Consider the following 54,901-nt stretch of genomic DNA (forward strand, 5'->3'; position numbering starts at 1 on the left):
GACCGTGACGATCGGGGCCGGGTACTTCCTGCCCGCCGGGGCCCCGGCGTGGTTCTTCGTGCTCGCCGCCGGGATCGGGCTCGTCCTCGGCGGCACGCAGGCGCTCTCGCGCTCGCTGTTCTCGCATCTGGTGCCGCCGGGCAAGGAGGCGGAGTACTTCTCGGCGTACGAGATCAGCGACCGGGGCATGGCGTGGGTGGGGCCGCTGGTCTTCGGGCTCACGTACCAGCTGACCGGCAGCTATCGGGACGCGATCATCTCGCTCGTGGTCTTCTTCGTGCTCGGTTTCGGGCTGCTCGCGCGGGTGCCCGTGCGACGCGCGGTGAGCGACGCGGGCAATCCCGTACCCGCCAGGATTTAGCAACTGAAGGCAAAGGCCGGTAGTGTACGCCTTTGGCCTGCCAGGCGTACCGTTACTGCGCGCTGGACATTCAGAAACGCTGGGTGACATCTCCTGTCAGATGTGACAAAGCGGGCGCTGGTGGGTACAACAAGGGGCGGCATACGACGGCGACGCATGACCCTGAACGGGAATCTTTACCGCCGACCGGACGTTGACCGGATGACGACGACAGCGACACCTGTCCTGTGGGCGACAAGCCCGGGAGGCACGATTCATGAGTGAGCGAGCTCTTCGCGGCACGCGCCTCGTGGTGACAAGCTACGAGACCGACCGCGGCATCGACCTGGCCCCTCGCCAGGCCGTGGAGTACGCATGCCAGAACGGACATCGTTTCGAGATGCCGTTCTCGGTCGAGGCGGAGATCCCGCCGGAGTGGGAGTGCAAGGTCTGCGGGGCCCAGGCACTCCTGGTGGACGGCGACGGACCTGAGGAGAAGAAGGGCAAGCCGGCGCGTACGCACTGGGACATGCTCATGGAGCGCCGTACTCGAGAAGAGCTCGAGGAGGTCCTCGAGGAGCGTCTCGCGGTCCTGCGGTCCGGCGCCATGAACATCGCGGTGCACCCGCGCGACAGCCGCAAGTCCGCCTGACGGCGGGCTTGAAGCGACAGCATCACAAGAAGAGGCCCGGTCCACTGCTCAGCAGTGGACCGGGCCTCTTCGTCGTCTCTGCGCGCCTCTCGCCCGCCCTCTAGCGCGGCAGCTGCGGGCCGTCCGGGCGGGGCATCGGCGGCTCCTCGTCCCGGATGACCTCGCCCTGGACCACCTTGCCGTCCGGGCGGTGCATGCGGGCCTGCTGGAAGGCGTCCCCCAGGCCGCCCGGGGTGGCCTCGCGGACCTTGCGCTCGAAGGTGCGCTCGGCATAGCGGCCGAGGGCCTTCTGGAGCGGCGGGAGCAGCAGGAGGAGCCCCAGGGCGTCGGAGACCAGCCCCGGGAGGATGAGCAGCAGCCCGCCCAGCATCGTGAGCGCGCCGCCGCCCTTGTCGCTCTCGGCGCTCGGCGTGACACCGCTCTGCTGCTGTTGCACCGCCTCGCTGAGCTTGCGGAAGGCACGGCGCCCGGCACGCTTGATGACGGCCGAGCCGAGCACCAGCCCGGCCACGAGCAGCAGGAAGACCGTGAACCCGCTCGTGGCGCTCGCCACGACCGTGAGCAGCCAGATCTCGAGGACCAGCCACGCGGCGATGCCGAGCGGGAGGTACCTCAGCGGCCCCGAGCGCCGGGGTCGTGCGGTGCGGAGGGGAGGCGGTGCGCCAGTCGTCATGCTCCCAGTGTGCCTGGGCCCGCCTCAGACCGGGATAAGGAGATGATCAAGAAGGGCTGTGAACCGGGCCGTCCCGGCGTCAGGAGGAGGGCTTGCGGCCGAGGGCCTTGCCGACCTTGCCGACGCGCTCCCCCACGCCCCACGCCGTGACCCGCCACAGGGCCTCGACGACGATGTTCTGGCTCATCTTGCTGTCGCCGAGCTCGCGCTCCACGAACGTGATGGGCACCTCGACGACGTGGTAGCCGGCCTTCACCGCGCGACGGGCGAGGTCGACCTGGAAGCAGTAGCCCTGGGACGCGACCTCGTCCAGGCCGAGCCCCTCGAGGGTCTCGCGGCGGAAGGCGCGGAAGCCGCCGGTGACGTCACGGATCGGCACGTCGAGCAGGAGGCGCGAGTACGTGCTGCCGCCGCGGGAGATGAACTCGCGGTGCTTGGGCCAGTTGACGACCCGTCCGCCCGGCACCCAGCGCGAGCCGAGCACGAGGTCGGCGCCCTTCAGGGCGGTGAGCAGCCGGGGCAGCTCCTCGGGCTGGTGCGAGCCGTCGGCGTCCATCTCGACGAGGACCCCGTAGCCCTTCTCCAGGCCCCAGCGGAAGCCCGCCAGGTAGGCGGCGCCGAGCCCTTCCTTGCCCTTGCGGTGCAGTACGTGGATCTGGTCGTCCTCGACGGCCAGTTCGTCGGCGATCTTGCCGGTGCCGTCCGGGCTGTTGTCGTCGGCGACGAGGACGTACGCCTCGGGCACGGCGGCGCGCACGCGGCCGACAATGGACTGGATGTTCTCCGCCTCGTTGTAGGTCGGAATGATCACCAAGACCTTGCCGAGGGAGTCGAACTGTCTCCCTTGGTCCCCTGTTTCCAAGAGCCCGCCGCCGTCGTTCACTACTGCCCCTTCGTTCGTACGCAGGGGACCACCATAGTGGCCGCTTCCTGCACGGCTGCGGCGGCACGGGGGTTGGGGGTGTCCGACTGTGCTGCGGGTTGGGCCCGGCGCCCTTCGGGCCGACCTGGGACCCGCTGGCTGCGGATCGACCTAGTGCCGTTGTCTACTGAGCGTCCGGGCCCCACCCGGGTCCCACCTTCCCCCGAGCTCCCGAGGAGCAGGGGGGACTCCGATCCCGCTGATACGTTCCCTCGCCTCCGCGGCGCGGGCGCTGGACCTGGCTCCCAGTGGCGGTGTGCCGGTGCGGCACTCCGCCCATGGCCCAGTTGCGTTCGACGTCTGCGTGGAGGTTCACCGGTCGGACGTCCTGTGGTGGACCCGGCCGAACCTACCCGCCGACGGCGGCGGTCTGTCAATAGCCGTTTGACCTGGGCGGTTCTGACGGACCGCCAGGTCAGCGCGGAGGATACGCAGGTCGAGTGCCGCGGCGGCGGGCCCCGATCGGTGCCGCGCCGCCCCGGTACATCACTCGTCCGGCCCCACGAAGACCGTCCGGCCGGCGACCACGGTGCGCAGACAGACGGGCAGTTCGGCGCCGGGCGTCAGGTCGGGCAGTCCGGGGGTGCCGGAGCGCGGGTCGGTGGACCAGCGGGCCACGCGGTCGTCGGGTGCCTGGACCACCAGGTCGGAGGTGCGCCACACGGCGTAGTCGGCGGGTGCGCCGGGCACCAGGGCGCCCGCGTCGTCCCGGCCGACGGCCCGCCAGCCGCCCCGGGTGTGGGCGGTGAAGGCGGCGCGCACCGAGACCCGGTGCTCGGGCGTCCGGTGGAAGGCGGCCGCGCGGACGGTGCCCCAGGGGTCGAGCGGGGTGACCGGGCTGTCGGAGCCGAAGGCCAGCGGGACGCCGGTGCGCAGCAGGGCCGCGTACGGGTTGAGGGTGCGGGCGCGCTTGACGCCGAGGCGGTCGGCGTACATGCCCTCCTCGCCGCCCCACAGCGCGTCGAAGGCGGGCTGGACGGAGGCGGTGAGGCCGAGTTCGGCGAAGGCGGCGACCGTCTCGGGGGAGAGCATCTCGGCGTGCTCGACGCGGTGCCTGGCGGCGCGGACCCTGGCCAGGCCGACCCGCTCCGCGGCGGCGCGTACGCCCTCCACGACGGCGCTCACGGCCGCGTCCCCGATGGCGTGGAAACCCGCCTGGAAGCCCGCCTCCGTGCAGGCGGCGACGTGGGCGGCGACGGCCGCCGCGTCCAGGTAGGCGAGGCCGGTGTGGGCCGCGTCGGCGTACGGCTCGTGCAGGCATGCCGTGTGCGAGCCGAGGGCGCCGTCCACGAAGAGGTCGCCGGCGGCGCCGTGCGCGCCCAGCGCACGGATCTTCTCGGCACCCTTTGCGTCCGCGATCTGCTCCGCCCAGTAGCCGACGACGCGCGGGCCGGGTTCGGCGGCGGCGAGGGCGAGCAGGCCGGTGAAGTCGTCCTCGGAGGAGATCTCCGGGCCCGCGCACTCGTGCACCGAGCCGATGCCGAGCGAGGCGGCGTGGCGCAGGGCGACGCGCTGCGCCTCGGTGCGCTGCCGGGGCGTGACGGCCGCGTGCGCGGCGGCGCGCACCGCGTGGTGGGCGTCGGCGGTCAGCGGGGCGTCGGTGTGGAAGCCGGTGCGCTCGGTGACGCCGGGCACCAGGTCGAGCAGGGCCGTGGTGACGACGGCCGAGTGGACGTCGATGCGGGTGAGGTAGAGCGGGCGCCCGCCGGTGGCCTCGTCGAGCTCCGCGCGCGTGGGCGGGCGGCCGCCGGGCCAGCGGGCGGCGTCCCAGCCGTGCCCGAGCAGGACCCGGTCGTCCGGCCGGGCGGCCGCGAACTCCCGTACGCGCGCGAGCGCTTCGTCGAGGGAGCGGACCGGGGAGAGGTCGAGGCCGGTGAGGGCGAGACCCGTGGCCGTGGTGTGCACATGTGCGTCCGTGAACGCCGGGGTGACGAGGGCGCCTTCGAGGTCGACGATCTCGTCGGCACCGGCGGCGAAGGCGTCGGCCGCGCCCTCGGAGCCGACCCAGGCGACATGGCCGCGTTCGACGACCATCGCCGTGGCGAAGGGGTCGGCGGGGCTGTGGATGTCGCCGCCGCGCAGCAGCACGGTGCGGTGGTCTTGCCGGTCGTCCGGGGAGGCGGTGGTCTCGCTCATGGGGACCAGTCTCGCCCCTCGGGACGGCGCCCCCGCGCGCGGGGCACCCCGCGGAGCGGGCGGGGCGTCAGATCTGCGGCGGGCGGGCCTCGTACGGCGTGGAGAGGACGACCGTCGTGCGGGTGGAGACGCCGGCGAGGGCACGCAGCCGGCTGAGCAGGTGCTCCAGCTCCAGGGGCGTGGCGACGCGCACCTTGAGGATGTAGTTCTCGTCGCCCGCGACGCTGTGGCACGCCTCGATCTCGGGGACCCCGGAGAGGCGCTCGGCGATGTCGTCGGGGGCGCTGGGGTCGAACGGCTTCACCGAGATGAAGGCCGTGAGCGGCAGCCCGACCGCCTCGGGGTCGACGACGGCCGCGTAGCCGCGGATCACTCCGCGCTGCTCCAGCCGGCGCACCCGCTGGTGCACGGCCGACGTGGACAGGCCCGTGGCCTTGCCCAGGTCGGTGTAGCTCATCCGCCCGTCCTTGACGAGCAGCTGCACGATCTGTCGGTCCAGCTCCTCCATGTGGCGAAACCTACAGGGCCCTTGATCCCCGGGGATACCGGAGTGCCCATCCCGGGCGACCGGATGCGGCCGGATACGGCCGGATGCGGGCGAACGTCCCGCGCGCGGGGTGCGTCGGTCCCGGCCGGTGGTGACCTCCGACGGCGGTGCGGGGCGGCGCGCGGGCGGAGCATGAAGGGCGGTGCGGTCCGCCATGGGGGCGGGCGCGCGGATGGGAAGTGTCGGTTCATGAGTCGCCTGGTGACGGTCGCCATCGGATCCCTGTTCGTGGGGTGCGTGGGGTTCATCGCGTTCTGCGCGGAGCAGTACGCGGTGACCATGGGGGGTCTGTGACGCGGACGGGGCCCGAGGGGCCGGAGCGGCGGCCCGGTCCGCGGCCGTCTGTACAGGCACCTTCGCTTGGCATGTGACGAACGCCACACGCATCAGGCCGTGTCCGCGGGGAAGCCGCGATTACCCCCACGACGGGACGGGAAGTGCTTGCTGTGGTCGAGGCCGCAGCGCCTTGTCGGCCCACCCGAGGGGGAGAATCCCATGCAGAACTTGAAGCGCCCCGGTCGGTCTGCCCGCACCAAGCAGCAGTCGCCCGAGACACCCGCACCCGCATCGGAGGGCGTCGATACGGCCCTCGCCGAGCCGGACGCCGACGACACCTTCGAGATGTACCGGGTCATCTGCCCGGACTGCGCCCAGCCCATCGCGCTCCTCGCCGACGAGGACGTCCTGCCGGAGCACGCCCTGTGCCCGACTCCGTGGAACCCGTTCGGACTCACGGTCTGCACGGGCACCGGCCGCGCGGCCGCCGACGCGAGCCCCGCGGACGACACCCTGGACGCCCAGGAGCAGGACGCCGCCCTCCTGTTGACGCTCCCTCAGGGGCTCGACTGGCGGACCCAGCCGTTCTCGCACGTCGGCGGCCCCGGCTCGGTCCCGATCCGGGTGCCCCGGCAGTCCCGCCGCGCCGCCGCCTGAGCGACACGGCGGGCCCCCGCGGGCGAACTCACCAGTAGCTGCCCTGCACCATCGCCTCGAGGCTGGCGTGGTGCAGGATCAGCGTGTCCGGGTCCTCGGGCACCGCGGCCTCGCCGAAGTGCACCTGCCGGTAGGCGACCCGCAGCATCACGACGCCGTGCCGCAGCGCCGCGTACAGCGTGTAGAAGTCCATGTCCTGCGGCGTGTGCCCGGTGAGGGACGCATAGCGGCCCTCGATGCGGTCGCGGCGCAGGAAGCCGGGCAGCCCCGGCTGGCCGAAGCTCACGGTCAAGTCCTGGAAGAAGCGGTGCAGATACACGGTCCAGCCGAGGTCCACCTCGCGCGGGGCCAGGGCCGCCATCTCCCAGTCGAGCACGGCGGCGGGGTCGAAGCCGTCGTAGATGACGTTGCCGATGCGGGCGTCGCCCCAGTTGAGCACCGCCGCACCCTCGTCCTTCGGCCACAGCTCCTCGAGGCGGGCGAAGGCGCGCTCGATGAGGGGTGAGCGGGGCAGCTTGTCCACCACCCAGGCGTAGTAGGCGCGTTGGGCCTCGACGTGGCGGCGCAGCGGGCTGCCGTCGCCCTCGAGGGACAGGAACTCCGCTTCGGCGGGCGGCACTTGGTCGTGCAGGTGCGCGATCAGGCGGACCGAGGCCGTTTCGAGGTGCTCTCGCTCGGCGTCACTCGCCTCGTACAGCCAATTCCCCTCGTACGTATAGGGCATGACGTCCGGCGGCACGCGGCCCTCGACCCGCTCCATGACGAAGAAGGGCGCCCCGAGCGGCCCGGGGTCCTCCTCCAGCCACAGCACCCTGGGAACCGGCAGGTCGGTGCGGTCGGCGACGAGGCGCATCGTGCGGTACTGCCGCGGCAGGTCGTAGACCGGGAAGATCGTGTACGCGGCCGGGTCGGCGGCGAGCCGCAACGCGCAGGCCCGCACGGGTGGTTCGGGATGTTCGATGTCGAAGAGCAGCGTCTCGCTGGACATGCCGTTGGACTCGGGCACGGAGACGTTCACCGCCTTCGCGCCCGGCAGGCGGGCGGCGAGCCAGGCGGTCAGGTGCCGGGCCAGCTCCTCGGGGTCGCGGGTGGTGGTGCGGGGGCGGGGTGCTGTGGCCATCGGTGGGCTCCTTCCGTACGAACGTCGGGCGAGCGTCGGGCGAACGTCAGGGCGCGACCGAGTCGAAGCCGGTGAAGCCGCTGGGGTCGTGGCGGCCGAAGCTGCCGTGCTCGAAGATCCCGTATCCCGTCTGCCCGTTGAGGGTGAAGCGGGAGGCGTGGTCGATGACCCCGTACGCGGCCAGCGGGTGCGCGGAGGGGTCCGAGAGGTCGTAGGTGCGGCGGTCGGTCCAGTCGCGGCCGCGCCAGGTGCCGTGCTGCCAGTCGTCGGCGGGCGGGTATCCGGCGCCCACGGCGAGCGGCAGGGAGGCGAGGACCTCGACGCCGAGCTCCAGGGGCTTGCGGTCCTCGGGGTCGGTGAGGTGGATGACGGCGCGCTCGGGGTGGCGGGTGCCGGAGCGGTAGCCGATGTCGGCCTGGGGCCAGCCGAGTTGGCGGTCGGGGTGGCCGGGGCGCACCAGGGTGGCGTCGTTGAGGGTGCGGTAGCCGTCGGCGTCCTCCTGGGCGATGACCATGAGGAACCGGTCCTCGAAGCGGACCGGGCACCAGATCCAGTGGAAGCCCTCGGTCGCGAACTCCTCCTCCAGGCGCCCGCGTTCCTCGCCCGGGATGGGCCGCACGCCCCAGCTCCGGTCGCGGGTGCCGGTCCACTCCCCCGCCCGCACCGGTATCTCCTCGCCCCCGGCGCGGATCACCCCGGCACAGCCGCCCGCCTGGACGAAGCGGCGCCCTTCGAGGCTGAGCCGGTCGCCGCGGCGCTGGATGTGGTGGGGCTCCCAGAGGGCCGGGAAGTCGGCGGTCCACGTGACGTCGTACGAGAAGGAGTCCGCGTCCTCGGGGTCGGCGGCGCAGGTGAGCCGGATGCGGCGCAGGGGCTCCTCGACGGCGATGGCCAGGGGGCCCACGGAGAGGTTCATGCGGTCGTCGCCGAGGGCGTCGGAGGCCCGTACGGCGTGGAGCGTGTCGCCGATGCGGAGGGTGGCGTAGGCGTCGATCACCCCGGCGTTGGGGTAGACGCCGAGGCCGAGGATGAGCAGGGCCCGGCCCTCGTGGTCGAAGAGGTGGAAGATGCACCGGTCGTAGGCGTTGCGGTCGCCGGTCGCGACGTGCTTCATGGAGAGCGGTACTTGGTGCACGGGGTACTCGTCGAGCGGGACGGGGCGGTCCTGGGCCACGGCAAACCTCCCTGGAAGCAAGGCAGTTGGGGAGCGGCGCGGTGGGCCGCCCCAGCGAGAAGTTGACGGTACGTCAGCCCTCGGCAGGGGGCCATACACGTGTCACGCCGCATTGGCCGGGCCGCGCCCCGGGGTGGCGTCGGCCTCGGACGGGCATGCCGTGAACTGACGCCCGAATCCGGTCGGCGGTGACTCGGGCGCCGGGCCGCGCGTTGGCCCGGCATGACCCAGACGCATATCCCCACCGGCCGCCGGCGCCGCGCCCTCCTCACGACGACGTCGGTGGCTCCGGGCTCCGCAGAATCGGTTCCGCAGCCGCCTCCCGCCGCGCACTCCCGCACCTATCCGCAGGACCGCACGCACCCGCAGGACCGCGCCCACCCGCAGGACCCACCGATCTACCGCGCCCTGCTCCGCCACTGGGCCGACCGCGGCCGGACCCTGCCCGGGCGCCACGACCCGGAGTGGGTCCGGCTCGCGGCGCCGACGGTCAGGGTCGGGCAGTTCAGCGCGATTCCGGACCGGCGAGGTGACGGGCGATGACCATGCGCTGGATCTGATTGGTGCCCTCGACGATCTGGAGCACCTTGGCCTCGCGCATGTACCGCTCGACGGGGAAGTCGACGGTGTAGCCGTAGCCGCCGAGCACCTGTACGGCGTCCGTGGTGACCTTCATGGCGAGGTCCGTGCAGAACAGCTTGGCCATGGCCGCCTGCCGGGAGAAGGGGCGGCCGTTGTCGCGCAGCCGGGCGGCGGCCAGGTAGAGCGCGCGGCCCGCCTCGATCTGGGTCGCCATGTCGGCGAGCATGAAGCGCAGCCCCTGGAAGTCGGCGATCGGGCGCCCGAACTGCTCGCGCCCGGTGGCGTAGGCGAGCGCCTCGTCGAGCGCCGCCTGGGCGACGCCGATGGCGCAGGCCGCGATGCCGAGCCGGCCCGAGTCGAGCGCGGACAGGGCGATGGCGAAGCCCTGGCCTTCGTCGCCGATGCGGCGGGCGTCGGGGACGCGGACGCCGTCGAAGTGGAGCTGGGCGGTGGGCGAGCCCTTCATGCCCATCTTCTTCTCGGGCGCCGCCGGGGTCAGGCCCGCCGCGTCGCCGGGCACGAGGAACGCGGTGACGCCGCGGGCGCCCTCGCCACCGGTGCGGGCGAGGACGGTGTAAAAGTCGGCGACACCGCCGTGGGTGATCCACGCCTTCGTCCCCGTGATGACCCAACAGTCGCCGTCGCGCACGGCCTTGGTGCGCAGCGAGGCGGCGTCGGAGCCGGCGGCGGGTTCGGAGAGGCAGTAGGCGCCGAGGAGTCCGCCGCCGAGCATGGCGGGGAGGTGTTCGGCCCGCTGCTCCTTGGTGCCGTAGTTGGCGAGCGCGTGGCAGGCGAGGGAGTGGACGCTGACGCCGAGGCCGACGGTCAGCCGCGCCGCGGCGAGCTCCTCCAGGACCTGGAGGTAGACCTCGTACGGCTGGTCGCCGCCGCCGAACGCGGAGTCGTAGGGCAGGCCGAGCAGCCCGGTCTCGGAGAGCATGGCGAAGACCTCGCGCGGGAAGCGGCCTTCGTACTCCTCGTCGGACGCCCGGGGAGCGATCTCCCGCTGGACGAGTTCACGGACGAGCGCGAACAGGTCCCGGGCCTCGTCCGTGGGCAGATGACGGTCCACTGGGGTGCGCTCGCTCATCTCGGCGCTCTCCTCCCTGTCAGGCTCTGCGGTCGCGCTCGGGGTGGGGCGCCGCCGCCGGGTCTCACTGCTCAGCCGATGCTGCCCTCCCGGGTCGCGGAAGCGGCTGACCAGCGGCTGTGGCGCGTTGAGTATCCCCGATCCGGAGCCTCGCGTCACTAGTTAACGACCGCTTACTCAAACATTCCCGTACACCTGTTTCCCGGCCGGGATCCCGGCCGGGGATTCGGCCCGGGAATTGGTACGAACCATTGACGCACTGGTCTAGTCCTCCTACAGTCCAGCGCAGCGCCTTTTCGCGTTCATGCCAAGGCGTGCTCCAGGTCAACAGCAGCACTTCCCCCCTCGCTCGCCTCCCCCCCCACGAGGAGACACGATGCTCAGACCGCACCTCCCCCGCTCCCGGGCGCTTGTGGCCACCGCCTGTTGCGCCGTACTCGGCGCGGGACTGCTCGCCGGGGCGGGCACCGCGTCCGCCGGACAGAGCTCCGCCCAGGGCAAGGACGCCGAGGCCGCCGCCGGTTCGAAGGTGGTCGGCTACTTCACCGAATGGGGCGTCTACGACCGGAACTACCACGTCAAGAACGTCGAGACGTCCGGCTCCGCCGACAAGCTCACGCACATCAACTACGCCTTCGGCAACGTCCAGGGCGGCAAGTGCACGATGGGCGACTCCTACGCGGCGACCGACAAGGCGTACACGGCGGACCAGTCCGTGGACGGCGTCGCCGACACCTGGGACCAGGAGCTGCGCGGCAACTTCAACCAGCTGCGCAAGCTGAAGAAGAAGCACCCGAACCTCAAGGTGCTCTGGTCGTTCGGCGGCTGGACCTGGTCCGGCGGCTTCACCGAGGCCGCGAAGAACCCGGCGGCCTTCGCGCAGTCCTGCTACGACCTGGTCGAGAACTCCAAGTGGGCCGATGTCTTCGACGGCATCGACATCGACTGGGAGTACCCCAACGCCTGCGGCCTGTCCTGCGACACGAGCGGGCGCGAGGCGTACAAGGACCTGATGGGCGCGGTGCGTTCGAAGTTCGGCTCCGACGCGCTCGTCACCTCGGCGATCCCCGCCGACGCGGAGGACGGCGGCAAGATCGACGCCGCCGACTACGCGGGGGCCGCGCAGTACGTCGACTGGTACAACCCCATGACGTACGACTACTTCGGCGCCTGGGACGCGCAGGGCCCGACCGCCCCGCACTCGCCGCTGACCTCGTACGACGGCATCCCGAAGGCGTCGTGGAACTCCGAGTCCACCATCAAGAAGCTCCAGGGGCTCGGTGTCCCCTCGGAGAAGCTGCTGCTCGGCATCGGCTTCTACGGGCGCGGCTGGACCGGCGTCACACAGAAGGAGCCGGGCGGCACCGCCACCGGGCCCGCGGCCGGCAAGTACGAGCAGGGCATCGACGACTACAAGGAACTGAAGACCAAGTGCCCCGCCAACGGCACGGTCGGCGGGACCGCGTACGCGTTCTGCGGGAACAACTGGTGGAGCTACGACACCCCGGAGACCATCGCCGGAAAGATGAGCTACAAGAACCAGGCGGGCCTCGGCGGCACCTTCTTCTGGGAGCTCAGCGGAGACACCTCGGACGGTGAGCTGATCAAGGCCATCAACTGATCAACCAGCGGACGCCGTACGGGACTTCACCCGACCGAGCGGATGCCCGTACGGAAGAGGGAGGGGCGGGAACCGGAGGTCCGGTTCCCGCCCCTCCCGGCTGTCGTCAGACGTCGTCGCGCGGCGGCGACGGGTAGTCCGGCTCGAATTCCTCGATGACGTTCAGGGTGTCGCGCAGGGTGCGGACCAGGAGGTCGCGGACCGTTTCGCGGGTCAGGGCGGGGGTCTCGACCCAGTCGAGGGTGACGCCCTCGACGCTGCACAGCCAGCCGAGCAGGGCGGTGCGGGCGAGCGGGGGGATCTCCGTGCGGCCGTACGCGCCTTCGGCGATCGCGCCGATCAGGGCCTCGCGCACGCCGTCCCGTATGGCGTGCACCTCGGTGTCGAAGCCGACGCCGCCGGTGACGATGGCGCGGTAGGCCGCCTGGTTGTGCTCGGCGTAGCGCAGATAGCCGTCGATGGTGCGGTGCACCCGCTCGGTGCGCGGGAGTTCGGTGTCGCTGCTCGCGCGCGAGATGAGTTCGCTGACGGACTCCTCGATGATCGCCAGGTAGTAGCCCCGCTTGGACTTGAAGTAGTAGTAGATCAACCCCTTGGCGACGCGCGCCTGTTTGGCGATGTCGTCCATCGACAGGGCGTCGTAGGACGTGTCGGCGAACAACTTCCGGCCAATGGTGATGAGTTCGGCCCGGCGCGCGACCGATCGGTCGGTGCCGCGGGCTTGATGGCGGCGCTTCGGATCCGCGTCGCGCTGTTGACTATTATTCAATATCGGCCCTAGTCTCCAACTGCCTCGGGATGCCCGCAGTATGGCAGACGTCACGGCCCCGGCAGGGCGCTCCCGCAGGCGCTGACGCACTCCCCTTACGCACGTGGACGACGTACGGGAGGAAGACCGTGAGCGCAGACCGGAAGCCCCTTCGCGAGGGCAGAACCAACTGGAAGAAGACGGCCGTCGTCATGCTGCCCGCCGTGCTCGCGGTGGGCGCGATGGCGTCGGTGATGGCCGAGGGCGCGCTCGCCGCGTCCTTCGCCGTCTCGGGCACCAGTTTCCAGGTGTCCTCCGGGAAGTTGACGAGCCAGGGCCTCGCCTCGTACGTGCAGACGGACCGGTCCGTCGACGGCAAGGGCCACCCCGTGGCGCTGCTCGGCATCGGGGACGCCAAGCTCAGCGACATCTGCCAGGCCGCCGAGGTCAAGACCCCGGTGGGCACCGTGGTGTTCAAGCTGACGGCGGGCGGCGACGCGGGCGACGTGACCGCGAGCAACCTCATCATCGACGGCGAGGACCTGGTGGGCGACGCCCGCTTCGGCACCGCGCAGATCGGCCGGGACGCCTCCACCCTCGACGAGGTGGACGGAGTCAAGGGCGAGCGCGGCAAGTTCGGGCTGCAGGCCGGGGACATCGAGGTGGCCAAGGTCCGCTCGCACGCCTGGTCGGCGACGGGCGGGAACTTCCGCCTCAAGGGCATGAAGCTCGACGTCAGCATCGGCGGCAAGAAGTGCTTCTGAGCGGGCCCGGCGCACCCCGCGCGGGCTGGCTCGACGAGCGCCTCCCGCTGCGGGACCTGCGCCGGGTGGTGCGCAGATGGCGGCGCACCCGGCCCTTCTGGGGCGGGCTGCTGCTGATCCTCGGCGGCGTCGAGCTGCTCGCCGTGCCGCTGTCCCCGGTGACCGTCCTGGTGAGCCTCGGGCTCGGCGGGATCGCGGCGATCGGCATCGGGCTCGCCCTGATCGCGGCCGGGGGCTTTCTGTGGCTGCTTCCGCACACCCGCCACTACGTGAGCATCAACGCGCTGATCCTGTCGGTGCTCTCGTTCGCCGCGACCAATCTCGGCGGCTTCCTGGTGGGCATGCTGCTCGGCATCGCGGGCAGCGCCATGGGGTTCGGCTGGACCCCGGTGCCGGAGGAGTCCGAGGAGGAGGCGCGGCGGCCCAAGGTGCGCGACGGGCAGGGCACCCGGACCCTCGGGGTGCTGCTTCCGGTGGTGCTCGCCGGGGCGGTGCTGTGGGGAGCGGCCCCGGCGAAGGCGGCGCCCACGGCCGCGGCGGGCGAGATCGTCGCGCCGCGGGTGCCGCCGACCGTGACCACGACGCTGTTCTCACCGAAGGGCTTCCTGCTCGCGGGGGTGCGCGACATCCCCACCGCCGACGGCCCGTTGAAGGTGATGGTGCTGCGCATGGACGCCGCGTCCCTCACCGACTACCGGCTGAGGACCCGGGACGGCTCGCGCGAACTCTCCCTGGGCGCCGACACGTTGGACCTCAGCGGCAAGGTGACGCTCTACCTCACGAAGTTCAAGGGCTGCCTGGAGGGCGTGCTCTGTCTGACGTTCACGCCGGACAAGCTGCCGGTGCCGCCGGTGGTGCCGCCGTTCGTCTTCATGACCGACGTCAGCGCCGAACAGGCCCTGGTCACCTCGGACTTGATCGTCGCGGGCGGGCTCACGCTGGGGGCGCACCCATGACCGGCTCACGGGAGGCACGGTGATCGAGATCCAGGCCGCCCTCTTCTGGGCTTACGGGGCCGGGGCGACCTTCGCGGTCGCGGCGGGGCGCCAGCTCCAGGTGTGGGAGCGGATCAACGCCGGGGAGGGGCCGCGCACCCGCAGCCGCGCGGCCAACCCGTATCTGGCGCTCACCGTGCTCTTCGCGGCCGTCCTGATGGTGCCCACGGGGCTCTTCCTGCTGTGGCAGAACCCGTCGTGGGCGACCATGCACGTCGCCGCGGACCACCAGGGCGTCTGGGCGGGGTTCGTGCTGTTCTACGCGGGCGGGATCCCGGTCGCGGCGATCCTCGGGTTCCTGGCGGCGCAGACCCTGGTCCTGGTGGGGGCCGGGTACTGGGCGTACCTGCAGTGCGTGGGCGGGTACTTCCTGCTGTTCGGGACGTTGATCCACGGCTGGGACGGCAGCGGTTACGAGCGGTTCCTGTCGCCGGGTGCGGGCGACTTCGCGCACTGGAAGCAGGACAGCGTGGTCAACCACGTCCTGGACTTCCTGACGTCCGGGACGTTCCTGGCGCTGCTGCTGTTCGGCGCCGCCGTGATCGGCACGATGCTGATGACCGAGATCGGCTGGCTCATGGAGGGCTGGTCGCTGCCGGGCGCCGACGAGGACCGGAAGGTGCCGAGGTTCATCGGGATCGCCATCGCGGCGGCGGGGGTGTACGGCCTGCCGTTCCTGGGGGCACTGGTGGCGAGCGTCCTGGTGCGCCTTGTCGGCGGCTGGATCGGGCTGCCGCTGTTCGCGGTCCTGGCCGGGGTGACGCTGCTGCACCGCCGCTCGCCGGTGCGCTGGCTGTACGGGCTGGTGGGGATCCCCGACCGGCACTGGCGGGCGGGGCTCGACGCCGGGGACGGGGACGGGGACGGCGGCGGAGACGGCGGCTATGAGAGCCAGGTCACAGCAGACCGGTCTGCGTGACGAACATCGCGATGACGACGACCAGGGTCCAGCCCAGCAGGTGCTCGAGCAGGCGCGGGCCGGTGTCCTTGGGGCCGCCGGTGCGGGTGCGGGCCCGGGGGACGGCGGTGGCGGACGGCGCGGGGGCAGGGGTCGCGGTCATGGCTTCTCGCTGACGTTCGTAAGGCTTCGCGCGGTGGCGCTGCGGTGCGCACGGCGCTGGACTCTCCCCCGCCGCTCCCCCGCGGCCCCTCCACCTTGCCACCCGAACCGGCCGTCGCGGGAGAGACCTTGGTCACCCACAACTCGGACGGACGGCTGTGCGTCTAACTACGACGAACGTCCGCGCAGCATCCGTACCGAAAGGTTCCCGATGAGCACGTACGGCATATCCCGCCGCAGAACACGGCTCGCCCTCGCGGCGGCGATCACCGTGGCGGCGGCCCTCACCGGACCGGTCTCGCACGCAGCACCGTCCGGCCCCACCACCGAGGACGGCGGGAAGCCCACACCCGGCGCCCCCGGCCTCGGCGACCCGATGTTCCCGCTCGACGGGAACGGCGGCTACAAGGTGGACCGCTACACCCTGGACTTCGACTGGCAGGCGCCGAAGACGCCCTTCGAGGCGACCACCACGATCCGGGCGACCGCCACCCAGTCCCTGTCCCGCTTCAACCTCGACTTCGCGGGCAACACCCTGCATCAGGTGTCCGTGAACGGCGCGACGGCCGCCACCGAGCGCGCCGGTGACGAGCTGACCGTCACCCCCAAGTCGCCGCTGTCCAAGGGCAGTTCCTTCACGGTCAAGGTCATCTACACCGCCGACCCGACCCAGACCCGGCACCGCGACGACGCCATCGAGGACTACGGCTGGATACCCACGCCCGACGGCACGGTGGTCTATCCGCAGCCCAACGGCGCCAAGTTGATCTTCCCGGCCAATGACCACCCGAGCCAGCGCGCCCCGATCACCTTCCGCATCACCACCCCCAAGGGCCTCACCGCCGTCGCCAACGGCCGTCTGACCGACCGCTCCGACCGCCCCGGCGACCGGGTCCGCTGGACCTACGACTCCGAACAGCCGCTCTCCACCCAGCTGGTCCAGCTCGCGGTCGGCAAGTTCCAGTTCGTCGACGGCAAGGGCCCCGGCGGGCTGCCGCTGCGCGACGTCGTCCCGGACAACCTGGTCGAGCCCACGGCCGCGTACCGCAAGCTCACCCCCGACCACCTGTCCTGGCTGGAACAGCGGCTCGGGCCCTACCCGTTCAACCGGTACGGCCTGCTGGTCGGCGACACCGACCTCGGCGTGGCCCTGGAGACCCAGACGCTCTCGCTCATCCCGAAGGCCGACCTGCTCGGCACCCAGGTCGACGCCGAACGGAACATGGTGCACGAGCTGACCCACCAGTGGTTCGGCGACAGCGTCGCCCTGAAGTCGTGGTCGGACCTGTGGCTGAGCGAGGGCCACGCGCGCTTCTACGAGCGGCTCTACTCGGAGGCGCACGGCGGCGACAGCTTCGAGGCCGCCATGAAGACCGCGTACAAGAACCACGACATCTGGCGCCGCGACTACGGCGCCCCCGCCGAGCCCACCGAGCCGAACCTCTTCAAGCGGATGCGGTACGACGGCTCGGCCCTGGTTCTGTACGCGCTGCGCGAGCAGGTCGGCGACGCCACGTTCCAGAAGATCGAGCGGGCGTGGGTGACCGGCCTCAAGGGCAGGTCGGCGAGCACGCAGCAGTACATCGACCTGGCGTCGAAGGTCGCGGGCGAGGACCTCGAAGGGTTCCTGCGCCCCTGGCTGTACGGCGCGAAGACGCCGCCGATGCCGGGCCACCCCGACTGGGTGGTGGACCCGGTACCGGCGGGCTGAACAGAGGTGGGGCCGGGGGTCAGGCGGGGGCTCGCTCGTAGACCACGCCGAAGTCCTCCGCCCAGCTGACGCCGTCCTTGGACAGCTCCCAGGCTCCGCTCAGCGTGTCGCCGCTCGCGTCGAAGCGGGCGGCGAACCGCTGGTGGAAGCCGGAGGCGGCGCACCAGATCCGCAACTGCCCCTCGGTGAAGCTGAGTCCGTAGACCCGGGAGACGCCGCCCGGCACCGCGTACATGTGCCACCGTCCCACCAGGGGGTCGAGTCCGCGCAGGGCGGGGTGGTTCGTCGGCCGCGGCACGGTGTGCCTCCCCTCTCGCTACTCAGCGCACCCCCACCGCCGCGAGCGCCTTGCGCTGACGCTCCGAGGGGCGTGCCGGGAAGTACAGATAGCAGACGCCGCCCGTGCCGGACACCACCTTGCCCTGGGCGTTCTTGCGCTTGGTCCGCAGCCAGATGTTCTCCCACTCGCGCCTCTTGTAGACGCGCCGCACGGCCGGGTCGCTGGGCGACGCGGGGTCGTTGGCGATCACGTCGCCAGCCGCCGTGAAGCCGATGACCGTCATGAGGTGGCCCGCCGTGCCGTAGCCCGCGCCCGTGAGCTCCTCCTTCAGGAACGACTGTGACGTTATGGCCGGGATGCCCGCGGCGATCAGCGACTCCAGCTCGGTGAGGGAGGCGAGGCGGGTGACGACGCCCTGGAGGTCCTTGTAGGTGGCGGCGTAGGCGGCGTTGAAGGGCCAGTTGCCGCAGCCGTTGTACTGGTAGTCGAAGGTGAAGCGGGCCGCGTGGCAGACCTGCGGGTCCGCGTAGGAGGGGTCGACCCAGGCGAGGTCCTCGGGGGTGGGCTTCCGCCCCCAGTACTCGATGATCATCTGCGAGGAGGTGGGGCTGCACCACGCCTCGCCGCCGTTGTCGTACTCCGGGTACTGGCCCGCGTGGATCTCCTGGGAGTAGCGCGGGACCTTCAGCTCCTTGGCGAGGCCGGGGGCGGACGCGGGCACCGTGAAGCGGTCGGGGACCTCGGAGGCCATCGCTCCGAGTCGCCACACGGTGGGCGTGGCCGTGCTGCCGGGCCTGCGGCAGAGGGTGAGGCGGAGCCGGTAGGAGACGAGACGCAGTCCGGTGGCGGGGTCGTCGATGGAGAAGGTGTCGGTGTAGATGCTCGACTTCCCGTCCGTCTGGTCGTCCACGGACGTGCGACGGATGTCGGTCTCCTTGTCGTCACCGGAGGTCCAGCGGCCCATGACGTACCAGGGGGTCACGGCCTGGTCGCCGTACGTCCCCTGGAGCTCGACCTGGAGCCAGGTCCCGGCCGGGGTGCGGGCGTTCCAGGAGGCGACGACCTCGGTGGCGGGGACGGTGGAGCGGTGCACGGGCGAGGTCCACCGGGCGTACTCCCAGGTGGCCTTCTTGCCGGTGTGCGGGTCGGTGTAGTCGGTGGTGCCCGCGGGCTCGCCGATCACGACGCCGGGGCGGGCGCCCGCGACGGCCTGGGTGCCCTCGGCCGTTCCGGCCGACCAGTCCAGGTGCGAGGTCCAGAAGCGGTTGTCGATGTGCCGGTCCGCGCGGGGGCGGCGGGCCGGGGCGGCGGCGAGGGCCGGGCTCGCGGTGACGGCCGCGGCGGCCAGGGCAGCGGCCGTGCCGAGCACGGTTCTGCGGGACATGTCATCAGCTCGGTCCATGAGGGGACCCCCTGTGCGGTGTCGGCTGGTGCGGGGCGGGAGGGCGTGCGGGTGGTGGTGCCGGTGGGTGTAGCGGTGGTGGTGCGGGTGGGTGTGCTGCCGGGCGTGCGGTGGGCCAACTATGGCCGTCGCGCCGTCAGTTCTGCCAGCGATCCGGCGCTCGTCGGCGGCACCAATATTGGCCTCTACCAGTGGCATCACCTGGGACGGCGCGCTGAATCCTGTGGTGGAGCGACGTACGCTGCCGATCATGAGCACCTGCGACCTCACCCGTCTCGCCGACGCGCTGCTGAAGCTCCCGCCGTCCTGCGGCCCGGTCCGTCTGGTCGCCGTCGACGGGCACGCGGGCTCCGGCAAGTCGACGTTCGCGGGGCGGCTCGCCGCGGCGCTCGGCGGGGCGCCCGTGCTGCGCCTCGACGACATCGCGAGCCACGAGGAGCTCTTCGGCTGGGACGGGCGGCTGCTGCGGGACGTCGTCGCACCGCTCGCGCGGGGCGAGGCGGCGCGCTATGCCGCGTACGACTGGACCGCGCGCCGCTTCGGGCCCGTGGACCGCGAGGTGCCGCCCGCCCCGGTCGTCCTCCTGGAGGGCGTCGGCGCCGGACGGCGCGCGGTGCGTCCGTGGCTGGCGCGGCTGCTGTGGATGGAGCTGCCCCGGGAGGAGTCCTGGGAGCGCGGGCGCCGCCGGGACGGAGAGGTGCAGCGGGCGTTCTGGGACGGCTGGGAGCCCGCGGAGCGCCGCCACTTCGCCGAGGACCCCTCGGAACCCTTCGCTCAGCTTTTGGTGCGGCAGTGCCAGGAGGGATACGAGGTGCGTGAGAGATCTCGTGAGGCGTGAGAGACAGCCCCATCCATCACTCACGGTGACGGATCATCGGCGGTGTGCTGAACCCCCGGAAAACCGCTTCCACTTGGCTTGAAGAGTTTCCCGGAGACCTCCAACTCGGCTTGACCCAGGGGCCATACAGGACTTACGTTCTGAAGGAGCGGCCGTAGCAGCCGCCCGCAGTCGCGAAGCCCCCGGTTGTTCCCCCGTGATCGGGGGCTTCGTTCTGCCTTCAAGGGCTCCTGAGCGGGCGCCGGATGGCGCGATTCGCTCACCCTGGGTGACCATTGGCCCGCTCCCGACGTGCGAGATCCGGCAGCGCGGCACCCTACGGCGGACACCCTCCGCGCAGGTACGATGCCTCTCGGTGCGACTCACGGACGGCTTGCTCTGCGCACCGAGTCAACTCCCGTCCGCAGCACGGCGGTTCAGCGAAGGGCTGCCGCTGGGCACCGGCCCGGCGGCACACCACGGGGGCACGGTTTGTGGGGGACGTGATGGACTTCGACGCGGTGGGCGCACCGGCCCCGGCCGACCTCGCCTGGCTGCGGGGCGTCGACGCCTACACGATGGGCGCCTATCCCCAGGCGGAGGAGGAGTTCCGGGCCGCCGTACGGATGGATCCGGGCATGGCCGACGGCTGGCTCGGCCTGCACGCGCTGCGCATCGACACGACGACGGCGCTGCTGCGGATGTTCCAGCACCGCGACCGCTTCGGCGAGCAGCGCGCCCGGCACTCCCGCACCCTCAACTCCTGGTACTGGCTGGGCTGGTGGGTGCAGCCGGTCCTGGAGAGCGTCCGCGACCTGCTGCTCGCGCACGCCTCGCACTGGCTTGACGGGCGCCATGTGCCGGAGCTGGACCGGGCGCTCGCGGGGCTGCCGCCGGTGGACGCGGATCCGCAGGTGCGGTTTCTGCACGCCTGCCGGTCCTATCTGGTCAAGGACTGGGAGCAGTTGGTCCGGCACACCGACCCGCTGATCGACGACCCGATGCTCGGCATCGAGGCCGGGCTCTTCGGCGGCATGGCCCGGGTCCGCCTGGAGATGTTCGGGCAGGCCGAGCCGCTGCTCTCCGCCGCCCTGATGCGCTGCCGCAGCGAGCAGCCGCAGCGCAAGGAGCTGCGCTACTGGCTGGCCCGCGCGCACGAGGGCACCGGGCGCACCGCCGCCGCCCTGCCCCTGTACCGCGCGGTGCACCGGGTGGATCCGGCCTTCATGGACACCTCGGCCCGGCTCGCGGCCATCGCCGAGGGCGATGGGTACGACGAGGTGGGCGACCTCGCGGCGATCGCGCTGGCCGGGCTCGGCCAGGACGTGACGGAGACCCCCGAGGGCGGCGACCCGCTCTTCGAGCCGGACGGCCGGGACGTGAAGGTGACCGGCCCCGGGCTGCCCGCCGGCGGCGAGCCCGGACAGCCCCCGGTCGGCGGCCCCGCCGAGACCGACGCGGTGCGTGAGAAGGCTGTCATCCCGGTGCGACCGGGCCCGAGCCAGCTCCCGCCCGGCCCCGCCGACCCCGCCCTGCTCACGGCGGCGCTCAACGAACTGGAGCGGATGGTCGGCCTGGAGCCGGTGAAGCGGCAGGTCAAGGCGCTCTCGGCGCAGCTGAACATGGCACGCCTGCGGGCCGAGCAGGGCCTGCCGGTCCAGCCGCCGAAACGACACTTCGTCTTCTCCGGCCCCTCGGGCACCGGCAAGACCACCGTGGCCCGCATCCTCGGCCGGGTCTTCTACGCGCTCGGGCTGCTCGGCGGCGACCACCTGGTGGAGGCCCAGCGCGCCGATCTGGTCGGCGAGTACCTGGGCCAGACCGCCGTGAAGGCCAACGAGCTGATCGACTCGGCGATCGGCGGGGTCCTCTTCGTCGACGAGGCGTACTCCCTCTCCAACTCCGGCTACGGCAAGGGCGACGCGTACGGCGACGAGGCGCTCCAGGTCCTGCTCAAGCGCGCCGAGGACAACCGCGACCACCTCGTGGTGATCCTCGCGGGCTACCCGGAGGGCATGGACCGGCTGCTCGCCGCCAACCCCGGGCTCTCCTCCCGCTTCACGTCCCGGGTCGACTTTCCCTCGTACCGCCCCCTCGAACTCACCTCGATCGGCGAGGTCCTGGCCGCCGACAACGGCGACGTGTGGGACGAGGAGGCCCTGGAGGAGCTCCGCTCCATCAGCGGGCACGTCGTGGGCCAGGAGTGGATCGACGAGCTCGGCAACGGCCGCTTCCTGCGCACCCTGTACGAGAAGAGCTGCGCCTACCGGGATCTGCGGCTCTCCGGCTACCCGGGAGCGCCGACCCGCGACGACCTGTCGACGCTGCGGCTGCCCGACCTGATGCAGGCGTACGGAGAGGTCCTGTCGGGGCGCGGACCGGGCGCCCCCGGCCTCGCCTGACGCCCCTTCCGCCGCTGCTGACACACCCTCGTCATCCGATCGAGGCGTTTCGGGACGAAGCCGTCCGACTGCCCCGTCCCGGTCCGCGACCCTGGCCCCGAAGATCCAGGCCGGACGCGGTGGGGGTGCGGGCGGGTGACCGTGTGGGGGGCCTTCGCCGTCGTGGTGGGCGCGGTGGGCATGGGGGCCGGGCTGTGGGTGCACTGCGGCCTGAGCTATCAACTCGCCGTCGACAGCTTCCTGGTGACCGACATCGTGCTCGCACTCGTCTTCGCGGGCTGCGGCGTCCCGGTGGCGTGGCGGCGGCCCGGCAACCCGGTGGGCTGGCTGCTGCTCGCCGGCGGCGCGGCCCACGCGGGCACCGTCGCGGCGCTCGGCCTGCTCGCGCTCGGCCTCGGCGAGGGCTGGGGCGAGGGGGTGCTGCGGATCCTCGTCACGGCCGCCCTCGCCTGCTGGCCGCTGGGGCTCAGGCTGTTCATCCCGCTCGCGCTGCTCCTCTTCCCGACCGGGCGGCTGCCGGGGCCGGGCTGGCGCCCGGTCGCGTGGGGCACCGCGGCGGCCGGGGTGCTCTTCTGGATGTGGTGCGTGACCACGCCGCATCCGTACGCGGTCGGCGGACCCGTCGGCCTTCTGCACGCCCTGTCCTGGCCGCCCCTCGAACCGCACCGCACCCAGATCGACCTCGCGGGCATCTTCGTGCCCATGCTCGTCGACCTCGCCGCCCTGGTCCTGCGCTACCGCTCGGGCGACGAGCGGCTGCGGCGCCAGCTCCTGTGGCTGATGCTCGCGGTGCTCTGCGCGCTGCCGTGGTGGCCGCTCGGGATGAGCGCCGCCGGGCTCCAAGTCCTGGTCGTGACCCAGCCGTTGGCGATGGCCGTGGGCATCCTGCGCCCCGAGCTCTTCGACATCGAGTGGGTGGTGTCGCGCGCCCTGCTCTACCTGGCGCTCTCGCTGGGCGTCATCGGCGTCTACACGGGTGTCGTGCTCTTCGTCGACCGGGTGCTCCTCGCCGGCTTCCACCTGGGCGGGGCCGCGCTGGTCGCGGTGGGCGTCGCGGTCGCCTTCCACCCGGTGCGCGGCGTGCTGCAGCGCCTCATCGACCGGCTGTTGTACGGGGACCGGGGCGACCCCGTGCGCGCGCTCGACCGGCTCGGGGCCCGGCTGCGCACGGAGGCGGGCCTGGACGGGCTGCTGCTCGTGGTGCGGGACGCGCTGCGGCTCCCCTACGCGGCGTTCCGCCTCGGCGGGCGTGCGGTGGCCGAGTCGGGCACGGCGGGGTCCGGGTGCGTGGTGGTGCCGCTGCCCGACCCCGGCACGGACCGGGCGGAGCTCGTCGTGGGCACCCGGCGGGGGCAGGCCCGGCTCGGCGCGGAGGACCTGCGCACCCTGAAGGTCCTGGTGGTACCGCTCGCGGTGGCGGTGCGCGCCACGGTCCTGTCCGAGGAACTCCGGGCCAGCCGCGAGCGGTTGGTCTCGGCGCGCGAGGAGGAGCGCCGGCGGCTGCGCCGCGATCTGCACGACGGGCTCGGCCCCACGCTCACCGGCCTCGCCTTCACCGCCGACGCCGCCCGCAACCTCGTCCGGGCCGAACCCGCCTCCGCCGAGCACCTCCTCGACCAGCTGCGCGGCCACGCGACCGGCGCCATCGAGGAGATCCGGCGGCTCGTGGAGGGCCTCAGGCCCCCCGCGCTCGACGAGTCGGGGCTCGTCGTGGCACTGACCCGGCAGGCGGAGCGGCTCAGCCACCGGGTGGCGGGCGCTCCCCTCGCCATCACCATCGACGCGCCCGCGACCCTCCCCCGTCTGCCCGCCGCCGTCGAGGTCGCCGCGTACCGGATCGCGGCGGAGGCCCTCACCAACGCCGCCCGGCACTCGCACGCCGACCACGCCCTGGTCCGGCTCCGCGTCGACGGCACGCTGCGCCTCGACGTCACCGACAACGGCGGCCCGCCCACCGCGCCGTGGCGGCCCGGAGTGGGCCTGACGACGATGGCGGAGCGGGCCGCCGAGCTGGCCGGGTGGTGCCGCGCGGGACCGGGGCCCGAGGGCGGCCGGGTCAGCGCGGAGCTCCCGCTGCGGCGCGACGTACCGGGCACTCAGACCCAGCTGTAGCGCACCCAGAGCGCCCACCGGATGCCGTCCGGAAGGCACTGGTAGGTGACCCAGCTCTGCATCGCCACGCCTTCCTGTCCCACCTGCTCGCAGGAGGACTGGCTGTACGTGTAGTCGAAGAGGACCCAGTCGCTCGGGACGGCGAGGGACGCAGCCACCGCCGGTGCCGCCGGTGCCGCCGCGGCGGGCCCGGCGGTCACCGCGAGCCCGCCGCAGAAGGCGGCCACGGCGGCCAGCGTGAGGCCAACTTCCTTGATCCTACGGTTCATTGTTCCCCTCCTTGGGTGCTACGGGACGAAGACGGGGGCCGAGATGGTCCAGCCCTGACGGCACTCGGACCCGCTCCACGGGTCGTAGTCGCAGCCCTCGACGATCACGTCGTACGTGCCGGGGCCCGGGATGCCGAACGTGTGGCTCCCCGCGGTGGAGCCCCCGCCCGGGAAGACGTCCTGCTGGCCGATGTTCTCGCCGTTGCGGTCCCAGCGGACGATGAACTTGTTGTACTTGAACGGGTTCGTCGGCCCCCAGTCGACCTTGATCGACTGGCCCTGCTGGTAGGCGGCGACCATCATCTTCTCGCCCTGGTCGGGCGACCAGGAGATCCCGCCGTGCAGGAAGGTCTGGTACTTCCCGGCCCGGCCGGGGGTGTCCAGCTCGGGCGAGGTCGGGCAGCCGAGGACGCCGCCCTCGCCACCGAGGGACCACCACTTGTCGCCGATCAGGCCGCCCACCTGGTAGTTGCTGCACGCCGGGTCCTGGACCCGGGCCGTCGTGGCCGTGGCCGTCCCGGTGGTCGCCTGCGCGCCCACGGCCGTGGGAAGCGCCAGCGCGGCCCCCAGGGCGAGAGCGGACAGCGCGTACGTGATCCGGTGCCTCATGAGTGACCCCCTCCGGGCGGCGGAGTGGTGCCGCCCCCTGTCGCGGTGATGGTGAAGGTGTTGCTCCACAGCAGCCCCGTGATGTCGCTGCCGTGCCGCCCGTCGTGGGCGGAGACGCTGACCTGCTCGCCGTTCGCGGCGCCCTGGATCACGCCGCCGCAGAAGGCGCCGGGGGCGATGGTCTTCATGTCGACGGAGGCATTGAGATTGCCCGCAGGGTCGGCGGTGAACTGGTACAGCACGCTGCTCTGCCGCAGGTCGACGGCCGTGCTGCCGTTGCAGGGCAGCGTCCCGGAGACGGCGATCCGGACGTAGACCGTGTGGCTGGGCAGGAACCCGCGGCCCTGGATCGCGCCTCCCGGACCGAAGGAGGCGATCACCGGCGGAGTGTCGGCCGCCGCCGGGGGCGCGGCCCCGGCGAGGGCCGCGCAGGCGACGAGGGCGGTGGCCGCCGCCGGCGCCGTGCGCCGTCTCGGACGTGTCGTTCGCATGAGGGGAACCCTTCGTTCAGGAACTGCTTGACCCCGAGGGTGTCCGCAGGACACACCCGCCGGTCAGGGCGCCCGCTCCCCACGGCACCGGGAGAACCTCCCGGCCACGACGGGTGCCCGCACCCGGGACAAGGGGGTCCCGCACCCGGACGATGGGTAGTGATCGACGTAAGAAACGGCAAGACGTAAGAAACGGCAATCGGCGTACGCGACGGCAGACGTACGCAACGGCAAGCGAAACGGCATGCGCCGCGCCGCAGTTGGGAGCCGCGCCTTGACGACGCCCGCGAATCCCCCGAGGTCCTCGCCCTCCGCCGACCTCACCGTGGTCCTGGCCGACGACCACCCCGTGGTCCGGGACGGACTGCGGGCGCTGCTCGGCTCCATCGAGGGCATCGTGGTGGTCGGGGAGGCCGCCGACGGGCGCGCGGCGGTCCGCGAGACCCTGCTGCACCGGCCCCGGGTGCTCGTACTGGACCTGGAGATGCCGGAGTTGGACGGGGTCGGCGCGACCCGCGAGGTGATGGCGGCGGCGCCGGAGACGGCCGTGCTGGTGCTCACGATGTTCGAGGACGACGAGTCGGTGTTCGCGGCGATGCGGGCCGGGGCCCTCGGCTACATCCTCAAGGGCGCCGCTCAGGAGGAGATCGTGCGGGCGGTGCGGTGTGTGGCCGCGGGCGAGGCGATCTTCGGGCCGCGGATCGCCCGGCGGGTGGCCGAGTGGATGGCGCGGCCGCCGGGGGCCGGGGAGCGCGCGCCGTTCCCGGAGCTGACGGCGCGCGAGCGGGAGGTGCTCGACCTGATCGCCGCGGGCCTGGCCAACCCGGCGATCGCCCGGAGGCTGCGGCTCTCCCCGAAGACGATCTGCAACCACGTCTCGTCGATCTTCATGAAGCTCCAGGTCACCGACCGAGCGGCGGCGATCGTCCGGGCACGGGACGCGGGAATGGGGCGGGCGCCGTAGCTTTCCGCCGCCACGGCGCCCACCCGGAGACCTCAGCCCGGAGACCTCAGCCCGGAGACCTCAGCCCGGGGACCTCAGCCCACCAACGCCCCGCCCCGCGCCGCCTCTTGGGGCCTGCGCGGACCCGCCATCCGGTGGGCCGGGTCGCGGACCTCGCCCACCAGGAGCTCCAGGACGTCTTCCAGGGCGACGAGGCCGAGTACGCGGCCGGAGGCGTCCGCCACCTGGGCCAGGTGGGTCGCCGCGTGGCGCATGACCGTCAGGGCGTCGTCCAGGGGGAGTTCGGCGCGCAGCGTCGTCATCGGGTGCCAGACCTGCTGTGGCACCGCGCGGTCCGTCTCCTCCAGGTCGAGTACGTCCTTGACGTGCAGATAGCCCATGAAGGCGCCGGTCTCCGCACGGACCGGGAAGCGGGAGTAGCCGGTGCGCCCGGTGAGTTCGATGATCTGGTCCGGGGTGACCGAGGGGCCGACCGTGACCAGCGAGGCGCCGTCGAGCAGGACGTCCGTGACCGGGCGCGAGCCCAGCTCCAGGGCGTCCTCCAGGCGCTCCTGCTCCTCCGGTTCCAGGAGCCCGGCCTGGCCGGAGTCCTCCACCAGGCGGTTCAGCTGCTCGCTGGTGAAGACCGCCTCGACCTCGTCCTTCGGCTCGACCCGGAACAGCTTCAGGACAAGCCGGGCCGAGGCGCCGAGCGCGGCCGTGACCGGGCGGCACAGGCGGGCGAAGGTGACCAGGCCCGGGCTGAACCAGAGCGCGGTCTTCTCGGGGGCCGCCATCGCGAGGTTCTTCGGGACCATCTCGCCGATCACGAGGTGGAGGAAGACGACGACGGCAAGCGCGATCACGTAACCGAGAGGGTGGATCATGCCCGCGGGCAGGTGGACCGCCTCGAAGACGGGCTCCAGGAGGTGCGCCACCGTCGGCTCCGCCACCGCGCCGAGCGTCAACGAGCAGACGGTGATGCCGAATTGGGCGGCCGCCATCATCTGCGGCAGATGCTCGAGGCCGTGCAGGACCTGGCGCGCCCGCTTCGTGCCCAGGGGCTCGATCTGGCTGCGGCGCACGGAAACGAGCGCGAACTCGGCGCCCACGAAGAAGCCGTTGGCCAGCACCAGGAGGACGGCGAAGACGAGTTGCAGGACGCTCATCGGGTCGCCTCCAGAGCCGGGGCCTCCAGGGCCTCTTCGTCCAGGGAGGGAAAGGCCGAGGCCGTGGACGCGGACGTTCGGGAGCGCTCCGGCGCCGCCTCCCTGGCCGCGGCCACAGCCGTCCGCACGATCCGCACCCGCTCCGCCCGGTAGTGCACGACCTGGCGCACCGAGAGCCGCCAGCCGGGCAGTTCGGCACGGTCGCCGGGGGCGGGGATGCGGCCGAGGAGGTCGGCGACGAGTCCGGCCACCGTCTCGTACGGTCCCTCGGGGGCGTCGAGGCCGATGCGCCGGAGGGTGTCGACGCGGCAGCCGCCGTCGGCGTCCCACGCGGGGCGGCCGTCCTCGGCCGGGGCGGGGGCGAGTTCGGGCAGGTCGAGCCGGTCGTGCTCGTCGCGGACCTCGCCGACGAGCTCCTCGACGATGTCCTCCAGGGTGACGACGCCCGCCGTGCCGCCGTACTCGTCGACGACGACGGCTATGGGCTGTTCGCTGCGCAGCCGCTCCAGGAGGGGCTGCACGGGAAGCGTCTCCGGGACCAGGAGCGGGGCCTTGGCGATGCGGCTCACAGGCGTGCGCAGCCGCTCGTGGCCGGGGACGGCGAGGGCGTCCTTGAGGTGCACCATGCCGACGACCTCGTCGATCCGCTCCCGGTAGACGGGGAAGCGGGACAGGCCGGTGGCGCGGGTGAGGTTCACGACGTCCTCGGCGGTGGCGCTGGACTGCAGGGCGCTGACCTTCACGCGGGGCGTCATCACGTGCTGTGCGGTGAGCTCGCCGAGGGAGAGGGTGCGCACGAACAGGTCGGCCGTGTCCTGCTCCAGGGCGCCCGCCTGCGCCGAGTGGCGGGCGAGGGAGACCAGTTCGCCCGGGGTGCGGGCGGAGGCCAGCTCGTCGGCCGGTTCGACGCCGAGGGCGCGGACCAGGCGGTTCGCGACGGTGTTCAGGAGGGAGATCACCGGCCGGAAGAGGCACGCGAACGCGTGCTGCGGGCCCGCGACGAACCGCGCGACCTGCAGCGGCCGCGACACGGCCCAGTTCTTCGGCACCAGCTCGCCGATCACCATCTGCACGGCGGACGCGAGGAGCATCCCGACGACCACCGAGACACCGGAGACGGCGCCTTCGGGGACGCCGACCGCCGTGAAGGGGCCCTTCAGGAGCCGCGCGAGCGCCGGTTCGGCGAGCATGCCGACGACGAGCGAGGTGATGGTGATGCCGAGCTGCGTCCCGGAGAGCTGGAACGACAGCTCCTTGAGGGACTCGACGACGGTACGGGCCCGCCGGTCGCCGTCGGCCGCGGCCTTCTCGGCGTCGGGCCGGTCGACGGTGACGAGGCCGAACTCGGCCGCCACGAAGAAGCCGTTGGCCAGGATCAGCAGGAAGGCAGCTCCAAGAAGGAGCAGAGGGACTGTCATGCCGCCGCCTCCGAGGATGACCCGGTGCGGTGCTTTCCGGGGTTCCCGGTTCCCGTATGTCGGGAGGGGGCGGCGCAGGTACTACAGGACGATCCGTCCATCGCCGGAGGGAGTCACTCCTCATGTAGCAGGAGCCCCTGGGAGCCGGGCGGCCCGTCAGGGGCGGGGCGGCACATCGCGCGTGCCCCGCCCCCCAGATTAATCAAGACCGGGCCCCGGGCGGCAGGGCCCGCGCCCCTGAGCCGGCCCCGAAGTCCGCCGGGTCAGCCCTGAGGTCCGCCCTCGCGGCCGCCCGCGTGGGCGTCGGCCAGGGCACGCAGGGCGCGGGCGTCGCTGATGGCGCGCTGCTTGGCGATGCCGGGCTGGATGCCGAGCGCGGGCAGGCTGGTGCCGTCGCTCAGGTTGAGGAACACCCAGGGGTCGCCGGGGCGCAGGTTCACCTGCACGATCTCGGCCCAGTCGAGGCTGCGGCTGGTGGCGATGTTGACGACGCGCACTCCGGAGTCGCTCGCCACGACCTTGGGCCGGGAGAGCAGGAGCAGCACGCCGAGCAGCAGCGCGCCGGTGAAGATGAAGCTGGTGCGCTCCCCCGGGCTGAGCTTGGGGAGGATCAGCGCGATCACCGTGAGGACCACGAAGATCGCCGCCCCGGCGGTCAGCAGCACCGCGCGGGTGCGGCCGGGCCGGAAGGTGACGGGCAGGGTGGGCAGCTCGCTCTGGTCGCGCTGTCCGGTCTTGTCGCTCATGGCGCTGGTCTCCTGCCCGGTCAGAGGCGGCAGGCGTGGATGGCGGTGGTGAGGATGGCCCGCGCGCCGATCGCGTACAGGTCGTCCATGACGCGCTGGGCGTCCTTGGTGGGAACCATGGAGCGGACGGCGACCCAGCCCTCGTTGTGCAGCGGCGAGATCGTCGGGGACTCCAGGCCCGGGGTGAGGGCGACGGCCTGCTCCAGGTGCTCGGCGCGGCAGTCGTAGTCCATCATCACGTACGTGCGGGCGACCAGGACGCCCTGGAGGCGGCGCAGGAACTGCTGGACCTTCGGGTCGTCGGCGGCCGCGCCCCGGGGGCGGATGACGCACGCCTCGGACTTCATGATCGGCTCGCCGAAGACCTCCAGGCCCGCGTTGCGCAGCGAGGTGCCGGTCTCGACGACATCGGCGATGGCCTCGGCGACGCCGAGCTCGATGGCGGTCTCGACGGCGCCGTCGAGGTGCACCACGTTCGCCTCGACGCCGCGCTCGGCGAGGAACTTGCCGACGATGCCCTCGTACGAGGTGGCGATCGTCTTCCCGGAGAGGTCGGCCAGGTCCTTGACGGCGCCGGGCCGCGAGGCGAAGCGGAAGGTGGAGCGGGCGAAGCCGAGCGGCAGGATCGCCTCGGCGTCGGCGCCCGAGTCGATCAGCAGGTCCTCGCCGGTGATGCCGATGTCGAGCTTGCCGGAGGACACGTAGATCGCAATGTCCTTGGGGCGCAGGTAGAAGAACTCGACCTCGTTCTCCGGGTCGACGGTGACGAGTTCCTTGGACTCCTTGCGCTGGCGGTACCCGGCCTCATGGAGCATCGCCGACGCAGGTCCGGACAGTGAACCCTTGTTGGGGACGGCGATGCGCAGCATGAGGGCGAATTCCTTTGTACGGAGGGTGGGTTGGGCTTGCGGGGAGGTGTCGCCCTAGAGGTGGGCGTACACGTCGTCGAGGGAGATGCCGCGGGCGACCATCATCACCTGCACGTGGTACAGGAGCTGCGAGATCTCCTCGGCGGCGGCTTCCTTGCCCTCGTGCTCGGCGGCCATCCAGACCTCGGCGGCCTCTTCGACGACCTTCTTGCCGATGGCATGGACGCCCTTGTCGACGAGCTCGGCGGTGCGGGAGGTCGCGGGGTCGCCGTTGGCGGCCTTCTGCTGGAGCTCGGCGAAGAGCTCCTCGAACGTCTTCTTGGACATGATGGTGCCTACTTTACGTGGCCGCCCGGCACCCCTCAGCGCCAGGGCTCGGAGACGGTGCGCAGCGTGGTCGCGGTGGCGACGGCGGCGGTGACCGCTTCGTGCCCCTTGTCCTCGCTCGACCCCTCGATGCCGGCGCGGTCCAGGGCCTGCTCTTCGGTGTCGCAGGTGAGCACGCCGAAGCCGACGGGGACGCCGGTGTCCACGGAGACCTGGGTGAGGCCCTGGGTGACGCCCTGGCACACGTACTCGAAGTGCGGGGTGCCGCCGCGGATGACGACGCCGAGCGCCACGATCGCGTCGTAGCCGCGGCCCGCGAGGACCTTGGCCACGACGGGCAGCTCGAAGCTGCCGGGCACGCGCAGGACGGTCGGCTCGTCGATGCCGAGCTCGTGCAGGGCGCGCAGGGCGCCGTCGACGAGGCCGTCCATGACCTTCTCGTGCCACTGCGCCGCGATGACCGCGACCCGCAGGTCGCCGCAGTTCTTGACGCTCAGTTCGGGTGCACCCTTGCCGCTCACGCGCTTCTCCTCGTCATACGTGCGTAGGGAAAAATTCGAGGTGTTCCGGGGTGTTACTGGTTGCCGCAGGTGGACGTGGGGGCCGCGTCCAGCCACGGCAGGTCGTGGCCCATCCGGTCGCGCTTGGTGCGCAGGTACCGGAGATTGTGCTCGCCCGCCTGGATCGGCATCGGCTCGCGGCCGGTCACCGCGATGTCGTGGCGCAGGAGGGCGTCGGTCTTCTCGGGGTTGTTGGTCATCAGGCGGACGCTGTGCACGCCGAGGTCCTGGAGGATCCGGGCGCCCGCTCCGTAGTCGCGGGCGTCGGCGGGCAGGCCGAGTTCGAGGTTGGCGTCCAGGGTGTCGCTGCCGCGCTCCTGGAGCTCGTACGCGCGCAGCTTGGAGACCAGGCCGATGCCGCGCCCCTCGTGGCCGCGGAGGTAGACCACGACGCCGCGGCCCGCGTCGGTGATGCGGCGCATCGACTCCTGGAGCTGGGGGCCGCAGTCGCAGCGCAGCGAGTGGAAGACGTCGCCGGTCAGGCACTCGGAGTGCAGCCGCACCAGGACGTCGGTGCCGTCGCCGAGGTCGCCGTGGACGAGGGCGACGTGCTCGACGCCGTCGACGGTGGAGCGGTAGCCGTACGCGGTGAACTCGCCGTACTCGGTGGGGAGCGTGACCTCGGCGGCGCGCCGGACGGTCGGCTCGGAGCTGCGGCGGTAGGCGATCAGGTCCTCGATGGAGATGATCGTCAGGCCGTGCTTGCGGGCGAAGGGGATCAGCTCGGGCAGGCGCAGCATGGTGCCGTCCTCGCCCGCGATCTCGACGATCGCCCCGGCCGGGCGCAGGCCCGCGAGCCGGGCCAGGTCGACGGCGGCCTCGGTGTGGCCGTCGCGCACCAGGACGCCGCCGTCCTTGGCGCGCAGCGGGAAGATGTGGCCGGGCCGCACGAAGTCGTCGGCGGCCGCCGTGCCGCCCGCCAGGAGCTGGAGCGTGGTGGCGCGGTCGGCGGCCGAGATGCCGGTGGTCACGCCGTGGGCGGCGGTCGCGTCGACGGAGACCGTGAACGCGGTGCGCATCGACTCGGTGTTGTGCTCGACCATCTGCGGGAGCTGGAGGCGGTCCAGCTCGTCGCCCTCCATGGGCGCGCAGATCAGGCCGCGGCACTCGCTCATCATGAAGGCGACGATCTCGGGGGTGGCCTTCTCGGCGGCGATGACGAGGTCGCCCTCGTTCTCCCGGTCCTCGTCGTCGACGACCACGACGGGCCGCCCGGCGGCGATGTCGCGGATGGCCTGCTCGACGGGGTCGAGGGAGAGGTCGGAGGTGTCCTCACCGTGGGCGGTGCGGTACCAGACGGGCTCCGACGTCTCCGTCGGTGCGAGGGGTGCCGTGGTCATGCCGGGGCTCCTTCCATGACGGGCCGGGCCGCCGCCGTGCGGGACCGCAGCCACCAGTCGCGCATGCCCCACAGGACGAGCGCGAGGTAGATGACGTATACGAAGCCGGAGAAGGCGAGGCCGCTGTTGAACGCCAGCGGCACCCCGACCACGTCGACGAGGAGCCAGGCGAACCAGAACTCGACGAGCCCGCGGGCCTGGGCGACCATCGCGGCGAGCGTGCCGACGAAGATGTAGGCGTCCGGCCACGGGTTCCAGGACAGGTCGGGCACGGCGGCGAAGAGCGAGCCGACGGCGAGGGTGCCGGCGGCGGTGCCCGCGACGAGGACGCCGCGCTCCTTCCAGGTGGCGAAGCGGATCGCGATGGACCCGTCCTGCGCCTGCTGCCGCCCGCGCGTCCACTGCCGCCAGCCCCACAACGCGACGCCGATGACGAGGAGTTGCTTGCCGACGCCGCCGGACAGGTGCGCCGCCCCGTACGCCGCGACGAGGATCACGCCGGACAGGAACTGGGCGGGCCAGGTCCATATGGAGCGCCGCCAGCCGAGCGCGAGGGCAAGCAGTCCGATGACGTTGCCGATCATGTCGGACCACATGATGTGCTGCCCGAAGGCCGTGAACGCCTCGGAGTTGAGCCAGTTCACTTGCCGCTCCCTTGGGACGCGCGGTCGCCGAGGAGGCGCTCCACGTACTTGGCGATGACGTCGACCTCGAGGTTGACCGGGTCGCCGGGCTGCTTGAAGCCGAGCGTGGTCAGGGCGAGGGTGGTGGGGATGAGGCTGATGGTGAAGAAGTCGGGGCCCGCCTCGACGACCGTGAGGCTCACGCCGTCGACGGTGATGGAGCCCTTCTCCACGACGTAGCGGGCGAGTTCGGCGGGGAGCGAGACCTTGACGATCTCCCAGTTCTCGGACGGCTCGCGCGCGACGACGGTGCCGACGGAATCAACGTGACCCTGCACGATGTGTCCGCCCAGGCGCGCACCCACGGCGGTGGGCCGCTCCAGGTTGACCCGGGAGCCGACGTCGAGGGCACCGAGGCTGGAGCGCTTGAGCGTCTCGTCCATCACGTCCGCGGTGAACTCGTCACCGTCGTGCTCGACGACGGTCAGACAGACCCCGTTGACGGCGATGGAGTCGCCGTGCCGGGCGCCCTCGGTGACGACGGGGCCGCGCAGCCGGAAGCGGGAGGCGTCGCCCAGCTTCTCGACGGCGGTGATCTCGCCCAGCTCTTCGACGATTCCGGTGAACACTTCAGTGCTCCTTCGCTGCGGGACGTGCGGGGACTGCGAGCTCTGCGGTGATCCGCAGATCGGGGCCGAGGCGGACGGTCTCGCTCATGTCGAGGCGCAACGCTTCGGCGATGGTCGTGATTCCGCCACCGGTGAGGGCGGCGGGCCCCGCGCCGAGCAGCGCGGGGGCGAGGTAGCAGATGACGCGGTCCACGACGCCCGCGGCGACGAAGGCCCCGGCGAGCGTGGGACCCCCTTCGAGAAGCACGGAACGCACGCCGCGTGCGTGCAGAGAGTCAAGCAGAGCCGTAATGTCCAACCCACCTGCCGCGCGCGGCAGTTGAACACAGTCGACGCCCTCCGGCGGCCGTACGCCGGCGGCCACCGCGAGGAGGGTCGGGGCCGCGTCGTCGAGGACCCGGGCGCCGGGCTTCACGGCGGTGGCGTCGCTGTCGACGACGACGCGCAGCGGCTGGTTCGCGCCCTCGATGCCGCGCACGGCCAGGTGCGGGTCGTCGGTGCGGGCGGTGCCGGAGCCCACCACGACGGCGTCGCACTCGGCGCGCAGCCGGTGCACGTCGGCGCGGGACTCGGCGGAGGTGATCCAGCGGCTGGTGCCGTCGGCGGCGGCGGTGCGGCCGTCGAGGGTCGCGGCGTACTTCCAGGTGACGTGCGGGCGGCCGAGCCGCGCGGAGGTCAGCCAGGCGCGGTTGCCCGCCTCGGCCTCCGCCTCCAACAGACCCGATTCCACCTCCACTCGCGCCGTACGCAGGGTCTGCGCGCCGCCCGTCGCGGTGGGGTTCGGGTCGCCGACCGCGTACACGACGCGGGCGATCCCGGCGTCGATGAGGGCCTGGGCGCAGGGGCCGGTGCGGCCGGTGTGGTTGCAGGGTTCGAGGGTGACGACGGCGGTGGCGCCGCGGGCCTTGTCGCCCGCCGCGCGCAGGGCGTGCACCTCGGCGTGCGGTCCGCCCGCGCGCTGGTGGTAGCCCTCGCCGACGATCTCCCCGGAGGCGTCGAGGATGACGCACCCGACGACCGGGTTGGGGCTTGTGGAGCCGAGCCCGCGCGCGGCGAGGTCGATCGCGCGCCGCATGGCGGCTGCTTCGGCTGCGGTGGCCACCGGGTCCTCCTGCCTCTTCGGGCACGGACTCCGGGGCCTGTCGATGACGACAGAACGTACGGGCAACGGCACCGGGAGCGACGCCGATGAGAGCTCTCCCTGGGAATCCCAGGAATCAAGCCACTACGGCGACGCGCACATATGTGCCCGCCCGCCGCGCACTGCCTCCCATCCGGACTTTCACCGTCGGTCCAGGAATTTCACCTGGTCAACCGGTCGCTGGAGGCGACCGGGTCGCGGACTGTAACCGCCGGTTCGGAATTACACCGACCCCGGAGTGCGCTGCTTCTGGTACGAGGCCAGTGTGCCACGCCTGATCGAAGGCGTGCCGGTCGATCCCTGTGGGCTGGCTCACAGCGAGGCCCGGTGCCGGGCGGGCGCGCGGTTTTGGGAGGCTTGCCGGGTGAGCAGCGCCGCGGCCACGGCCGACGAATTCGAGACCCACCGCCCGCGCCTCTTCGGGCTCGCCTACCGCATGCTGGGCTCCGCCCAGGAGGCGGAGGACGCGGTGCAGGACGCCTATCTGCGCTTCAGCGGCGCCGAGCGCGCGGACATCGAGCACGTCGGCGCCTGGCTCGCCAAGGTCACCACCAACCTCTGTCTGAACCGGCTGACGTCGGCGCGCGCCCGCCGCGAGGAGTACGTGGGTCCCTGGCTGCCGGAGCCGGTGGTCACCTCGGGCGGGGCGCTCGGGCCGCTGGAGTCGGCGGAGCAGCGGGAGGCGGTGTCGATGGCGCTGCTCGTGCTCCTGGAGCGGCTCACCCCGGTGGAGCGGGCGGTGTACGTGCTGCGGGAGGCGTTCGCGTACAGCCATGGGGAGATCGCCGGGGTGCTGGACCTGAGCGAGGCCAACTGCCGTCAGCTGTACGGCAGGGCGGTGCGCCGGGTGGCCGGGGAGCGCCCGCGCTTCGAGGCCACGGAGGAGCGCCGCCGGCAGCTCGTGGAGTCGTTCGTGGCGGCGGCCCGCGAGGGGGATCTCGCGGGCCTGGAGCGGCTGCTCGCCGCCGATGCCGTGTGGTGGAGCGACGGGGGCGGCAAGGTCACCGCGGCCCGGCGCCCCCTCGTGGGCCGGGAGAGGATCGCCCGCTTCCTGGTGGGCGGCTGGGAGAAGTTCGCCACCGGGATGGATCTGTCGTACGCGGAGGTCAACGGCGCCCCTGCGCTGGTCGGGAGGTTCGCCGGGGCGCTGGTGGGACTCGCCGTCTTCGAGTGCGCGGGCGACGGGTCGCTCGTGGCCGTACGGACCGTGGTCAACCCGGACAAGCTGGGATTCGTGGAACGGCAGCTCGCGGACGGCTGAGGCGCGATGTCACATTTTTCGGGGCTGATCGGTTCCTAGCCGGTGACGGACGCGTTCCCTCGCGTCCCGCACCGTGAAGGAGCCTTGAGATGACCACGATCCTGGTGACCGGCGGCACCGGAACCCTCGGCCGCCTCGTGACCGAGCGGCTGCGCGCCCAGGGGCACGAGGTGCGGGTGCTGAGCCGGCGCGCGCAGCCGTACGCCGTGGACCTGCGCGAGGGCACGGGGCTCGACGCGGCGGTCGCGGGCGTCGACACGGTCGTGCACTGCGCGAGCTCGCCGCGCGGGGGCGACGAGCAGGCCGCGCGGAATCTGATCGCCGCGACCCGAAAGGCCGGGGTGCCGCACCTGCTGTACATCTCGATCGTCGGCGTGGACCGGGTGCCGATGGGCTACTACCGGTCGAAGCTGGCCGTCGAGCAGCTGATCGAGGAGTCCGGGCTCGGCTGGACGGTGCTGCGCACGACCCAGTTCCACGATCTGGTCGCGACGGTGTTCGGCGCGCTCGCCAAGGCGCCGGTGCTGCTGTACCCGGCGGGCGTCAGCGACCAGCCCATCGCGGTGGCCGAAGTCGCCGACCGGCTCACGGAGTTGGCGGTGGCCGCACCGGCCGGGCGGGTCGCGGACCTGGGCGGCCCCGAGGTGCGGACGTTCCGCGAGCTGGCCGGGGCGTATCTGCGGGCGACGGGGCGGCGGCGGCCGCTGGTGCCGCTGCGCCTCGCGGGCGCGGCGTACCGGGGGTTCCGGGCGGGCGGCCACCTGGTGCCCGAACGGGCCGTGGGGCAAGGGACGTTCGAGGAGTTCCTCGCCGAGCGGTTCGGCAGCAAGGCACAGGCGACCAGGTGACCACACCCGGCGCCCACCCGCCCGGTGGCTCAACTCCCTGGTGACACCCGGCCGTTCAGGTACCGGGGGCCGAACAGCTCCTCCTGTGCGGCGTCCCTGGCGGTGAGCAGGGCGCCGCGCAGGACGGCGCCGCCGCCCAGGGCGGACGCCCGTATCCCGGTGCGCAGCGGCGACAGGGCGGCGACGCGCTCGGCGACCCGGTCGGCGAGCGCCGCGCCGCCCGCCCGGCCCACCGCGCCGCCGAGGACCACGCAGCCGGGGTCGAGGAGCGCGGCCACGGCGGCCGCCCCGACGGCGACCCGGTCGGCGAGCGTGTCGAGGAACGCCCCGTACGCCTTCGTGGCCGCTTCGCCTTCGGCAGGGCTTCCGGTGCCACCCCCGTCGCCGGTTCCGGCATCCGCGGCGGCCGCATCCCGCAGCAGGCCCACGGCGTCCGCCCCCGCCGCGCCCGGCACCCCGTGCTCGGCCGCGAGGTCCCGTACGGCGGCCGCGCAGGTCAGCGAGTGGAAGCCGCCCTCGCAGCCGGTGGCCGAGGGCAGCCCGGCGGTGCCCGGCACCGGCAGGAAGCCGATCTCGCCCGCGCCGCCCGAGGCCCCGCGCCGCAGCGTCCCGTCCAGGACGACGGCGGCGCCCACGCCCTCGTCGAGCCAGAGCAGCACGAAGGTGTCGCGGTCGGCGGCGGCGCCGTCGCGCTGTTCGGCGCGGGCGGCGAGGTTGACCTCGTTCTCGACCAGCACGCGCGCGGGCAGCCGGTCCTGGAGGACCGCGACGAGGCGGCGGTGCCAGGCGGGCAGCCCCGTGGAGTCGCGGAGTTCACCGCTCGCGGGGTCGATCAGGCCGGGCGCCCCCACGCCGACGCTGTGCAGCCGCGTGGCGCCGCCCGCGCGCGCGGTCCGCTCGACGAGGGCGACGGCACGCTCGACGGCGGGCCCGGTCGCCGCGCCGGAGGTGACCGGCAGGCTGTCCTCGGCGAGGACCGTGCCGAGCAGATCGGTGACGGCGACGGTCACGGAGTGGGTGCGCACATCGACGGCGGCGAGGTGGGCGCGGTCGGCCACGATCCCGTAGAGCCGGGCGTTCGGCCCGCGCCGCTGGGCGCCCGCCTCCCCCACGACGGCGATGATCCCAGCGCCCTGGAGCCGCTCCACGAGGTCGGCGACGGAGGGCCGGGAGAGCCCGGTGAGCTCCTTCAACTGGCCGGCCGTCAGGGGGCCTTCCCGCTGCAGGTGGTCGAGGGCGAGCCGGTCGTTGATGGCCCGAGCGGTGCTCGGTGATGCGGGCATGCCGGGATCCTTCCACACGGCCCGGACGGGGCTCCGGGCCTCCGTAGGGGAAACCCCTTATTTATCAGGCAGGGTTCCTGATAGTTTACGGCGGCCGGTTTCGGATCCACCCCGGGGAGGGGCTCACCGCATGAGCGAGACGAGCGAAGTGGCCTACGACAGAGGGCAGTTGAGGCGCGCCCGCTACGCCGTGGCGGCGGTCTTCTGCGTGCACGGCGCCGTGACCGGCTCCTTCGCGACCCGGGTGCCCTGGATCCAGGAGCACGCCGGCGTGAGCGCGGGACTGCTCGGCCTCGCCCTCGCCTTCCCCGCGATCGGCGCCTCCGTGGCGATGCCGCTCGCGGGCTGGATCAGCCACCGCTTCGGCGCCCGCACCGCGCTGCGCGGACTGCTCGCGCTCTGGACGCTCTCCCTCACGCTGCCGTCGCTCGCCCCGAACCTGGTCGCGCTCTGCGGCGTCCTGTTCGTGTACGGGGCGACGGCGGGGATGTCGGACGTGGCGATGAACGCCCTGGGCGTCGAGGTCGAGACCCGGCTGGGGAAGTCGATCATGTCGGGGCTGCACGGCATGTGGAGCGTGGGCGCCCTGATCGGCTCGGCCGCCGGGACCGTCGCCGCCCACGTGGGCGCGGACGCGCGGCTGCACCACCTGTTCGCGGCCCTGGCCCTGACCGTCATCGGCCTGGTTGCCTGCCAGGGCGTGCTCGACCTGCGCAGCACCCCCGAGGAGGCGGCACCGCCGCGGTTCGCGCTGCCGCCCAAGTCGGCGCTCCTGATCGGCGCGGTCGGCTTCTGCGCGGTCTTCGCGGAGGGCGCGAGCCTGGACTGGTCGGCGGTGTACCTGCGCGACGTCCTGGACACCTCCGCCGGTCTCGCCGCGGCCTGCACCACCGGGTTCACGCTCACCATGGCGGTCGCCCGGCTCGCCGGGGACGCGGTGGTGGACCGGTTCGGCGCGGTGCGCACCGTGCGGACCGGCGGGGTGCTCGCGGCGCTCGGCGGCCTGCTGGTCGTGGTGGCGGGGCATCCTGCCGTGGCCATGGGCGGCTTCGCCCTGATGGGGCTCGGCATCGCGGTCGTGGTGCCGCTGGCCTTCGCGGCGGCCGGGCGCAGCGGGCCGAACCCGAGCCAGGCCATCGCGGGCGTCGCCACCATCACGTACACCTCCGGCCTGATCGCGCCCTCGGCGATCGGGACCCTCGCCGACGCCACCAGCCTGGTGGTCTCCTTCGGCCTGGTGACGGCGCTGGCCTGCGGGCTCGCGGCGTTCGCGGGCGTCCTGCGCACGGACGCGCGGCCCGCGGTCACCGGCACGGCCAAGGCCGGGGAGCGGGCGCTGTAGCGGCGGCCGCAGGGGCGGCGGGGCGCGGGCCGCGGGGGCCGGAAGGCCGGGTCCAACGGCCCGCATCCCGGCGGGAAGCGCTCCTTACGCCGCATTAACATGGCGCTGATCATCACGGCCCGCCTGCCCGGCGCCGCCCAGCGCACAGAAAACGGAACACCCCCATGGATCTCGGAGTCCGCTGGAGACTGCACGGCGACGGGCGGACCCCCGCCCCCGGCGCCGTCGTCCGCCCCGAAGAGCGGCTCTCCTGGCCGCGCACCATCGGGCTCGGCGCCCAGCACGTCGTGGCCATGTTCGGGGCGTCTTTCGTGGCGCCCGTCCTGATGGGCCTCGACCCGAATCTCGCCATCATGATGTCCGGCGTCGCGACGGTCATCTTCCTGCTGGCCACCCGTGGCCGGGTGCCGAGCTACCTGGGCTGCTCCCTCTCCTTCGTGGGCGTCGCCGCCGTGATCCGCGCGCAGGGCGGCTCCAGCGCGACGGTGACCGGCGCGGTCTTCGTGGTCGGCATCGCGCTGTTCCTGGTGGGCGTCGCGGTGCAGCGGTTCGGGGCGCGGATCATCCACGCCGCGATGCCCCCGGTGGTCACCGGCGCCGTCGTCATGCTGATCGGCTTCAACCTCGCGCCGGTCACCGCGACGACGTACTGGCCGCAGGACCAGTGGACGGCGCTGTTCGTGATGCTGTTCACCGGATTGGCCGTGGTGTGTCTGCGCGGCTTCTGGTCCCGGGTGGCGATCTTCCTCGGACTGCTCTTCGGGTACGCCCTGTCCTGGGCCCTCGACTCGGTCTTCGGCAAGATCCACTCGGCGGACGGCTCGGGCAAGGTCGTCGACCACTGGCGGCTCGACCTGTCCGCCGTCGGCCACGCCGACTGGATCGGTCTGCCGTCCTTCCATGCGCCGAGCTTCGAGTGGTCGGCGATCCTCGTCGCGCTGCCCGTCGTGATCGCCCTGGTCGCCGAGAACGCCGGGCACGTCAAGGCGGTCGGCGAGATGACCGGCGACGACCTCGACGGCAAGCTGGGCACCGCGATCTCCGCGGACGGCGCCGCCTCGATGCTCTCCACCGCGGTCGGCGGCCCGCCCAACACCACGTACTCGGAGAACATCGGCGTGATGGCCGCGACCCGCGTCTACTCGACGGCGGCGTACTGGGCGGCGGCGGGCTTCGCCCTGCTCTTCGGCCTGTGCCCCAAGTTCGGCGCGATCGTGGCCGCGATCCCCGGCGGCGTCCTCGGCGGCATCACCGTGATCCTGTACGGCATGATCGGCCTGCTCGGCGCGCAGATCTGGATCAACGCCAAGGTGGACCTGCGCAATCCGCTGAACCTGGTCCCGGCCGCCGCGGGCATCATCATCGGCGTCGGCAACGTCTCGCTGAAGTTCACCGACAACTTCCAGCTCAGCGGCATCGCGCTCGGCACGATCGTGGTCATCACCGGCTACCACGTGCTGCGCGCCTTCGCCCCGCCGCACCTCAAGTCCCAGGAACCGCTGCTGGACTCGGGCACGTCGACGTACGACGCCGACGCGGACGACGCCGCTCAGCCCCGCGCCAAGTCGTAGGCGTACTGCGGCGCGAACGTGCCCGGCTCCCCCGCACAGCCGTCCGACTCCCCCGGCAGCTTGACCCACAGATAGCCGTCGATGCGGGGCTCGCCGGTGGCCGGCGTGGGGGCCCGGCCGAGCCCCCGCCCGCCGGGGTCGCACCACTCGCCGTCGGCCGGGGCGCCGTTGCCGTTGCGGCTGGTGTCGATGACCGCGCCGAGCGAGGCGGGGCCGCCGAGGGCCGCCAACACCCTTCGGGCGTACGCCACTTCGGCACCCGTTCCCTGGAAGTTGGACACGTTCGTGAAGATGCCGTCGGAGGACGCGGGCGACGCGGCGCCCGCCGAGCGGAGCCGGGCCGCCTGCGCCGCGGGCGCGTGCCAGCCGGAGTGCCCGGCGTCGAAGTAGACCCGGGCCCGGGGATCGGCGGCCTTCAGCACCCGGCCCGCCCGGGCCAGCGAGGCGTACCGCTCGGCGCGCCCGGCCCGGGAGAGGCACTCGGTCTGGGCCAGGGCGTCGGGCTCCAGGATCACGATGACCTCGCCGGAGCCGAGCCCCGCCGCGAACTTCTCGATCCACGCGTCGTACGCCGCGAGGTCCGGCGCCCCGCCCTGCGACGCGCCCCCGCAGTCCCGGTCCGGTATCGCGTACGGCACGAGCACCGGGACCCGTCCCGAGGCCGCCGAGGTCACCGCCCGCACCCGGGCCGTGATGGTCCCGGGCCGGTAGTCCGCGAACCAGACGGCGGCGGGCCGCGCGGCGATGCGGGACTCGATGAGCGGGCGGCGCGGGTCGCCGCGGTGGGCCCGGACCCAGTCCAGGACCTGGGAGTCGCCGTGCCGGTAGAGGCGGTTCGCGGCGGCCGGCGGCCCGGACGGCTGCGGACGCGCCGACGACGGCACGGGCCCCGGCCTCGGCTTCCCCTTCGCCGCGGACGACGACTTCGAAGGCGAGGGCTTCGGCTTCCGGGTGTGCGGGGCGGCGGTCGGGCTCGGCACGGCGGGCAGCGGTTCGAGCGCGGGCGTGCGGGATGCCTCGGGGCGCGCCCGGTCCGTGCCGCCGCCCCTGTCGTCGAGCGCGGACACCAGGCCCGCGACGGTCCCGACGGCCGCCACGACGGAGGCCGCCGTCACCATGGCGCCGCGGCGCGCGGCACGCCTGCGCCCGGCACGCCTGCGCCCGGCCCGCCCACCCCGGTGCCGTCCCGTCTCCCCCCCGCAACGCCCCTCCTTCGCAACGCCCGCTCCCGGCCGTCGATTTCCCGTGTTATCCCTCGTTATGGGGAATCGCCCGGTGCGCTGACACTCCGGCCAGCCTAGGACTGGGACGCTGCCCCCATGGCGCAGTTGGAACAGTTCACGGCCCCCGCGCGCGGCAGCGGCGGCGTCGACGCGGTGGTGGCGCGGATGCGTGCCATCGGCGACGACCTGCCGCCGCGCGACGGCCTGGCCGTCTTCAACCGGGTGTATCTGTCGGTCACGGAGGAGGTCGACCGGCACCTCGGCGCCGGCCGGTTCGCGGACGCCCGGGCCGCCACCACGCTGGATCTCCAGTTCGCCGTGCGCTACTTGGCGGCCGTGGACGCGGCGGCGGGTCCGGGCCGCCCGCCCGCCTGCTGGCGCCCCCTCTTCCAGTACCGGCGCCATCCCGGCGTACGCCCGCTGCAGTTCGCGCTCGCGGGCATCAACGCGCACATCGGCCACGACCTGGCGCTGGCCGTCGTGGACACCTGCCGTACGCTCTGCTGCGAACCCGCCGCGGTGGAGGACGAGTTCGACCGGGTGGGCGACATCCTCGTATCGCTGGAGGAGCGGATCCGCGAAGAGCTGATGCCGGGCCCCGACCTCCTCCAGATCGCCGACCCGCTGACCCACCTGTTCGGCTCCTGGAGCCTGGAGCGGGCCCGCGACGGCGCCTGGGCGGCGGCCCGCGCCCTGTGGGCCCTGCGTGAACACCCGGGCCTTGCCGGGGAGTTCCGCGAACGCCTGGACGGGGCGGTGGGCCTGGTGAGCCGGATGCTGCTCACGCCGCTGCCGGACTGACCCGCCTCCCGCCCGGCCACTGGACTCCCGCCCGGCCACCGGACCGGCCGCGCGCCCCACCCGGAACATTCGCCGTCCCGGAACTCCCGTGCCCCTTCGGCACGTTGAACCCTCTTGAGCCCTCTACTGCGAAGGAGCACCCGGATGGCGACGCGACTCGGACTCGGCCTGCCCCAGATGAAGCAGTACGCCCTCGGGCGTGACGTCCCCGAAGTGGCCCGCGCCGCCGAGGAGATCGGGTACGAGAGCCTGTGGGTCTTCGAGCGCGTCCTGTTCCCCGACCGGCCCGCCCAGGGCCTGTACGGGATCGAGGGGCTGCCCTGGCCCGATCAGTACCGCTCGGTGGCCGACCCCCTGGTGACGCTCACGCTCGCCGCGGCGGCCACGGAGCACGCCCGGCTCGGCACCAGCGTGCTGGTGGCACCGCTGCACGTCCCCTTCCAACTCGCGCGCTCGCTCGCCACGTTGGACGCGGCGAGCGGCGGCCGGGTCGTCGCGGGCCTGGGCACGGGCTGGTCCCTGGACGAGTACGCGGCGGCGTCCGTCGCCCCCTTCGCCCGGCGCGGCCAGGTCCTGGACGAGCTGATCGACGTCTGCCACGCGGTCTGGGGCCCGGACCCGGTGACGTACGAGGGCGAACTCACCACGGTCGCGCCCGCCGAGGTCGGCCCCAAACCCGCCCGGCCCATCCCCGTCCTGCTCCCCGCCCACAGCCCGAAGGCGGCCCGGCGCCTCGTCGACCGGGCGGACGGCTGGATGCCGGCCGCCCAGGGCGCGGAGGCGCTCGCCAAGTCCTGGCGGGACCTGCAGAACCTGGCCTCCGAGCGGAGCCGCGAGGAACCGATCCAGAGCGTGCTGCGGGTCAACACCCTGTACACGCGCACCCCGTACGAGGGTGCGGACCGCCGCCCCTTCCAGGGGAGCGTCGCGCAGATCGTGGAGGATCTGGTGGCGCATGCGGAGGTGGGCCTGGAGGAGATGCTCCTGGACCTCCAGGGCGGGGCCCGGGACGCGGAGGAGCTGAAGGACCTGGCGCACGAGGTCTACGAAGCGGCGAGGTCGGCCGGGGTGTGAGAGGTCACTCCCCGCCCTCCCCCTCGCGACGAAGGAGCCTCAGTCCTCCGGAAGCTCCACCGGCGCGATCTCGTCGAACACGTCCCCCGGCCCCGGATTCACCGCATCCGTGGCCCCGCCGAGCTGGTGCATGACCCCCCACACCGCGTTCAGCGCCGTCTGCACCGCGCCCTCGGCCCACCCGGCCGTCCAGGAGATGTCGTCGCCCGCGAGGAACAGCCCCCGCTTGTCCTCCGGCAGCCGGTCCTGCATGAAGTGCGTGAACAGGCGTCGCTGGTAGCGGTAGTGGCCCGGCAGGTTCGCCTTGAACGCGCCCATGAAGTAGGGCTCGTTCTCCCAGGAGACGGTCACCGGGTTGCCGATGATGTGCTTGCGGATGTCGACCTTGGGATAGATCTCGCCGAGCGACTTGAGCATGACCTCCATGCGCTCGTTCGCCGACAGCGGCAGCCACTTCAGGCTGTCGTCGCACCAGGTGTAGGAGAGGCAGATGACGGCGGGCTTGTCCGGGCCGTCGTCCAGGAGGTACGTGCCGCGCGTCATGCGGTCGGTGAGCGTCATCGACATGACGTCGCGCCCGGTGTCCTCGTCCTTGTCCAGCCAGAAGGGACGGTCCACCGGCACGAAGAGCTTCGAGCTCTCCATGTAGTGGGTGCGCTCCATCGCCGTCCAGTGGTCGATGGGGAAGAGCGAGTCATCGCAGTCGATCTTGCTGAGCAGCATCCAGGACTGGCCGGTGAAGATGGCCGCCGGGAAGGTGCGGATGTCGCCGGAGGCGTCCGTCACGGTGATGCGGTTGCCCGCCGTGCGGTGCAGCCGGGTCACGGCGGGACGGGGCTCGCCGGACGCGTGCAGGGACTTCAGCGAGGTGCCGAGGTCCCAGTGCACGATCTTCTGCGGCTCGCGCTCCCACAGGCGCAGCGGCAGCTGCTGGCTGCCGCCGACGATGCCGCGGTGGTGGTCGTCGGCCTCGGTGTAGACGACGCGCAGGATCTCCAGGATGGAGTTGGGGAAGTCGGTGTCCCAGCCGCCGGTGCCGAAGCCGACCTGGCCGAATATCTCGCGGTGGCGGAAGGACTTGAACGCCTCGGAGGCGCACAGGAAGCCGTAGAAGGTCTGGTTGTCGAGCTGCTCGACGAGGCGCGACCAGATCTCCCGGATCTTCGGCACGTCCCGCTCGCGCAGGGCGCGGTTCATGTCGGCGAACTCGGCGCCCTCCTCCAGGCAGGCGTTCCACGCGTTCATGACGTCGCGGTAGACCTGCGGCAGGTCGTCGACCGAAGTGGCGTAGTGCGACTCGCCCTTGAGGTCCACGACCGTCGACGGGGTCGACTCCGCAAGGGGGTTGGGGAAGGGCTTGGTCTCCAGGCCCACCAGGTCGATGTAGTACTGCAGGGCCGTCGAGGACGGCGGGAAGCGCATCGCGCCCATCTCGGCGGTGAGCGCAGGGTCGCAGCCGTCGAAGCCGACGGTGCGCAGCCGCCCGCCGATCTGGTCCGCCTCGTAGACGACGGGCTTGAGGCCCATCTTCATGAGCTCGTACGCCGCGACGATGCCGGAGAGGCCACCGCCGATGACGGCCACTTCCGTGCCGTGCTCGGTCGCGGGTATCCGGCCCAGGCCCGCGGCGTGGTGGAGATAGTCGTCGTACGCGTAGGGGAAGTCCGGGCCGAACATCGTGATGGGCGGCTGGCCGTCGTCGTGATGCTGGGCGGCGTTGGGCACCGTGGACGTCATGGGGTACGGACTCCTTGCGGGAAAGCGGGGCGAGGCAGGGGCAGCGGGGTGGGCGGGGCGGGGGCCGTGGCTCAGGTGAGGGACCCGTACAGGCCGGGCCTGCGGTCGCGCAGATACGGGTTGGCCTCGCGGGAGGCGGCGAGGAAGTCGGGGTCGGCGTCGGCGACGACCAGCTCCTCCCCCCGGCCCGCGCGGGCGCGGGCGATCCCGTCGGGCCCGGCGAGCGTGGAGAGCCCGACGAACTCGAACTCGCCCTCCGGACCGACCCGGTTGACGTAGGCCACGTACAGCTGACTCTCGAAGGCGCGCACCGGGACGACGGACTCGGCGACGAACTGGAACGGGTGCATCTGGGCGGTGGGCACCAGGAGCAGATCGGTGCCCGCGAGGGCGTGCGCCCGGACGTTCTCGGGGAACTCCACGTCGTAACAGATCATCAGGCCGACCCGGAGGCCGCCCAACTCCGCCTGGACCACGGGCTGTTCACCCGGTGTGAACCAGCCCTGCTCGAAGTCTCCGAAGAGATGGGTCTTACGGTAGTTCGCCACCCGCGCACCGTCTGCACCGATCAACTGCGCGGAGTTGAAGAGCACGTCGCCGTCGCGCTCCGGGTAGCCGTAGGCGACGGCGACCCCGTGGCGCACGGCGATCTCGGCGACCCGTGTCGCGGAGGGGCCGTCGGCGGGCTCGGCGAGGCGCGGCACGTCGTCGCCGATCGCGTACCCGGTCAGGAACATCTCCGGCGCGACGAGCAGCCCGGCCCCCGTGGCGGCGGCCCGGGCGGCGGCCTCGTCGAGCACCTTCAGGTTGGCGGCGACGGATCCGGGACGGCCGGAGCTCTGGAGCAGGGCGGTGCGCAGCGGCGGCATGACGGACCTCGGGCAGGAGTGGGTGGAGGGGTCGGATAGACGGTACGTTCGCCGCCCTTGTCCGGACAAGATTGGTCCGTTGTGGGCAAGTGCTCGATCTGTTGCGCCGGGGCCGCGTGGGGCGGCGATTCATTGCGCACCGGTCATAGGGCGCCTCCCCCGCACGGCGGAAGCGGGTTCCCTCCCCTGGGCCGACGTGCCGGGGCCCCGTCCCGGGAGATCGTGATCTCGCCCGGAAGGACCGGGTGCAGGGCCTCGCAGAGGAGGGCTCCCGTGAGCCGCACCGTCTTCACCCCCACCACCGTCCGTGTCGTCGCCGTCGGCGCCGCGATCCTGGCCCTCGCGGGGGTGGCGGGCGTGGCCGTCGCCTCGGACGACGAGGGCCCCCGCCCGGCGGTCACGGCGGCCACCGACAAGCCCCGTGGAACGGCCGCGGACAAGCCCCGCGAGGCGGCCGCGCTCACCGGCTCGGCGAAGCTGTTCCGCAAGACCACGGAGGACGTGACGTTCACGTTCGACGCCCACCTGGCAGCGAAGAACAACACCCGCCCCGACAAGGCGACCGGCACCTTCGGGTTCGTGCACCTGGAGAAGCCGGGCGGCAAGGGCGGCTGGGCGAAGGGCCGCATCGACTGCCTGGTGACGGGCGGCAAGGTGGCGACGGCGACCGGGATCATCACCGAGACCAACCTCAAGGAGATCAAGGGCAGCCGCGTCGGCTTCAGCGTCAACGACCAGGGCACCCACGACCGGCTCGGCTACAGCTGGGCGGCGGCGGGCGGCCCCGACGGCACCAAGAAGCTGACCAAGTGCAACAGCGCGGCCCCCTTCGAGCGGGTCAAGCAGGGCACCGGCGACTTCCACGTGCTGCCGTGGCAGGTCCCGTACCCGACGAGCTGACCCGCACCGGACCACCGGACCGGGGGCCGCCCCGACGGGGGTGGGGCGGCCCCTACGCCGGGGAGCCGGAGCTGTACCGCCGCAACAACGGCGACAGCACCAGCACCGACTTCGTCCGCTCCACGAACGGCTCCCCGGCGATCCGCTCCAGGACCCGCTCGAAGTGGCGCATGTCGGAGGCGAAGACCTGGACGACCGCGTCCGCCTCACCGGTGACGGTGGAGGCGGCCGCGACCTCCTGGTAGCGCTCCAGGCCCTTCTGGATGGCCTCGGGCGAGGTGTTGCGGCGGCAGTAGATCTCGATGAACCCCTCGGTCTCCCAGCCGAGCGCGGCCGGGTCGACGCGGACCGTGAACCCGGTGATGGCGCCGGTGGCCCGCAGCCGGTCCACGCGCCGCTTCACGGCGGGCGCGGACAGGCCGACGAGCTGCCCGATGTCGGCGTAGGAGCGGCGGGCGTCCTCGGCGAGGGCGTGCACGATGCGTTCGTCGAGTTCGTTCAGCACAGGGGGTCGATCACTTCTCTGCGGTGCGGCGCGCCGCCGCGGGGCGGCGCGCCACGGTCACTTCTCCACGGAGACCGGCCCGGTCGGCTCGGCCTCCAGACGGGAGCGGCGCATCCCGTACACGAAGTAGATCACGAGGCCGACGGCCATCCAGCCGACGAACCACTGCCAGGTCACCAGCGGCAGGTTCCACATCAGATAGCCGCAGCTCGCGAAGCCGAGGAGCGGGATGACCCAGCCGAGCGGCACGCGGAAGGTGCGGTTCATGTCGGGGCGCCGGTGGCGCAGCACCACGACCGCGATGTTGACCAGGGCGAAGGCGAAGAGCGTGCCGATGCTGGTGGCGTTGGCGAGCTCGCCGAGCGGGATGGCGGCGGCGAGCACGCCGCAGAACAGCGAGACGATCAGGGTGTTCGCGACCGGGGTGCCGGTGCGGGGGCTGACCTTGGCGAAGACCTTGGGGACCAGGCCGTCGCGGGACATCGCGAACAGGATGCGGGTCTGGCCGTAGAGCACGGTCAGGACGACGCTCGCGATGGCGACGACGGCGCAGGCGGCGAGCACGGTGGCCCACAGCGACTGACCGGTGACGTCCTTCATGATCCCGGCGAGCGCGGCCTCGGAGCCCTCGAAGTCCTTCCAGGGACGGGCGCCGACGGCGACGACCGCGACCAGGACGTAGAGCGCGGTGACGATGACCAGCGAGAGCATGATCGCGCGGGGCAGGTCGCGCTGCGGGTTCTTGGCCTCTTCGCCCGCGGTGGAGGCGGCATCGAAGCCGATGTAGGAGAAGAAGAGCGACGAGGCGGCGGCGCTGACGCCCGCCGTGCCCAGCGGCATGAAGTTCTCGTAGTTGCCGGATTTGAAGCCCTGGAAGCCGATGACGCAGAAGAGCACGAGCGCCGCGATCTTCACGCACACCATGATCGTGTTGGCGCGTGCCGACTCACGGGCGCCGCCGAGCAGCAGGAACATCGCGAGGACGACCACGATCAGCGCGGGCAGGTTGAAGTACCCGCCGTCACCGGGCGGCGCGGCGATCGCGTCGGGGATGGTGACGCCGATGGTCCCGTTGAGGAACTCGTTGAGGTACTGCCCCCAGCCGACGGCGACGGCCGCGACCGAGACGCCGTACTCGAGGATCAGGCACCAGCCGCAGACCCAGGCGATGAACTCGCCGAGTGTTGCGTACGCATACGAGTACGAGGAGCCGGCGACCGGGATGGTGCCCGCCAGCTCCGCGTACGAGAGGGCGGAGAAGAGCGCGGTGAGGCCGGCGATCACGAAGGAGAGCGTGACGGCGGGTCCGGCCTTGGGGACGGCTTCACCGAGCACCACGAAGATGCCGGTGCCGAGGGTGGCACCGATGCTGATCATGGTGAGCTGCCACATGCCGAGCGAGCGGCGCAGCGTGCCGCCCTCGCCCTGGCCGCCCTCCGCGACCAGGCGTTCCACCGGCTTGCGGCGCATCAGCCGGTGGCCGATGCCGGGTACGGGGCCGGGGGCGGATGGTCCACCGGAACTGCTGGGTTGCGGTGGTGCGCCGTGGTCGAGCACGCGCTGGCTCCTTCATCGCTGCCGGTCAGGGCGGCGCGGACCGATGGCAGCCCGGCCAGAAGGGGGACCACCGAGCAGGCAGTCCGCCACGCCAGTTACAGCGGGCACTCTACGAGTTTTCGCTTCACGGGCGTAATGCAGCAACCTTGCGTGCTTGCGCATGATCGTTGCGTACATCCCGTTCCGGCGTGTCTTCATTGCGCCGCCCGTTTCGTCCGTTGCGTTTGCCCGTTTCGCGCCGTGACCTCGGCCACGCTGTTGACACTTCGTCAGATCTGGCACATCGTGCACGCCGACCGGCACCATCCGCCGCCGCCCCAGGCGAACAGGAGACCCGGCATGGACCTCGACGTCCTGTACGAGATCGACGTACCGAAGCCCTGGAACGACCCGCATCCCCACGGCCAGCGCGCCGCCGAGCAGCGCGCCTACCGCGAGGCCGTCGAGCAGATACGGCTCGCGGACCGGATGGGCTTTCGCACCGTGTGGGCGGTGGAGCACCACTTCCGTGAAGGCCGCTCGCACTGCCCGGCGCCCGAGGTACTGCTCGGCCACCTCGCGGCCCTCACCGAGCGCATCCGGCTCGGCTTCGGCGTGACCCTCACCCCCTTCGGCTTCACGCCACCACAGCGGATCGCGGAGAAGGTGGCGACGGTGGACGTCCTCTCCGGCGGCCGCGTGGAGTGGGGCACCGGACGCTCAACTCCCATGGAGCAGACGGCCTTTGGTGTCGACCGCGAGCAGTCGCGGGCGGACTGGCGGGAGGCGATCGAGATCGTCACCGGGATGTGGCGCGAGGAGCACTTCGCCTACGAGTCGCCGCGCTTCTCCTTCCCGCGCCGGATGGTCACCCCGAAGCCGGTCCAGGACCCGCACCCGCCCTGCTGGATGGCGGCCACCTCGCCCGGCTCGGCGGAGGTGGCGGGCGCGGCCGGACTCGGCCTGCTCTCCTTCTCGATCATGCAGCCCCTGGAGACGATGGCCCGGCAGGTCGCGGCCTACCGCGAGGCCGCCCGCGCCCCGGAGCCGATCACGGGGGTCGCGACGGACCGCGTCAGCGCGTACACCCTGGTCCACGCGACGGACCGGCCCTCGCACCGGGTCTGGGACTCGGTCGCCTGGTGGTACCGCAACCTCGCGCAGTTCACCCTCGACTGGGAGCTGCCGCACCTGCCGCCCGAGGACCGCGAGCGCGCCTTCCCGCTCCTGAATCCCATCCTCCAAGGCGACGTCCCCGTACGGGAGTTCAACGACGGCGACATGATCCTCATCGGCGACGCGGCCACCATCGTGCGCAAGGCGAAGCACTACGCCGACCTCGGCGTGGACCAGCTGATCTGCTACGTCCAGTGGGGCTACCTGGAGCACCAGGAGATCCTGCGCACCATCGAGATCCTCGGCAAGGAAGTCATCCCGGAGCTGGCGGCGTACCGCCCGATCGGCACCCGGCCATGACCGGCGACCCGGCCGCCGACGCCACCGGCGAGCCGCTGGACACCACACCCGTCCCCGACTACGCGTCCCGTCACCGCCTGGACGGCCGCGGCTTCGTGCTGCTCGGCGCGGGCAACGGCATCGGACGGCAGACCGCGCACGCGCTCACCGCGGCGGGCGCGCGGGTCCTGTGTGTGGACCTGGACGAGAGGCGCGCGGCGGCGGTCGCGGCGGAGACGGGCGGGACCCCGTACGTGGCGGACGTGACGGACCGCGCGGCGGTGCGCGACCTGTTCGCCCACGCCCGCGAGGAGTTCGCGGACCTCGGCGGCGTGGGCGGGGTCGTCGACATCGTCGGCATGGCGCGGTACGCGGGCCTGGACGAGCTCGACGACGACGCCTGGGACTGGCACTTCGACATCGTCCTGCGGCACGCCCGGCACGCGGTGCGCTACGGCGGCGCGGCCCTCGCCGAGCGCGGCGGCGGCCCGCTCGTCTTCGTCGCCTCGGTCTCCGGCATGACCGCGGCGACGCTGCACGCGGCGTACGGGGCGGCCAAGGCGGGCCTGATCTCCCTCGTGCGCACGGCGGCGGTGGAGTACGGGCCGCGCGGGGTGCGGGTCAACGCGGTGGCCCCGGGCGTCGTCTGGACCCCGCGCGTCGCGGGCCTGCTCGGCGCGGAGGGCCGCGCCCGCAACGCGGAGAACGCCCCGCTCGCCCGCGTCGCCGAACCCGCCGACATCGCCTCGGCCCTGCTCTTCTTCGCCTCTCCCCTGTCCGCGTACGTCACCGGGCAGACCCTGGTGGTGGACGGCGGGGTCGGCGTGAAGTTCCCCTACCCGACGATCGGGCGCCCGTGATGCGGGAGTTACGGGAATTCGTCTGCGGCGCGCCCTGGTGGTCCGACGACGGCCGCCCGCTGCGCGCCGACCCGGCGGAGCGCGCGCTGCTGCCCGGCGACACCTGGGAGCGGGCGACGGTCCCCGCGGGGGTCCGGCTCGCGTTCGTGGCAGGCGGCGTACGGGCGGTGGAGATCGCGTACGAGGGAAGCGAGCCCTGGGAGACGGACACGTACCGGGACGTGCCCCCGCTCTTCACGCTGCTGTCCGGCGACGCGGTGGCGGGCGAGACCTCCGCAGCCCCCGGCACCCACGTGGCCCGCCTCGAACTCCCCCACCCCGAGGGCGAGTTCACGCTCCACCTGCCCGAGGCGCTGCGCCCCGCCCTGCGGGGGCTGCGCCCGGTCGGCGGCGGCACCCTGACGCCCGCCCCGCCGCGCCCCCGCTGGCTGGTCCACGGCGACTCGATCACGGAGGGCTGGTGGGCGTCCCGCCCGCACCTGGCCTGGCCCGCCCTGGCCGGGCGCGCCCTCGGCCTCGACACCGTGAACCTGGGCTACGCGGGCGCCGCCCGGGGCGAGCTGACCTCGGCCCGCCAGCTCGGCTCCCTGAGGGGCGACTTCATCACCCTCGCGTTCGGCACCAACTGCTGGTCGAGGACGCCGAGTTCGACGGGGCTGCTGTACGAGACGACGCGGGCGTTCCTGAACCTCGTACGCGCAGGGCACCCGCACACGCCGCTGCTCGTCGTCTCACCGCTCGTGCGGCCCGACGCCGAGTCGAGGCCCAACGAGCTGGGCGCCACGCTCGCCGACCTGCGCACCGCTCAGGAGCGGGCGGTGCGGGATGCGATCAGGGGCGGAGACGCACACCTGACGCTGCTGCCGGGCGCCGGGATTCTCGGTACCCGGCAGCTGAGGGATGGGGTCCACCCGGACGATGCGGGCCACGAGCTGCTCGCGGATGCCGTGATGGCCTGCGCCCCGCAGGGGGCGCAGGCCATCAGGGACGCGGGGCGGTGTCGCTATGCGGCTCCGCCGCAGGGCGCGACCGGCCCCCACCGGCCGGCAGCCGGATGAACCCGCCCTCCGCAGCGGAGCGTCTAGCTCCAGCTGGCGTGCAGCGGCTTGCCCTCGGCGTAGCCCGCGGCGCTCTGGATGCCGACGGTCGCCTTCTCCGCGAACTCCTCCAGGGAGGCCGCACCCGCGTACGTGCAGGAGGAGCGGACGCCCGCGATGATCGAGTCGATCAGGTCCTCGACGCCCGGGCGGGCCGTGTCGAGGAACATGCGGGAGGTCGAGATGCCCTCCTCGAACAGCGCCTTGCGGGCGCGGTCGTACGCCGACTCGTCGGACGTGCGGTTGCGCACGGCACGCGCCGAGGCCATGCCGAACGACTCCTTGTACGGACGGCCGTTGGCGTCGTGCTGGAGGTCGCCCGGGGACTCGTAGGTGCCCGCGAACCAGGAGCCGATCATCACGTTCGACGCACCGGCGGCCAGCGCCATGGCGACGTCGCGCGGGTGGCGGACACCGCCGTCGGCCCAGACGTGCTTGCCGAACTTCTTGGCCTCGGCGGCGCACTCCAGAACGGCGGAGAACTGCGGCCGGCCGACGCCGGTCATCATGCGCGTGGTGCACATGGCGCCGGGCCCGACACCGACCTTGATGATGTCGGCACCGGCCTCGATCAGGTCGCGCACGCCCTCGGCGGCGACGATGTTGCCCGCGACGATCGGGACCTGCGGGTCGAGGGCGCGCACGGCCTTGACCGCGGCGATCATCGACTCCTGGTGGCCGTGCGCGGTGTCCACGACGAGCGTGTCGACGCCCGCGTCGAGCAGCTGCTTGGCCTTGCCCGCCACGTCGCCGTTGATGCCGACGGCGGCGGCGATGCGCAGCTTGCCGTTCGCGTCCACGGCCGGGGTGTAGAGCGTCGCGCGCAGGGCGCCCGTGCGGGTGAGGATGCCCGCGAGGCGGCCGTCCTTGTCCACGGCGGGGGCGTAGCGGCGGTTGGCGCCGTCGAGCTTGTTGAACGCGTCGCGCGGGTCGATGTCCGCGTCCAGCAGCACGAGGTCCTTGGACATGACCTCGGAGAGCTGCGTGAAGCGGTCGACGCCGGAGAGGTCCGCGTCGGTGACGACGCCGATCGGCTTCTGGTCGCCGTCGACGACCACACCGGCGTTGTGGGCGCGCTTGGGCAGCAGGGCCAGCGCGTCCGCGACGGTCTGCGTGGGGGCGAGGACGATCGGGGTGTCCAGGACGTGGTGGCGCGTCTTGACCCAGGAGATGACCTCGGTGACGACCTCGATCGGGATGTCCTGGGGGATGACGACGAGGCCGCCGCGGCGGGCGACGGTCTCGGCCATGCGGCGCCCGGCGATCGCGGTCATGTTGGCGACGACCAGCGGGATCGTCGTGCCGGTGCCGTCGGGGGAAGAAA

The 54,901-nt window shown here is 72.6% G+C and carries 54 protein-coding genes and 1 riboswitch (2 of these 55 only partly in view); of the genes, 23 read left to right on the forward strand and 31 right to left on the reverse strand.

What is annotated here, in order from left to right; all coding sequences use genetic code 11:
* Positions 1-361 carry the 3' end of an MFS transporter gene (locus ACQB60_RS16160; protein WP_496926689.1) on the forward strand. Its footprint begins 1,001 nt before the window's first position, so 361 of the gene's 1,362 nt are visible here — the last part of the coding sequence; its start codon lies beyond the left edge, outside the window; it ends in the stop codon at positions 359-361.
* A gap of 256 nt (positions 362-617) precedes the next feature.
* Positions 618-992, forward strand: a complete 375-nt coding sequence (locus ACQB60_RS16165) for an RNA polymerase-binding protein RbpA (RefSeq protein ID WP_030360404.1) — start codon at positions 618-620, stop codon at positions 990-992.
* A gap of 100 nt (positions 993-1,092) precedes the next feature.
* Here ACQB60_RS16165 and fxsA read toward each other — a convergent pair whose 3' ends face one another.
* From fxsA to ACQB60_RS16185, 4 genes are all read right to left on the reverse strand, one after another.
* Entirely contained in the window at positions 1,093-1,665 is a 573-nt protein-coding gene (fxsA, locus tag ACQB60_RS16170) for an FxsA family membrane protein (RefSeq protein ID WP_496926690.1), read from the reverse strand.
* 79 nt (positions 1,666-1,744) lie between these two features.
* The gene (locus ACQB60_RS16175) at positions 1,745-2,548 is read right to left on the reverse strand and encodes a polyprenol monophosphomannose synthase (protein WP_384847324.1); all 804 of its coding nucleotides are present in this window, start codon (positions 2,546-2,548) and stop codon (positions 1,745-1,747) included.
* Between the two features lie 525 nt (positions 2,549-3,073).
* Positions 3,074-4,723, reverse strand: coding sequence for an amidohydrolase (locus ACQB60_RS16180; RefSeq protein ID WP_496926691.1), 1,650 nt, complete (start codon positions 4,721-4,723; stop codon positions 3,074-3,076).
* Positions 4,724-4,790: 67 nt separating this feature from the next.
* Positions 4,791-5,231 carry an Lrp/AsnC family transcriptional regulator gene (locus tag ACQB60_RS16185; RefSeq protein WP_384847328.1) on the reverse strand — a complete coding sequence of 147 codons (441 nt, stop codon included), beginning with the start codon at positions 5,229-5,231 and terminating at the stop codon, positions 4,791-4,793.
* A gap of 534 nt (positions 5,232-5,765) precedes the next feature.
* Here ACQB60_RS16185 and ACQB60_RS16190 point away from each other — a divergent pair.
* Complete coding sequence (locus tag ACQB60_RS16190) at positions 5,766-6,203, forward strand: hypothetical protein (protein WP_496926692.1); 438 nt, start codon at positions 5,766-5,768, stop codon at positions 6,201-6,203.
* Positions 6,204-6,231: 28 nt separating this feature from the next.
* On the opposite strand, the gene ACQB60_RS16195 is transcribed toward ACQB60_RS16190, so the two are convergent.
* Together ACQB60_RS16195 and ACQB60_RS16200 are read right to left on the reverse strand one after the other, a co-directional pair.
* Entirely contained in the window at positions 6,232-7,323 is a 1,092-nt protein-coding gene (locus ACQB60_RS16195; protein WP_496926693.1) for a phosphotransferase family protein, read from the reverse strand.
* Positions 7,324-7,369: 46 nt separating this feature from the next.
* Positions 7,370-8,497, reverse strand: a complete 1,128-nt coding sequence (locus ACQB60_RS16200) for an Rv3169 family protein (protein ID WP_496926694.1) — start codon at positions 8,495-8,497, stop codon at positions 7,370-7,372.
* Positions 8,498-8,719: 222 nt separating this feature from the next.
* Between ACQB60_RS16200 and ACQB60_RS16205 the strand changes: the two genes are divergently transcribed.
* Positions 8,720-9,040 (forward strand): hypothetical protein, encoded by a 321-nt coding sequence (locus ACQB60_RS16205; RefSeq protein WP_496926695.1) that lies wholly within the window; start codon positions 8,720-8,722, stop codon positions 9,038-9,040.
* Here ACQB60_RS16205 and ACQB60_RS16210 read toward each other — a convergent pair.
* Positions 9,003-10,169 carry an acyl-CoA dehydrogenase family protein gene (locus ACQB60_RS16210; RefSeq protein ID WP_496926696.1) on the reverse strand — a complete coding sequence of 389 codons (1,167 nt, stop codon included), beginning with the start codon at positions 10,167-10,169 and terminating at the stop codon, positions 9,003-9,005. The genes ACQB60_RS16205 and ACQB60_RS16210 overlap by 38 nt on opposite strands.
* 376 nt (positions 10,170-10,545) lie before the next feature.
* Between ACQB60_RS16210 and ACQB60_RS16215 the strand changes: the two genes are divergently transcribed.
* On the forward strand, positions 10,546-11,790 hold the full coding sequence (locus tag ACQB60_RS16215; RefSeq protein ID WP_496926697.1) for a glycoside hydrolase family 18 protein: 1,245 nt from the start codon (positions 10,546-10,548) through the stop codon (positions 11,788-11,790).
* Between the two features lie 106 nt (positions 11,791-11,896).
* On the opposite strand, the gene ACQB60_RS16220 is transcribed toward ACQB60_RS16215, so the two are convergent.
* Positions 11,897-12,559 carry a TetR/AcrR family transcriptional regulator gene (locus tag ACQB60_RS16220; RefSeq protein WP_496926698.1) on the reverse strand — a complete coding sequence of 221 codons (663 nt, stop codon included), beginning with the start codon at positions 12,557-12,559 and terminating at the stop codon, positions 11,897-11,899.
* Positions 12,560-12,750: 191 nt separating this feature from the next.
* On the opposite strand from ACQB60_RS16220, the gene ACQB60_RS16225 reads away from it, so the two are divergent.
* The 3 genes from ACQB60_RS16225 to ACQB60_RS16235 are packed head-to-tail and all read left to right on the forward strand — an operon-like array spanning position 12,751 to position 15,216.
* Positions 12,751-13,302, forward strand: a complete 552-nt coding sequence (locus ACQB60_RS16225) for a DUF6230 family protein (protein WP_496927094.1) — start codon at positions 12,751-12,753, stop codon at positions 13,300-13,302.
* The gene (locus ACQB60_RS16230; protein WP_496926699.1) at positions 13,293-14,258 is read left to right on the forward strand and encodes a DUF6114 domain-containing protein; all 966 of its coding nucleotides are present in this window, start codon (positions 13,293-13,295) and stop codon (positions 14,256-14,258) included. The genes ACQB60_RS16225 and ACQB60_RS16230 overlap by 10 nt, the downstream gene beginning before the upstream one ends.
* Positions 14,259-14,277: 19 nt before the next feature.
* The gene (locus ACQB60_RS16235) at positions 14,278-15,216 is read left to right on the forward strand and encodes a hypothetical protein (RefSeq protein ID WP_496926700.1); all 939 of its coding nucleotides are present in this window, start codon (positions 14,278-14,280) and stop codon (positions 15,214-15,216) included.
* Here the strand turns inward: ACQB60_RS16235 and ACQB60_RS16240 are convergent.
* The gene (locus ACQB60_RS16240) at positions 15,194-15,358 is read right to left on the reverse strand and encodes an SCO1431 family membrane protein (protein ID WP_496926701.1); all 165 of its coding nucleotides are present in this window, start codon (positions 15,356-15,358) and stop codon (positions 15,194-15,196) included. The genes ACQB60_RS16235 and ACQB60_RS16240 overlap by 23 nt on opposite strands.
* 210 nt (positions 15,359-15,568) lie before the next feature.
* Between ACQB60_RS16240 and ACQB60_RS16245 the strand changes: the two genes are divergently transcribed.
* Entirely contained in the window at positions 15,569-17,068 is a 1,500-nt protein-coding gene (locus ACQB60_RS16245; protein WP_496926702.1) for a M1 family metallopeptidase, read from the forward strand.
* A 19-nt stretch (positions 17,069-17,087) separates the two neighbouring features.
* Here ACQB60_RS16245 and ACQB60_RS16250 read toward each other — a convergent pair whose 3' ends face one another.
* Together ACQB60_RS16250 and ACQB60_RS16255 are read right to left on the reverse strand one after the other, a co-directional pair.
* The gene (locus ACQB60_RS16250) at positions 17,088-17,366 is read right to left on the reverse strand and encodes a hypothetical protein (RefSeq protein WP_496926703.1); all 279 of its coding nucleotides are present in this window, start codon (positions 17,364-17,366) and stop codon (positions 17,088-17,090) included.
* Between the two features lie 22 nt (positions 17,367-17,388).
* Positions 17,389-18,750 (reverse strand): C39 family peptidase, encoded by a 1,362-nt coding sequence (locus ACQB60_RS16255; protein ID WP_496926704.1) that lies wholly within the window; start codon positions 18,748-18,750, stop codon positions 17,389-17,391.
* A 250-nt stretch (positions 18,751-19,000) separates the two neighbouring features.
* Between ACQB60_RS16255 and ACQB60_RS16260 the strand changes: the two genes are divergently transcribed.
* The 3 genes from ACQB60_RS16260 to ACQB60_RS16270 all read left to right on the forward strand — a co-directional run bounded on the left by ACQB60_RS16260 (position 19,001) and on the right by ACQB60_RS16270 (position 24,081).
* Complete coding sequence (locus ACQB60_RS16260; protein ID WP_496926705.1) at positions 19,001-19,588, forward strand: uridine kinase family protein; 588 nt, start codon at positions 19,001-19,003, stop codon at positions 19,586-19,588.
* Positions 19,589-20,073: 485 nt separating this feature from the next.
* Positions 20,074-21,969 carry an AAA family ATPase gene (locus ACQB60_RS16265; RefSeq protein WP_496926706.1) on the forward strand — a complete coding sequence of 632 codons (1,896 nt, stop codon included), beginning with the start codon at positions 20,074-20,076 and terminating at the stop codon, positions 21,967-21,969.
* A 135-nt stretch (positions 21,970-22,104) separates the two neighbouring features.
* Positions 22,105-24,081, forward strand: a complete 1,977-nt coding sequence (locus ACQB60_RS16270; protein WP_496926707.1) for a sensor histidine kinase — start codon at positions 22,105-22,107, stop codon at positions 24,079-24,081.
* Here ACQB60_RS16270 and ACQB60_RS16275 read toward each other — a convergent pair.
* The 3 genes from ACQB60_RS16275 to ACQB60_RS16285 are packed head-to-tail and all read right to left on the reverse strand — an operon-like array spanning position 24,066 to position 25,450.
* Positions 24,066-24,350: a hypothetical protein gene (locus ACQB60_RS16275; protein WP_496926708.1), complete on the reverse strand. Its 285-nt coding sequence runs from the start codon at positions 24,348-24,350 to the stop codon at positions 24,066-24,068. The genes ACQB60_RS16270 and ACQB60_RS16275 overlap by 16 nt on opposite strands.
* Positions 24,351-24,368: 18 nt before the next feature.
* The gene (locus ACQB60_RS16280; RefSeq protein WP_496926709.1) at positions 24,369-24,959 is read right to left on the reverse strand and encodes an LGFP repeat-containing protein; all 591 of its coding nucleotides are present in this window, start codon (positions 24,957-24,959) and stop codon (positions 24,369-24,371) included.
* Entirely contained in the window at positions 24,956-25,450 is a 495-nt protein-coding gene (locus tag ACQB60_RS16285) for a hypothetical protein (protein WP_496926710.1), read from the reverse strand. The genes ACQB60_RS16280 and ACQB60_RS16285 overlap by 4 nt, the downstream gene beginning before the upstream one ends.
* Before the next feature lie 274 nt (positions 25,451-25,724).
* On the opposite strand from ACQB60_RS16285, the gene ACQB60_RS16290 reads away from it, so the two are divergent.
* The gene (locus ACQB60_RS16290) at positions 25,725-26,414 is read left to right on the forward strand and encodes a response regulator transcription factor (RefSeq protein WP_496926711.1); all 690 of its coding nucleotides are present in this window, start codon (positions 25,725-25,727) and stop codon (positions 26,412-26,414) included.
* Between the two features lie 74 nt (positions 26,415-26,488).
* Here ACQB60_RS16290 and ACQB60_RS16295 read toward each other — a convergent pair whose 3' ends face one another.
* From ACQB60_RS16295 to ribD, 10 genes are all read right to left on the reverse strand, one after another.
* Positions 26,489-27,562 (reverse strand): hemolysin family protein, encoded by a 1,074-nt coding sequence (locus tag ACQB60_RS16295; protein ID WP_496926712.1) that lies wholly within the window; start codon positions 27,560-27,562, stop codon positions 26,489-26,491.
* Positions 27,559-28,980 carry a hemolysin family protein gene (locus ACQB60_RS16300; RefSeq protein ID WP_496926713.1) on the reverse strand — a complete coding sequence of 474 codons (1,422 nt, stop codon included), beginning with the start codon at positions 28,978-28,980 and terminating at the stop codon, positions 27,559-27,561. Before ACQB60_RS16300 ends, ACQB60_RS16295 begins: the two co-directional genes overlap by 4 nt.
* A gap of 263 nt (positions 28,981-29,243) precedes the next feature.
* A complete protein-coding gene (locus tag ACQB60_RS16305) occupies positions 29,244-29,726 on the reverse strand; it encodes a PH domain-containing protein (RefSeq protein WP_496926714.1) in 483 nt (160 codons plus the stop codon).
* 20 nt (positions 29,727-29,746) lie between these two features.
* Positions 29,747-30,595: an ATP phosphoribosyltransferase gene (hisG, locus tag ACQB60_RS16310; RefSeq protein ID WP_496926715.1), complete on the reverse strand. Its 849-nt coding sequence runs from the start codon at positions 30,593-30,595 to the stop codon at positions 29,747-29,749.
* Between the two features lie 54 nt (positions 30,596-30,649).
* Positions 30,650-30,922, reverse strand: a complete 273-nt coding sequence (locus ACQB60_RS16315) for a phosphoribosyl-ATP diphosphatase (RefSeq protein ID WP_496926716.1) — start codon at positions 30,920-30,922, stop codon at positions 30,650-30,652.
* Positions 30,923-30,957: 35 nt separating this feature from the next.
* Positions 30,958-31,443, reverse strand: a complete 486-nt coding sequence (gene ribH / locus ACQB60_RS16320; RefSeq protein WP_384847380.1) for a 6,7-dimethyl-8-ribityllumazine synthase — start codon at positions 31,441-31,443, stop codon at positions 30,958-30,960.
* Positions 31,444-31,496: 53 nt separating this feature from the next.
* Entirely contained in the window at positions 31,497-32,822 is a 1,326-nt protein-coding gene (locus ACQB60_RS16325) for a bifunctional 3,4-dihydroxy-2-butanone-4-phosphate synthase/GTP cyclohydrolase II (RefSeq protein ID WP_496926717.1), read from the reverse strand.
* A complete protein-coding gene (locus ACQB60_RS16330; RefSeq protein WP_496927095.1) occupies positions 32,819-33,418 on the reverse strand; it encodes a nicotinamide mononucleotide transporter family protein in 600 nt (199 codons plus the stop codon). The genes ACQB60_RS16325 and ACQB60_RS16330 overlap by 4 nt, the downstream gene beginning before the upstream one ends.
* Before the next feature lie 44 nt (positions 33,419-33,462).
* Positions 33,463-34,074 carry a riboflavin synthase gene (locus ACQB60_RS16335; RefSeq protein ID WP_496926718.1) on the reverse strand — a complete coding sequence of 204 codons (612 nt, stop codon included), beginning with the start codon at positions 34,072-34,074 and terminating at the stop codon, positions 33,463-33,465.
* 1 nt (position 34,075) lies between these two features.
* Positions 34,076-35,176 carry a bifunctional diaminohydroxyphosphoribosylaminopyrimidine deaminase/5-amino-6-(5-phosphoribosylamino)uracil reductase RibD gene (ribD, locus tag ACQB60_RS16340; protein WP_496926719.1) on the reverse strand — a complete coding sequence of 367 codons (1,101 nt, stop codon included), beginning with the start codon at positions 35,174-35,176 and terminating at the stop codon, positions 34,076-34,078.
* Positions 35,177-35,330: 154 nt separating this feature from the next.
* Positions 35,331-35,461, reverse strand: a riboswitch (FMN riboswitch).
* Positions 35,462-35,651: 190 nt separating this feature from the next.
* Here ribD and ACQB60_RS16345 point away from each other — a divergent pair.
* Positions 35,652-36,476, forward strand: coding sequence for an RNA polymerase sigma-70 factor (locus ACQB60_RS16345; RefSeq protein WP_496927096.1), 825 nt, complete (start codon positions 35,652-35,654; stop codon positions 36,474-36,476).
* 89 nt (positions 36,477-36,565) lie between these two features.
* Entirely contained in the window at positions 36,566-37,324 is a 759-nt protein-coding gene (locus ACQB60_RS16350; RefSeq protein ID WP_496926720.1) for an SDR family oxidoreductase, read from the forward strand.
* Positions 37,325-37,353: 29 nt separating this feature from the next.
* Here ACQB60_RS16350 and ACQB60_RS16355 read toward each other — a convergent pair whose 3' ends face one another.
* Positions 37,354-38,607 carry an ROK family transcriptional regulator gene (locus ACQB60_RS16355; RefSeq protein ID WP_496926721.1) on the reverse strand — a complete coding sequence of 418 codons (1,254 nt, stop codon included), beginning with the start codon at positions 38,605-38,607 and terminating at the stop codon, positions 37,354-37,356.
* A 130-nt stretch (positions 38,608-38,737) separates the two neighbouring features.
* Here ACQB60_RS16355 and ACQB60_RS16360 point away from each other — a divergent pair, with 130 nt between their 5' ends.
* On the forward strand, positions 38,738-39,949 hold the full coding sequence (locus ACQB60_RS16360; RefSeq protein ID WP_496926722.1) for an MFS transporter: 1,212 nt from the start codon (positions 38,738-38,740) through the stop codon (positions 39,947-39,949).
* Between the two features lie 164 nt (positions 39,950-40,113).
* A complete protein-coding gene (locus ACQB60_RS16365; RefSeq protein WP_496926723.1) occupies positions 40,114-41,520 on the forward strand; it encodes a uracil-xanthine permease family protein in 1,407 nt (468 codons plus the stop codon).
* On the opposite strand, the gene ACQB60_RS16370 is transcribed toward ACQB60_RS16365, so the two are convergent.
* Complete coding sequence (locus tag ACQB60_RS16370; RefSeq protein ID WP_496926724.1) at positions 41,499-42,638, reverse strand: glycoside hydrolase family 6 protein; 1,140 nt, start codon at positions 42,636-42,638, stop codon at positions 41,499-41,501. The two genes, ACQB60_RS16365 and ACQB60_RS16370, sit on opposite strands and share 22 nt — an antisense overlap.
* Before the next feature lie 201 nt (positions 42,639-42,839).
* Between ACQB60_RS16370 and ACQB60_RS16375 the strand changes: the two genes are divergently transcribed.
* Positions 42,840-43,544 (forward strand): DUF5995 family protein, encoded by a 705-nt coding sequence (locus ACQB60_RS16375; protein WP_496926725.1) that lies wholly within the window; start codon positions 42,840-42,842, stop codon positions 43,542-43,544.
* Positions 43,545-43,688: 144 nt separating this feature from the next.
* Positions 43,689-44,618, forward strand: coding sequence for an LLM class F420-dependent oxidoreductase (locus ACQB60_RS16380; protein WP_496926726.1), 930 nt, complete (start codon positions 43,689-43,691; stop codon positions 44,616-44,618).
* Positions 44,619-44,657: 39 nt separating this feature from the next.
* Here the strand turns inward: ACQB60_RS16380 and ACQB60_RS16385 are convergent, their stop codons facing one another.
* Both ACQB60_RS16385 and ACQB60_RS16390 read right to left on the reverse strand, forming a co-directional pair.
* Complete coding sequence (locus ACQB60_RS16385; RefSeq protein WP_496926727.1) at positions 44,658-46,355, reverse strand: flavin monoamine oxidase family protein; 1,698 nt, start codon at positions 46,353-46,355, stop codon at positions 44,658-44,660.
* 71 nt (positions 46,356-46,426) lie between these two features.
* Positions 46,427-47,224 (reverse strand): carbon-nitrogen hydrolase family protein, encoded by a 798-nt coding sequence (locus ACQB60_RS16390; protein WP_496926728.1) that lies wholly within the window; start codon positions 47,222-47,224, stop codon positions 46,427-46,429.
* Positions 47,225-47,497: 273 nt separating this feature from the next.
* On the opposite strand from ACQB60_RS16390, the gene ACQB60_RS16395 reads away from it, so the two are divergent.
* Complete coding sequence (locus tag ACQB60_RS16395; protein WP_496926729.1) at positions 47,498-48,124, forward strand: Repetin; 627 nt, start codon at positions 47,498-47,500, stop codon at positions 48,122-48,124.
* Positions 48,125-48,176: 52 nt separating this feature from the next.
* Here the strand turns inward: ACQB60_RS16395 and ACQB60_RS16400 are convergent, their stop codons facing one another.
* Both ACQB60_RS16400 and ACQB60_RS16405 read right to left on the reverse strand, forming a co-directional pair.
* Positions 48,177-48,629 carry an Lrp/AsnC family transcriptional regulator gene (locus ACQB60_RS16400; RefSeq protein WP_496926730.1) on the reverse strand — a complete coding sequence of 151 codons (453 nt, stop codon included), beginning with the start codon at positions 48,627-48,629 and terminating at the stop codon, positions 48,177-48,179.
* Positions 48,630-48,686: 57 nt separating this feature from the next.
* Entirely contained in the window at positions 48,687-50,186 is a 1,500-nt protein-coding gene (locus tag ACQB60_RS16405) for an amino acid permease (RefSeq protein WP_496926731.1), read from the reverse strand.
* A gap of 339 nt (positions 50,187-50,525) precedes the next feature.
* On the opposite strand from ACQB60_RS16405, the gene ACQB60_RS16410 reads away from it, so the two are divergent.
* Genes ACQB60_RS16410 through ACQB60_RS16420 form a run of 3 tightly spaced genes read left to right on the forward strand, consistent with a single transcriptional unit; the run spans position 50,526 to position 53,538 of the window.
* A complete protein-coding gene (locus ACQB60_RS16410) occupies positions 50,526-51,641 on the forward strand; it encodes an LLM class flavin-dependent oxidoreductase (protein WP_496926732.1) in 1,116 nt (371 codons plus the stop codon).
* Positions 51,638-52,480: an SDR family NAD(P)-dependent oxidoreductase gene (locus tag ACQB60_RS16415; protein ID WP_496926733.1), complete on the forward strand. Its 843-nt coding sequence runs from the start codon at positions 51,638-51,640 to the stop codon at positions 52,478-52,480. Before ACQB60_RS16410 ends, ACQB60_RS16415 begins: the two co-directional genes overlap by 4 nt.
* Positions 52,480-53,538, forward strand: coding sequence for a GDSL-type esterase/lipase family protein (locus ACQB60_RS16420; RefSeq protein WP_496926734.1), 1,059 nt, complete (start codon positions 52,480-52,482; stop codon positions 53,536-53,538). Before ACQB60_RS16415 ends, ACQB60_RS16420 begins: the two co-directional genes overlap by 1 nt.
* A 23-nt stretch (positions 53,539-53,561) precedes the next feature.
* Here ACQB60_RS16420 and ACQB60_RS16425 read toward each other — a convergent pair whose 3' ends face one another.
* Positions 53,562-54,901, reverse strand: the 3' portion of a protein-coding gene (locus ACQB60_RS16425) for a GuaB1 family IMP dehydrogenase-related protein (RefSeq protein WP_496926735.1). The gene runs 103 nt beyond the window's last position; the window shows 1,340 of its 1,443 coding nt (coding positions 104-1,443); its start codon lies beyond the right edge, outside the window — the gene reads right to left on this strand; it ends in the stop codon at positions 53,562-53,564.

The sequence above is a fragment of the Streptomyces odontotermitis genome, assembly GCF_050510915.1.
In the GTDB taxonomy this organism is placed as follows: domain Bacteria; phylum Actinomycetota; class Actinomycetes; order Streptomycetales; family Streptomycetaceae; genus Streptomyces.

What these genes read in the sequence shown, in the direction of transcription:
- ACQB60_RS16180 (WP_496926691.1), bottom strand. Translation starts at nt 4,723, where the DNA reads ATGAGCGAGACCACCGCCTCCCCGGACGACCGGCAAGACCACCGCACC.
- ACQB60_RS16280 (WP_496926709.1), bottom strand. Translation starts at nt 24,959, where the DNA reads ATGAGGCACCGGATCACGTACGCGCTGTCCGCTCTCGCCCTGGGGGCC.
- ACQB60_RS16375 (WP_496926725.1), top strand. Translation starts at nt 42,840, where the DNA reads ATGGCGCAGTTGGAACAGTTCACGGCCCCCGCGCGCGGCAGCGGCGGC.
- ACQB60_RS16255 (WP_496926704.1), bottom strand. Translation starts at nt 18,750, where the DNA reads ATGGACCGAGCTGATGACATGTCCCGCAGAACCGTGCTCGGCACGGCC.
- ACQB60_RS16245 (WP_496926702.1), top strand. Translation starts at nt 15,569, where the DNA reads ATGAGCACGTACGGCATATCCCGCCGCAGAACACGGCTCGCCCTCGCG.
- ACQB60_RS16365 (WP_496926723.1), top strand. Translation starts at nt 40,114, where the DNA reads ATGGATCTCGGAGTCCGCTGGAGACTGCACGGCGACGGGCGGACCCCC.
- ACQB60_RS16195 (WP_496926693.1), bottom strand. Translation starts at nt 7,323, where the DNA reads ATGGCCACAGCACCCCGCCCCCGCACCACCACCCGCGACCCCGAGGAG.
- ACQB60_RS16190 (WP_496926692.1), top strand. Translation starts at nt 5,766, where the DNA reads ATGCAGAACTTGAAGCGCCCCGGTCGGTCTGCCCGCACCAAGCAGCAG.
- ACQB60_RS16265 (WP_496926706.1), top strand. Translation starts at nt 20,074, where the DNA reads ATGGACTTCGACGCGGTGGGCGCACCGGCCCCGGCCGACCTCGCCTGG.
- ACQB60_RS16260 (WP_496926705.1), top strand. Translation starts at nt 19,001, where the DNA reads ATGAGCACCTGCGACCTCACCCGTCTCGCCGACGCGCTGCTGAAGCTC.
- ACQB60_RS16300 (WP_496926713.1), bottom strand. Translation starts at nt 28,980, where the DNA reads ATGACAGTCCCTCTGCTCCTTCTTGGAGCTGCCTTCCTGCTGATCCTG.
- ACQB60_RS16370 (WP_496926724.1), bottom strand. Translation starts at nt 42,638, where the DNA reads ATGGTGACGGCGGCCTCCGTCGTGGCGGCCGTCGGGACCGTCGCGGGC.
- ACQB60_RS16345 (WP_496927096.1), top strand. Translation starts at nt 35,652, where the DNA reads ATGCTGGGCTCCGCCCAGGAGGCGGAGGACGCGGTGCAGGACGCCTAT.
- ACQB60_RS16225 (WP_496927094.1), top strand. Translation starts at nt 12,751, where the DNA reads ATGCTGCCCGCCGTGCTCGCGGTGGGCGCGATGGCGTCGGTGATGGCC.
- ACQB60_RS16325 (WP_496926717.1), bottom strand. Translation starts at nt 32,822, where the DNA reads ATGACCACGGCACCCCTCGCACCGACGGAGACGTCGGAGCCCGTCTGG.
- ACQB60_RS16380 (WP_496926726.1), top strand. Translation starts at nt 43,689, where the DNA reads ATGGCGACGCGACTCGGACTCGGCCTGCCCCAGATGAAGCAGTACGCC.
- ACQB60_RS16205 (WP_496926695.1), top strand. Translation starts at nt 8,720, where the DNA reads ATGACCCAGACGCATATCCCCACCGGCCGCCGGCGCCGCGCCCTCCTC.
- fxsA (WP_496926690.1), bottom strand. Translation starts at nt 1,665, where the DNA reads ATGACGACTGGCGCACCGCCTCCCCTCCGCACCGCACGACCCCGGCGC.
- ACQB60_RS16360 (WP_496926722.1), top strand. Translation starts at nt 38,738, where the DNA reads ATGAGCGAGACGAGCGAAGTGGCCTACGACAGAGGGCAGTTGAGGCGC.
- ACQB60_RS16420 (WP_496926734.1), top strand. Translation starts at nt 52,480, where the DNA reads ATGCGGGAGTTACGGGAATTCGTCTGCGGCGCGCCCTGGTGGTCCGAC.
- ACQB60_RS16305 (WP_496926714.1), bottom strand. Translation starts at nt 29,726, where the DNA reads ATGAGCGACAAGACCGGACAGCGCGACCAGAGCGAGCTGCCCACCCTG.
- ACQB60_RS16285 (WP_496926710.1), bottom strand. Translation starts at nt 25,450, where the DNA reads ATGCGAACGACACGTCCGAGACGGCGCACGGCGCCGGCGGCGGCCACC.
- ACQB60_RS16410 (WP_496926732.1), top strand. Translation starts at nt 50,526, where the DNA reads ATGGACCTCGACGTCCTGTACGAGATCGACGTACCGAAGCCCTGGAAC.
- ACQB60_RS16415 (WP_496926733.1), top strand. Translation starts at nt 51,638, where the DNA reads ATGACCGGCGACCCGGCCGCCGACGCCACCGGCGAGCCGCTGGACACC.
- ACQB60_RS16330 (WP_496927095.1), bottom strand. Translation starts at nt 33,418, where the DNA reads ATGTGGTCCGACATGATCGGCAACGTCATCGGACTGCTTGCCCTCGCG.
- ACQB60_RS16315 (WP_496926716.1), bottom strand. Translation starts at nt 30,922, where the DNA reads ATGTCCAAGAAGACGTTCGAGGAGCTCTTCGCCGAGCTCCAGCAGAAG.
- ACQB60_RS16390 (WP_496926728.1), bottom strand. Translation starts at nt 47,224, where the DNA reads ATGCCGCCGCTGCGCACCGCCCTGCTCCAGAGCTCCGGCCGTCCCGGA.
- ACQB60_RS16215 (WP_496926697.1), top strand. Translation starts at nt 10,546, where the DNA reads ATGCTCAGACCGCACCTCCCCCGCTCCCGGGCGCTTGTGGCCACCGCC.
- ACQB60_RS16275 (WP_496926708.1), bottom strand. Translation starts at nt 24,350, where the DNA reads ATGAACCGTAGGATCAAGGAAGTTGGCCTCACGCTGGCCGCCGTGGCC.
- ACQB60_RS16295 (WP_496926712.1), bottom strand. Translation starts at nt 27,562, where the DNA reads ATGAGCGTCCTGCAACTCGTCTTCGCCGTCCTCCTGGTGCTGGCCAAC.
- ACQB60_RS16350 (WP_496926720.1), top strand. Translation starts at nt 36,566, where the DNA reads ATGACCACGATCCTGGTGACCGGCGGCACCGGAACCCTCGGCCGCCTC.
- ACQB60_RS16165 (WP_030360404.1), top strand. Translation starts at nt 618, where the DNA reads ATGAGTGAGCGAGCTCTTCGCGGCACGCGCCTCGTGGTGACAAGCTAC.
- ACQB60_RS16385 (WP_496926727.1), bottom strand. Translation starts at nt 46,355, where the DNA reads ATGACGTCCACGGTGCCCAACGCCGCCCAGCATCACGACGACGGCCAG.
- hisG (WP_496926715.1), bottom strand. Translation starts at nt 30,595, where the DNA reads ATGCTGCGCATCGCCGTCCCCAACAAGGGTTCACTGTCCGGACCTGCG.
- ACQB60_RS16355 (WP_496926721.1), bottom strand. Translation starts at nt 38,607, where the DNA reads ATGCCCGCATCACCGAGCACCGCTCGGGCCATCAACGACCGGCTCGCC.
- ACQB60_RS16185 (WP_384847328.1), bottom strand. Translation starts at nt 5,231, where the DNA reads ATGGAGGAGCTGGACCGACAGATCGTGCAGCTGCTCGTCAAGGACGGG.
- ACQB60_RS16240 (WP_496926701.1), bottom strand. Translation starts at nt 15,358, where the DNA reads ATGACCGCGACCCCTGCCCCCGCGCCGTCCGCCACCGCCGTCCCCCGG.
- ACQB60_RS16210 (WP_496926696.1), bottom strand. Translation starts at nt 10,169, where the DNA reads ATGAGCGAGCGCACCCCAGTGGACCGTCATCTGCCCACGGACGAGGCC.